The 57671-nt window shown below is 55.4% G+C and carries 47 protein-coding genes and 2 pseudogenes (2 of these 49 cut by a window edge); 15 read left to right on the forward strand and 34 right to left on the reverse strand.

What is annotated here, in order from left to right; all coding sequences use genetic code 11:
• From pcaH to ACWI0H_RS19670, 6 genes are all read right to left on the reverse strand, one after another.
• A protein-coding gene (gene pcaH / locus ACWI0H_RS19645; protein ID WP_133731742.1) for a protocatechuate 3,4-dioxygenase subunit beta crosses the window boundary here: on the reverse strand, nt 1-687 show its 5' portion. It extends 48 nt beyond the left edge of the window; 687 of the gene's 735 nt are visible here — the first part of the coding sequence; it begins with the start codon at nt 685-687; its stop codon lies off the left edge, out of view.
• 45 nt (nt 688-732) lie between these two features.
• The gene (locus ACWI0H_RS19650; RefSeq protein WP_485874305.1) at nt 733-1902 is read right to left on the reverse strand and encodes an alpha/beta fold hydrolase; all 1170 of its coding nucleotides are present in this window, start codon (nt 1900-1902) and stop codon (nt 733-735) included.
• An 11-nt stretch (nt 1903-1913) separates the two neighbouring features.
• Nucleotides 1914-3116 (reverse strand): 3-oxoadipyl-CoA thiolase, encoded by a 1203-nt coding sequence (gene pcaF / locus ACWI0H_RS19655; protein WP_485876277.1) that lies wholly within the window; start codon nt 3114-3116, stop codon nt 1914-1916.
• A gap of 26 nt (nt 3117-3142) precedes the next feature.
• Nucleotides 3143-3916 (reverse strand): CoA-transferase subunit beta, encoded by a 774-nt coding sequence (locus ACWI0H_RS19660; RefSeq protein ID WP_289137263.1) that lies wholly within the window; start codon nt 3914-3916, stop codon nt 3143-3145.
• On the reverse strand, nt 3916-4746 hold the full coding sequence (locus ACWI0H_RS19665) for a CoA transferase subunit A (RefSeq protein WP_485874306.1): 831 nt from the start codon (nt 4744-4746) through the stop codon (nt 3916-3918). Before ACWI0H_RS19665 ends, ACWI0H_RS19660 begins: the two co-directional genes overlap by 1 nt.
• A 187-nt stretch (nt 4747-4933) precedes the next feature.
• Entirely contained in the window at nt 4934-6262 is a 1329-nt protein-coding gene (locus tag ACWI0H_RS19670) for a class-II fumarase/aspartase family protein (RefSeq protein WP_485874307.1), read from the reverse strand.
• A 779-nt stretch (nt 6263-7041) separates the two neighbouring features.
• On the opposite strand from ACWI0H_RS19670, the gene ACWI0H_RS19675 reads away from it, so the two are divergent.
• From ACWI0H_RS19675 to ACWI0H_RS19690, 4 genes and pseudogenes are all read left to right on the forward strand, one after another.
• Nucleotides 7042-7272: a hypothetical protein gene (locus ACWI0H_RS19675; protein ID WP_138799578.1), complete on the forward strand. Its 231-nt coding sequence runs from the start codon at nt 7042-7044 to the stop codon at nt 7270-7272.
• A gap of 72 nt (nt 7273-7344) precedes the next feature.
• Nucleotides 7345-8295 (forward strand): AEC family transporter, encoded by a 951-nt coding sequence (locus ACWI0H_RS19680; protein WP_485874308.1) that lies wholly within the window; start codon nt 7345-7347, stop codon nt 8293-8295.
• A gap of 589 nt (nt 8296-8884) precedes the next feature.
• Complete coding sequence (locus ACWI0H_RS19685) at nt 8885-9679, forward strand: IclR family transcriptional regulator domain-containing protein (RefSeq protein ID WP_485874309.1); 795 nt, start codon at nt 8885-8887, stop codon at nt 9677-9679.
• Nucleotides 9680-9914: 235 nt separating this feature from the next.
• Nucleotides 9915-10370 (forward strand): annotated as a pseudogene (locus ACWI0H_RS19690) (transposase).
• A 104-nt stretch (nt 10371-10474) separates the two neighbouring features.
• Here ACWI0H_RS19690 and ACWI0H_RS19695 read toward each other — a convergent pair.
• The 9 genes from ACWI0H_RS19695 to ACWI0H_RS19735 all read right to left on the reverse strand — a co-directional run bounded on the left by ACWI0H_RS19695 (nt 10475) and on the right by ACWI0H_RS19735 (nt 21337).
• Complete coding sequence (locus ACWI0H_RS19695) at nt 10475-11854, reverse strand: L-serine ammonia-lyase (protein ID WP_485874310.1); 1380 nt, start codon at nt 11852-11854, stop codon at nt 10475-10477.
• Between the two features lie 17 nt (nt 11855-11871).
• Nucleotides 11872-12738 carry a formyltetrahydrofolate deformylase gene (purU, locus tag ACWI0H_RS19700; protein ID WP_485876279.1) on the reverse strand — a complete coding sequence of 289 codons (867 nt, stop codon included), beginning with the start codon at nt 12736-12738 and terminating at the stop codon, nt 11872-11874.
• 111 nt (nt 12739-12849) lie between these two features.
• Nucleotides 12850-13194, reverse strand: a complete 345-nt coding sequence (locus tag ACWI0H_RS19705) for a cupin domain-containing protein (protein WP_485876280.1) — start codon at nt 13192-13194, stop codon at nt 12850-12852.
• 107 nt (nt 13195-13301) lie between these two features.
• Nucleotides 13302-13952 carry a sarcosine oxidase subunit gamma gene (locus tag ACWI0H_RS19710; RefSeq protein WP_485874311.1) on the reverse strand — a complete coding sequence of 217 codons (651 nt, stop codon included), beginning with the start codon at nt 13950-13952 and terminating at the stop codon, nt 13302-13304.
• Complete coding sequence (locus ACWI0H_RS19715; protein WP_485874312.1) at nt 13945-16995, reverse strand: sarcosine oxidase subunit alpha family protein; 3051 nt, start codon at nt 16993-16995, stop codon at nt 13945-13947. Before ACWI0H_RS19715 ends, ACWI0H_RS19710 begins: the two co-directional genes overlap by 8 nt.
• On the reverse strand, nt 16992-17366 hold the full coding sequence (locus ACWI0H_RS19720) for a sarcosine oxidase subunit delta (protein WP_485874313.1): 375 nt from the start codon (nt 17364-17366) through the stop codon (nt 16992-16994). The genes ACWI0H_RS19715 and ACWI0H_RS19720 overlap by 4 nt, the downstream gene beginning before the upstream one ends.
• 12 nt (nt 17367-17378) lie before the next feature.
• Nucleotides 17379-18629 (reverse strand): sarcosine oxidase subunit beta family protein, encoded by a 1251-nt coding sequence (locus ACWI0H_RS19725; protein WP_035556506.1) that lies wholly within the window; start codon nt 18627-18629, stop codon nt 17379-17381.
• 26 nt (nt 18630-18655) lie between these two features.
• The gene (gene glyA / locus ACWI0H_RS19730) at nt 18656-19969 is read right to left on the reverse strand and encodes a serine hydroxymethyltransferase (RefSeq protein WP_035556504.1); all 1314 of its coding nucleotides are present in this window, start codon (nt 19967-19969) and stop codon (nt 18656-18658) included.
• A 375-nt stretch (nt 19970-20344) separates the two neighbouring features.
• Complete coding sequence (locus ACWI0H_RS19735; protein ID WP_045812303.1) at nt 20345-21337, reverse strand: IS30 family transposase; 993 nt, start codon at nt 21335-21337, stop codon at nt 20345-20347.
• Nucleotides 21338-21923: 586 nt separating this feature from the next.
• Between ACWI0H_RS19735 and ACWI0H_RS19740 the strand changes: the two genes are divergently transcribed.
• Nucleotides 21924-22790, forward strand: a complete 867-nt coding sequence (locus ACWI0H_RS19740) for a LysR family transcriptional regulator (RefSeq protein ID WP_485874314.1) — start codon at nt 21924-21926, stop codon at nt 22788-22790.
• Between the two features lie 151 nt (nt 22791-22941).
• Here ACWI0H_RS19740 and ACWI0H_RS19745 read toward each other — a convergent pair whose 3' ends face one another.
• From ACWI0H_RS19745 to ACWI0H_RS19790, 10 genes are all read right to left on the reverse strand, one after another.
• Complete coding sequence (locus tag ACWI0H_RS19745) at nt 22942-24633, reverse strand: BCCT family transporter (RefSeq protein ID WP_485874315.1); 1692 nt, start codon at nt 24631-24633, stop codon at nt 22942-22944.
• 88 nt (nt 24634-24721) lie between these two features.
• The gene (locus ACWI0H_RS19750) at nt 24722-25480 is read right to left on the reverse strand and encodes a creatininase (RefSeq protein ID WP_253028282.1); all 759 of its coding nucleotides are present in this window, start codon (nt 25478-25480) and stop codon (nt 24722-24724) included.
• A gap of 107 nt (nt 25481-25587) precedes the next feature.
• On the reverse strand, nt 25588-26796 hold the full coding sequence (locus tag ACWI0H_RS19755) for a M24 family metallopeptidase (protein WP_485874316.1): 1209 nt from the start codon (nt 26794-26796) through the stop codon (nt 25588-25590).
• 1035 nt (nt 26797-27831) lie between these two features.
• The gene (locus ACWI0H_RS19760) at nt 27832-28920 is read right to left on the reverse strand and encodes an NAD(P)-dependent alcohol dehydrogenase (RefSeq protein WP_133731750.1); all 1089 of its coding nucleotides are present in this window, start codon (nt 28918-28920) and stop codon (nt 27832-27834) included.
• A gap of 50 nt (nt 28921-28970) precedes the next feature.
• Nucleotides 28971-29879, reverse strand: a complete 909-nt coding sequence (locus ACWI0H_RS19765) for a SphA family protein (RefSeq protein WP_485874317.1) — start codon at nt 29877-29879, stop codon at nt 28971-28973.
• Between the two features lie 92 nt (nt 29880-29971).
• On the reverse strand, nt 29972-31438 hold the full coding sequence (locus tag ACWI0H_RS19770) for an aldehyde dehydrogenase family protein (RefSeq protein ID WP_485874318.1): 1467 nt from the start codon (nt 31436-31438) through the stop codon (nt 29972-29974).
• A 51-nt stretch (nt 31439-31489) separates the two neighbouring features.
• Nucleotides 31490-32494, reverse strand: coding sequence for an MBL fold metallo-hydrolase (locus ACWI0H_RS19775; protein ID WP_253028116.1), 1005 nt, complete (start codon nt 32492-32494; stop codon nt 31490-31492).
• Between the two features lie 120 nt (nt 32495-32614).
• Entirely contained in the window at nt 32615-34165 is a 1551-nt protein-coding gene (locus tag ACWI0H_RS19780; RefSeq protein WP_253028115.1) for an FAD-binding oxidoreductase, read from the reverse strand.
• Nucleotides 34166-34196: 31 nt separating this feature from the next.
• A complete protein-coding gene (locus ACWI0H_RS19785) occupies nt 34197-34733 on the reverse strand; it encodes a hypothetical protein (RefSeq protein ID WP_253028114.1) in 537 nt (178 codons plus the stop codon).
• Nucleotides 34734-34737: 4 nt separating this feature from the next.
• A complete protein-coding gene (locus ACWI0H_RS19790; protein WP_138799585.1) occupies nt 34738-35154 on the reverse strand; it encodes a c-type cytochrome in 417 nt (138 codons plus the stop codon).
• A 363-nt stretch (nt 35155-35517) separates the two neighbouring features.
• Here ACWI0H_RS19790 and ACWI0H_RS19795 point away from each other — a divergent pair, with 363 nt between their 5' ends.
• Entirely contained in the window at nt 35518-37224 is a 1707-nt protein-coding gene (locus ACWI0H_RS19795) for a sigma 54-interacting transcriptional regulator (protein ID WP_253028113.1), read from the forward strand.
• A gap of 407 nt (nt 37225-37631) precedes the next feature.
• Here the strand turns inward: ACWI0H_RS19795 and ACWI0H_RS19800 are convergent, their stop codons facing one another.
• Together ACWI0H_RS19800 and ACWI0H_RS19805 are read right to left on the reverse strand one after the other, a co-directional pair.
• Nucleotides 37632-39338 carry a sigma 54-interacting transcriptional regulator gene (locus ACWI0H_RS19800; RefSeq protein WP_485874319.1) on the reverse strand — a complete coding sequence of 569 codons (1707 nt, stop codon included), beginning with the start codon at nt 39336-39338 and terminating at the stop codon, nt 37632-37634.
• A 68-nt stretch (nt 39339-39406) separates the two neighbouring features.
• Complete coding sequence (locus ACWI0H_RS19805; RefSeq protein WP_158414199.1) at nt 39407-39565, reverse strand: hypothetical protein; 159 nt, start codon at nt 39563-39565, stop codon at nt 39407-39409.
• A gap of 127 nt (nt 39566-39692) precedes the next feature.
• Between ACWI0H_RS19805 and ACWI0H_RS19810 the strand changes: the two genes are divergently transcribed.
• The 8 genes and pseudogenes from ACWI0H_RS19810 to ACWI0H_RS19845 all read left to right on the forward strand — a co-directional run bounded on the left by ACWI0H_RS19810 (nt 39693) and on the right by ACWI0H_RS19845 (nt 47743).
• Nucleotides 39693-39932, forward strand: coding sequence for a ferredoxin reductase domain-containing protein (locus ACWI0H_RS19810; RefSeq protein ID WP_035562946.1), 240 nt, complete (start codon nt 39693-39695; stop codon nt 39930-39932).
• Between the two features lie 186 nt (nt 39933-40118).
• Nucleotides 40119-41099, forward strand: a complete 981-nt coding sequence (catA, locus tag ACWI0H_RS19815) for a catechol 1,2-dioxygenase (protein WP_035562943.1) — start codon at nt 40119-40121, stop codon at nt 41097-41099.
• Nucleotides 41100-41207: 108 nt separating this feature from the next.
• Nucleotides 41208-43064: an FAD-dependent monooxygenase gene (locus tag ACWI0H_RS19820; RefSeq protein ID WP_035562941.1), complete on the forward strand. Its 1857-nt coding sequence runs from the start codon at nt 41208-41210 to the stop codon at nt 43062-43064.
• Nucleotides 43065-43239: 175 nt separating this feature from the next.
• A complete protein-coding gene (locus ACWI0H_RS19825) occupies nt 43240-43542 on the forward strand; it encodes a hypothetical protein (protein ID WP_035562938.1) in 303 nt (100 codons plus the stop codon).
• Between the two features lie 33 nt (nt 43543-43575).
• Nucleotides 43576-44637 (forward strand): maleylacetate reductase, encoded by a 1062-nt coding sequence (locus ACWI0H_RS19830; RefSeq protein ID WP_485874320.1) that lies wholly within the window; start codon nt 43576-43578, stop codon nt 44635-44637.
• 44 nt (nt 44638-44681) lie between these two features.
• A complete protein-coding gene (locus ACWI0H_RS19835) occupies nt 44682-44972 on the forward strand; it encodes a dioxygenase (protein ID WP_035562932.1) in 291 nt (96 codons plus the stop codon).
• A gap of 25 nt (nt 44973-44997) precedes the next feature.
• Nucleotides 44998-46025 (forward strand): annotated as a pseudogene (locus ACWI0H_RS19840) (IS110 family RNA-guided transposase).
• A 416-nt stretch (nt 46026-46441) separates the two neighbouring features.
• Nucleotides 46442-47743 carry an IS1380 family transposase gene (locus tag ACWI0H_RS19845; RefSeq protein WP_035565795.1) on the forward strand — a complete coding sequence of 434 codons (1302 nt, stop codon included), beginning with the start codon at nt 46442-46444 and terminating at the stop codon, nt 47741-47743.
• Nucleotides 47744-47857: 114 nt separating this feature from the next.
• Here the strand turns inward: ACWI0H_RS19845 and ACWI0H_RS19850 are convergent, their stop codons facing one another.
• The 7 genes from ACWI0H_RS19850 to ACWI0H_RS19880 all read right to left on the reverse strand — a co-directional run bounded on the left by ACWI0H_RS19850 (nt 47858) and on the right by ACWI0H_RS19880 (nt 57350).
• The gene (locus tag ACWI0H_RS19850) at nt 47858-49456 is read right to left on the reverse strand and encodes a DNA methyltransferase (protein WP_485874321.1); all 1599 of its coding nucleotides are present in this window, start codon (nt 49454-49456) and stop codon (nt 47858-47860) included.
• Between the two features lie 139 nt (nt 49457-49595).
• On the reverse strand, nt 49596-51314 hold the full coding sequence (locus ACWI0H_RS19855; RefSeq protein ID WP_485874322.1) for an RNA-binding domain-containing protein: 1719 nt from the start codon (nt 51312-51314) through the stop codon (nt 49596-49598).
• 12 nt (nt 51315-51326) lie between these two features.
• Nucleotides 51327-51629 (reverse strand): hypothetical protein, encoded by a 303-nt coding sequence (locus ACWI0H_RS19860; RefSeq protein ID WP_485874323.1) that lies wholly within the window; start codon nt 51627-51629, stop codon nt 51327-51329.
• Nucleotides 51608-54751 carry a BREX system P-loop protein BrxC gene (gene brxC, locus ACWI0H_RS19865; RefSeq protein WP_485874324.1) on the reverse strand — a complete coding sequence of 1048 codons (3144 nt, stop codon included), beginning with the start codon at nt 54749-54751 and terminating at the stop codon, nt 51608-51610. Before brxC ends, ACWI0H_RS19860 begins: the two co-directional genes overlap by 22 nt.
• Nucleotides 54752-54799: 48 nt before the next feature.
• Entirely contained in the window at nt 54800-55354 is a 555-nt protein-coding gene (locus ACWI0H_RS19870; protein WP_485874325.1) for a BREX protein BrxB domain-containing protein, read from the reverse strand.
• Between the two features lie 15 nt (nt 55355-55369).
• Nucleotides 55370-56158, reverse strand: a complete 789-nt coding sequence (locus ACWI0H_RS19875; RefSeq protein WP_485874326.1) for a hypothetical protein — start codon at nt 56156-56158, stop codon at nt 55370-55372.
• A gap of 199 nt (nt 56159-56357) precedes the next feature.
• Nucleotides 56358-57350 (reverse strand): IS30 family transposase, encoded by a 993-nt coding sequence (locus tag ACWI0H_RS19880; RefSeq protein ID WP_301395690.1) that lies wholly within the window; start codon nt 57348-57350, stop codon nt 56358-56360.
• 184 nt (nt 57351-57534) lie between these two features.
• Between ACWI0H_RS19880 and mobV the strand changes: the two genes are divergently transcribed.
• A protein-coding gene (gene mobV, locus ACWI0H_RS19885) for a MobV family relaxase (protein ID WP_485874327.1) crosses the window boundary here: on the forward strand, nt 57535-57671 show its 5' portion. The gene runs 1234 nt beyond the window's last position; 137 of the gene's 1371 nt are visible here — the first part of the coding sequence; its start codon is at nt 57535-57537; its stop codon lies off the right edge, out of view.

A 57671-nucleotide genomic window follows, 5' to 3' on the forward strand; every position in this document is an offset into this window, starting at 1 on the left:
AAAGCGGTAGGCAAGGCAATCCATCGGTTTACTGTGGGCCATATCGAGCCGCCCAATCATCGTCTCCACCGCAAGTGGGTCTTTCAGCGTATGCACGATGGGGCACAGGGGAATAAGCGGGTCGCCCTCAAAATACATCTGGGTAATCAGCCGGGTAGAGATCGAAGGGCCGGTTACCGATACATGAATATGCGCTGGGCGCCAGCTGTTCATATCGTTGGGCCACGGGTAGGGGCCAGGCTTGATGGTGCGGAAACGATACATACCCTGCTCATCGGTCAGGCAGCGACCTACACCGCCGAAATTAGGATCCAGCGGTGCCAGATACTTATCGTTTTTATGCCGATAGCGACCACCCGCGTTGGCCTGCCACATTTCCACCAAGGTATGCGGTATCGGTTTGCCAAACTGATCTACCACGCGGCCAAACATCATAATCCGCTCGCCCTGGGGCAGCCCTTGGCCTTGGCTCGAATCTTGGCGGAAGTTCAGCAGCAGATCGTTATCGTGGGGGCCCATGCGTAGGTGGCTGAAATCGGGACCGGTCAGTTCAGAAACGGTCGGTTGCTGCATGCTCACCAGCGCCTGCTGGGGCGAACGTGCTACCGAGGTTTTATAACCCGGCGCGTAGGCGGGTGGATGCCAGTTGCGGTCGCGGGCCACAAAGCGTTTATTGTCATGGGTCATCGCCCTTACCTCTTATTTGAATCGATGTTTATCATCGTCACTAACCTACTCGCCCCAGCCCAGCTCTTTAGCAAGGGCAAAAGCGTGGTTGGCCGCCGGAACGCCACCGTAAATTGCCACGTGCATCAATACTTGACGCAGCTCGGCTTCCGTTAGGCCAATCCGTTTAGCGGTTTTTAGGTGCAGCGTTAGCTCTTCACGGCCGAGCGCAGCAAGAATCCCGGTGGTGATCATGCTGCGTTCGCGGCGAGTTAAGTCGTCATTACTCCACAGTTCGCCCCAGGCCAGGCGGGTAATCATCTGCTGGAAGGAAGCATCAAGACTGTTGGCATTGGCGGTGGAGCGCTCAACGTGCTCGCCACCCAATACCTGCTTGCGGGTCTCCAGGCCGGTAGCGTACGCCACACCGTAGTTCGCCACGTCGCCCAGATCAGTTGCCAGCACCGCGAGGAGCTTTTGTGCAAACAGCACCGGGGCTTCTACCGCAGGCACGTGACCCACGCCGTCAAAAACCTCCAGCGGTGCGCCATCAAGCTCTGTCGCCAAGGCTTCCAGAGTCGCGGCCGGCGTGGCCATATCTTCGCTGCCGCCAAATAGCTGCACTTTAGTGCGCTTACCGGAAAGCTTGCCGGTAAAGGTGTCGCGGCCCAGCATTTCACACAGCTGAGCGTAGGACTCGTCATCGCCACGGCCCATTTGTACGCACCATCCCGCTTTCAGCGCGGGGCTTGCCTCAAACGCCGCTGGCGCAAACCAGCGCGGCACTATCTCTTCAGACATCGCCGCCAGGCCTTCCTGGCGCACACGGCCTGCGCGGGTGTTCCATAGATCCGGGTTGCCGATCACAGCGCCGGTGTTGGTCAGCGTAGCGGAGAGCAGGCGGTCGCTATGCGCAGCAATCAACTGCTGGCCGACGACACCGCCAATGGACGTACCGGCAAAGTGAAAGCGCTCAGCGCCCGCCAGTTCTGCCAATGCCAGAGCCTCAGCGGCTAAATCAGCGGGCGTGATCTGCGAACCGCTGACCGCCTGGCTGGCACCGTGGCCAGGCAGATCCCAGGTCAGCACCCGGTAGCGAGGCAGCAGCGCGGGAATCACGTCGTCCCAGACCGCTTGGCTCATGCCCAGCGGATGCGCCAGTACGATAAGTGGATTCACTTCCGAGCCGAGCAGCCGATAGGCCACGCTGCGGCCATTGATGGTATGAAATGCCATGACGGTCTCCGTTAAACGCGTTCAATCAACGTAGCGATACCCTGACCCACGCCTACGCACATGGTGCACAGTGCATAGCGCTTGCCGCTGTTTTGTAGCTCATGAGCGGCGGTCAGCAGTAGCCGTGCGCCGGACATGCCCAACGGGTGCCCTAGGGCAATCGCGCCGCCGTTCGGGTTCACGCGAGGGTCGTCATCGGCCAGCCCCAGGTCGCGCATACAGGCTAACGCCTGGGCGGCGAACGCTTCGTTGAACTCGAAAATATCAATATCGTCCATGGCGATACCGGTGCGCTTGAGCAGTTTCTGCACTGCCGGTACTGGCCCGTAGCCCATGATGCGCGGCTCAACGCCCGCCGTGGCCATGCCGATAATTTTCGCCATCGGCTTAAGACCATGCTGTTTGACCGCTGCTTCGCTGGCCACCAGCATCGCCGCCGCGCCGTCGTTGACGCCAGAAGCATTGCCTGCGGTAACGCTGCCGCCTTCACGGAAGGGCGTAGGCAAACCTGCCAGTTTTTCGAGCGTGGTTTCCCGTAAATGCTCATCCTGGTCAAAGATCAGCGGTTCCTGCTTGCGGCGCGGGATCTCGATGGCCGTGATCTCTTGAGCAAAGCGCCCCGCCTTTTGGGCGGCCGCGGCTTTCTGCTGCGAGCGCAGCGCAAAAGCGTCCTGATCTTCGCGAGAGATATGGAACTGCTCGGCGACGTTCTCTGCGGTCTCCGGCATCGAATCGACGCCGTAGGCTTTCTTCATCAGCGGATTGATCAAGCGCCAGCCAATGGTAGTATCTTCGAGTTTTTGATTGCGGGAGAAGGCACTGTCGGCCTTGCCCATCACGTAGGGCGCGCGAGACATGGTCTCCACGCCGCCGGCCAGCGCCAGCTCCATTTCACCGGCTTTAATGGCGCGAAACGCGGTACCGACTGCGTCCATACCCGAGCCACACAGGCGGTTCATTGTCGTGCCGGGCACAGAGGTAGGAATGCCCGCCAGCAGCGACGACATCCGCGCCACGTTGCGGTTATCTTCACCGGCCTGGTTGGCGCAGCCCATAAAGACTTCTTCAATGGCAGCAGGGTCGAGATCCGGCGCTTCTGCCAGTACAGCTTTAAAAATCGTCGCGGCAAAATCATCCGGGCGCACGCTGGCCAGGGTGCCACCAAAGCGTCCCACGGCTGTGCGGCGGGGATGACATAGAAAGACGTCTTGCATAACAACATCGCTCATAAATAGCTCCTTTATGCGTCCGCGTGGGCCCGCTCGGTGCGCGCTTTGAGCTCACGCAAAATCGTCAGCTCGTTTTCGCTGGGTTCAGGAGTGCTCTCAAGCTGTTCGGCAAAGCGAATCTCCCAGCCGGTCGCCTCAGTCACGTCTTCGCGACTAACGCCCGGATGCAGTGACACCACTACCAACTCTTTGCTGTCCGGGTCGGGTTTCATCACGCACAGGTCGGTAATCACGCGGGTGGGGCCCTTGCCGATATTGGGCACGTTGTCGCGCCCTTTCCCGTCGCGGCCAAAGCCAAGGGTGGTGACGAAGTCGACATCTTTCACAAAGGCACGCTTGGAGTGCTTCAAAGTGATAAACACTTCACCGGCGTTGGTGGCGATTTCCGGCGCACCGCCGCCACCCGGCAGGCGAACCTTGGGCGCTTTGTAATCGCCGATAAGCGTGGTGTTAAGATTAGCAAAGCGGTCGATTTGCGCGGTACCTAAAAAGCCCACGTCGACTTTGCCGCCCTGGAGCCAGTAGCGGAACATCTCCGGCACCGCCACGGTGGTGAGCGCCGATTCGCACAGCTCACCATCCCCAATAGATAACGGCAGAATATCGGGCTTGGTCTGCAGCGTGCCGGACTCGTAAATCAGCACTACATCGGGTGCGTGCGTCAGCCGTGCCAGGTTGGCGGCTTCCGAGGGCAGCCCGATACCCACAAAGCAGGTCATGCCATTTTCCAGCGCCCGCGCGGCGGTCACCGACATCATTTCAGAAGAGGTGTATTCCAGACTCATTAGGCTTGGCCTCCCACGTTATCGGCGGCATTAAAAACGTTGTCGTCGAGCCACTGGGTAAAGATGTCGCGATCGCGAGCGATGGCATCCCATTCTTTATAGAAGCGGTTACTGCGGCCATAATAGCCGTGGGTGTACGAGGGCAGTGCGCCTTTCTCGGCTACCGCAATGGCGCTGATCGCCCAGCTGGGAATCACACAGGCATTGGGGTGGGCGTTGAGGTCATCGACGATCTCCTCCACCGTGACGATACTGCGCTTGGCCGCCAGCACCGCCTCTTTCTGTACGCCAACGATACCTTCCACCAGCACGTTCCCCTGACGATCCGCCCGTTGGGCGTGGATGATCGAAACATCCGGGCGCACCGACGGCACTGCCGCTAGGCGCTCCCCGGTAAACGGGCACTCAATGAACTTGATTTGGTCGTTGACGCTGGGCAGTTCGCTGCCGATGTAGCCGCGAAAGACCGCCAGCGGCAGACCGGCGGCACCCGCTTCAAAAGCGCAGGCCATCGCGGCGTGACTATGCTCAAGAATCTCGACTTTATGCGGCCAGCCTTTCTCAACCGCATCACGCAGGCGGTGCAGCGATCCTACACCGGGGTTACCGCCCCAGGAGAAGATCACCTTTTTAGCGCAGCCTGCGCCGATCATTTGATCGTAGATGATATCGGGGGTCATACGGATCAGCGTCAGATCACGCTTTTTTTGCCGGATCACTTCGTGACCGGCGGCAAACGGTATCAGGTGGGTAAAGCCTTCCATGGCCACGGTGGCGCCGTCTTGGACGTAGCGCGCTACCGCGTCATGCAAGCTGAGAAACTCGGCCATGATGGGTGCCTCTTAGCGTGTCGTTGACTACTTATGGGTAACTTGTTCGTAAAACGAACATTGATTCTCTATACGAACAAGTTACTGCCGAACGCTATGAGGGTCAAATTCTGCGTTGCTGACTAACTACCAAGATTGACTTAACCCACTTTCACCCACGGGGTTAAAGACAAAATTTTTCAGTTACTTATGAATTTTTCAGCCACTCTTTGGCGCGTAATACTTGGGCCGCACTGCTACCAAGGTATAAAGCCGGATTGCAAGCGTTGCGTAGATCTTCGGCGCCCACGAACCCTTTTACGTCAGGATGATCAGCAAGCACATCCGAATAGGGCCGGGATTCGAGGCGTGAGGTTTCCGCAGCAGCGGCACTGACGGCTTTAGCTTTATCAGCACCCAAAATTGGGGTGAGCAAACGCGCCATCGGCTCAGCCATAATGCCGCCGCCCGTGGCCACTAGGTTGCGCTGCATGTTGACTGGGTTCACTTCTAGCCCTTCAAGCAGCACCGCCAATTGTTCTAATGCGCCCTCCACCAGCAGAGCGCTCTCTATAAGTGGCGACCACTCCGCATGCCACTCGCCCAAGCCGCGCTCTAGCGGCTGGGCGGCAGCATTGATCAAAACATTGGTATGGCCATGCACTTGCCGCGCTGCACCGCGAATCAGTGCGCTGCGTACCGGATTACGCTTATGGGGCATGGATGACGACTCCCCCATCCCCGGCGCGGAGGGCTCCGCGACTTCGCCGACTTCGGTTTGGGTAAGCAGCGACACATCCAGGGCGATTTTTTCAGCAGCCCCCGCGACAGCATCAAACGCCGTGCCGAGGGCATGAATGGGGTAGCGGTCGGTATGCCAGGGCAGCACCGGCACTGCCAAGCCTAACCGCTCAGCCAAAGCGTCCATCCACTCAAGCCCGAGTTTATCCCAACCTGAGTGCACGCCCACCGCACCACCAAACTGAACAGGTAGCTCAACAGCGCTTAAACGGCGGCGCGCTTGCTCCAGGCCAATTGCCCAGTGAGCCACCTTCACCCCGAAGGTGATCGGCAGGGCCTGCTGCATTAAGGTGCGCCCCACCATGGGCGTATCAATATGAGTATCCATAATTGCTACCGCAGCCGAGCGGCAGCGCAATAGCAGATCATCTAGTGCTGCTAAGCGTGGCTTGAGCAGCAGCATTAGCGCGGAGTCGACCACGTCCTGGCTGGTCGCGCCTTGGTGCCAGTAGCGCTTGTTCTCATCGGCGAGCAGCGCACGGCTCTGTTTAACGAAGGGAATCGCCACATTGCCACCGCTGGCGATTCCCTCGGCGATCTCAGCGACATTAAGCTTGGCGCGCTCAAGTTGCTGTAACATTTGTTGGCTAACCCCGGCAGGCAAGGCTCCGCTGGCTTCTTGAACCTCGGCCAGAGCCAACTCAAAGGCCAACATGGCTCGAACCATGGCATCATCGTCACATTCACCGACGGCGCGCTGGCTCATAAAGGGGTGCTTTAAAAATGCAGAGGGCATGGCGATATGCTTCCCATTAACGCTGTCCGGCGACCAAAAATAGCTCAGATGTATGGCTCAGGACAAAATTGTACATATGTTCGCTATTCGAACTATACACTAAATAGATGGAGGGCTAATTTACAAACGCCCTCCTGCTTGCCAACGAAAACTAGCTAGTTAACGCCTATGTGCAGTCACTATATTCACGATTTCGACCGCGTTGCGTCGGTATCCACGGAACGCATTAACATCTCGTCAACGTGAGACTCTAATTTGCGCTGATTCTCAGGCGCGGTTTGATGCCCATCAGAAATCCGCGAAAAGGTGTGCTGGTTTGAGACATTGAAAACGACAACGCCCTAATCAGCCAGTGCAGTTCCCGAGGTTCCGCCTTCACGAAAACAACCAACCTCTACACTACGGATATAGTTATTGGTGAGCACATCAACTACCCCGGTATTGAGTGATTGAATCCACTCTGACTGCACCAACACGGCGGTTCGGGGACACCATGTCGCCCTGTCGTACAAACTCCATGCGCGCGACAAGCACAGCGCTGCAGCAAGCTTGTACTCCGGTACTGCCGATTCTCGGCAATTACTACCGCGACCTTGTCGCGCGCTTTGACCTATCGACACAAACCCAACAGTGGATGCAAGAGCATGTAGCGCGGCGTGCATCACTCCGGAACAGGGACACAGCGAGAACGGACTCATTGGCAGGGTGTGTCGCCGATTGGCCACAGCAACCACCCTGGGTGCCTCATCTCGACCGCCGGGCTGGGAGCCCAACACTGGGTGTTTGATGCTGTATATATTCCTGCTTATACCGAGCTGTTAAACGCCGCCCACCAGGCGGGCGCTAAAACGCTGTCAAGAGTAGACCTATTTGTATTTCAGGGAGTGGGTACGTTTCGTTTCTTTACCGCCGACCATATTGGCACCGAGCAAATAGACGCCCACGTGATACCGCTGCGCACACACTTTATCCAGCAGCTTGTTTCGCTCTCGACTCATAACATGTCCTGATGCCTTAAAAATAGCGTACACTTATTCGCTCAACGAACAAACCCTTTGTCGCCATGCGCTAATGAGGCTGCGATGCTCGCTATTCTTAGTATCACCACCCCTATCTTCGTGCTGATCGGTTTAGGGTACGCAGTGAGGTGGAGCGGCATTATCCAACGCGAACAGATGCAGGGTGTGGGCGTTTTTGTGATGTATTGCGCGCTACCTGCCCTGGTGATTCGCGCATTAACCCAGCAGCCCCTGGAAGAGATTTTTAAGCTCAACTATTTAATCGCTTACGGCCTGGGTTCTATCTTTATTTTCAGTGCCGGGCTACTGCTTTGCTTAAAGCGCCAGCACCAACCGCTTCATACCAGCGCCATGCAAGCATTAGGCATGGCGGCGGCTAACAGTGGCTTTGTTGGCTATCCTGTTGCCGTTATGGTGATCGGCTCGCATGCGGCAGTGCTGTTGGCGCTCAATATGATCATTGAGACGCTGATTATAATTCCTATGGCGCTGATTCTAGCTGAAATGGGCAGCCATCAAGGTTCCAGCGTATGGAAAACAGTTAAGCAGACAGCCCTTAGCCTGATCAAAAATCCGGTGCTAGTCGGCTTATTAGTCGGCATTTGCTTGGCCGTTACCGGAATTCAGATTCCCACGCCGCTATTTAAAGCTATCGATATGCTAGCCGAAGCAGCTGGCCCAGCGGCGCTATTTGTGATTGGCGGCGCACTATTTGGTTTACAGGTGAAAGGCATGGCGAGGGATGTTGGCCAGATTGTTGTCGGCAAACTCCTTATTCATCCTTTGATTGTTTTTATCACCTTTTATCTTATGCCAGGCATTGATCCGCTCTACATGGTGGGCGCAGTGCTATTCGCTGCGTCACCAATGATCAGTATTTACCCACTGTTCGGCCAACGGTATGGATTAGGGGGCATTAGTGCTGCGGCGATGCTGGTAGCAACCGTTGCTTCTTTCTTCACGCTTAGCCTGACTATTTGGCTAATGACGATTGCCGGGTTCCTAACTTTCTAAAATGAACATTAGTGAGTATGCAAAAACGCGCTCTCCTCTACATTACATGGAACCAAGTTCTAAATTTTGGAGCCCGTCTGTTTTTCCAGTTCCGCCAGGAGAAGATAATGTTACATCGGTCTATCAACGTGTATTTAGTAGTGTTGGGCTAAGGCTCAGCAGGTTTATCCACAACGGTAACAGATAATGGGCACTGTGGCTCAATTGGCAGCTGACGCCCTATGTTAACGCAGGATAGGCGCCCACCAGATAAGGCCACTGGGTTACGCAATTTACCGGCTCGGCATTAACACGCCCCCAAGAACACCGTCATGATTAGCGATTCCTATAACAATTATCGCACCGCTCACTACAACGGAACACATTTCATAGATGTTACTGTAAAGCTCCTCAATCACCTTTTCCCCGACAATGTCGTAACCTTTAATATCTAAGCGAATTGGCTCAAGTACTTAACCTGCCATGAACTTTTTCATGGCTCGACGAGGATCATTTACTGGTTCGCGCAGGAGCGCATATATGTTCGCTATTCGAACAACATGCTATATTGGCTCTCTAATTTTATGCATATTTCGATGAGTGGACACCGATGGAAGAACAACTACAGGACGACATGCTAACCCCCGATGATCGCGACTTCGTTACTGCTTTAGCGAGCGGCCTAGAAGTTATTTTAGCGTTTGATGAGCACCACCCACGTATGACACTCAGCGAAGTAGCCACGCGTACAGGCATGAACCGAGCCAAGGCACGGCGCTTTTTGCTCACGCTGCACGCACTTGGCTATGTTCGCAAACAGCAACGCTACTTTGAGTTAGCGCCACGCGTGCTTCAATTGGGATATTCATTTTTATCCGCCAATAACTACCGCAGCGCTATTCAGCAGTATTTGGAGGAAATCACCAATGAATGCGGCGAGTCTTCCTCTTTAGGCGTGCTCGATGGCGATGACGTCATTTATGTCGCGCGCTCAGCGGCACGTCATCGGCTAATGGCCATTACACTGTCCGTAGGTACCCGCTTACCAGCAGCGTATACCTCCATGGGGCGCGTTCTTCTCGCACAATTGCCAGAAGCTGAATTGGATGCTTACTTAGAGCGGTTAACGTTGCAGCGCTATACAGAAAAAACATTTACGACCAAAAATGAGCTTAAAAAGTGTATTCACAAGGCGCGCAAGCAAGGCTACGCCATTGCCGATCAAGAGCTTGATTCTGGATTGCGCTCAATTGCCGTGCCTGTTTTTGACGCTAACAATAAATTGCTGGGAGCTATCAATATCAGCACCAACGCCGCTCGTGTGGATATGCAAACACTACTAAAAACGTACCACCCCCTATTGTTAGAAAAAGCTCAGTTAATTCATCAAATGATTAGTGTGTAGACTAATTTTTTGTTTAACGCTTTGGCCGCAGCAAGTGACCACAGCCCTGAGAATTTTAGTAATGTTATATTTCTGCGGCCTAGATTTATAAAATTTCGGTGTCGTACTCACCTATAAGTATCTACAGTCCTAGCTAAAATTTAGGGGCTGATGGCATTTCATGGCAGGGATATTGGCAGGATAAAAGCCAACTCGCAGAGTAGAAGTTCCGAAGCCATCACCCTGCGAGTCTGCAATGTCCAGACTGATGCTCAATTATGAACATTGGCCGAAGCTGAAAACTACTCGGCTTCAACATGGCATTTATCACAAGCCCGATCTACCAGTGACGGTGGAAGGCATTCTTTATCGAATGCGCTCCGGCTATCCATGGTGTGATTTACCCGATTTTTTTGGCCGTTAGAACGCGGTCTATAAACGCTTCAATGCCTGGTCGGCCGCCGGCAAGTTGACGATCACCTTCAAAGCGTTAGTGGAAGATCCCGATTGAATGACTCTTCATCGATGGCACGGCATACCAGCACAGCTCAGGTGTTGCCAGTAACGATGTTGAGGCCATCGGCACCTGATCGAGAATGCGTATGCACGAGTAAAACATTACCGAGCAAGCGCGACACGCTACGAAAAACTCAAACGAAATTACGAAAGAATGGTCGCTTTAGCCTGTGGCTTCCTCTGGTTGCCGATGTGAAACGTCAACAGCCTTTAGTTTTGCAAATAAACTATAATGTTATTGAACGCTATTACTTTACCGCTATACCACATTTAAAAACCTTCTACCTTCCTCTTATGTTTTCAACATTCAATCGCATTCACGGCCAGCCCTCCCATCGAAGTTTCTTTATATTTTTCCTGCATATCTGCGCCTGTATCACGCATGGTGCGAATGACTTTATCCAGAGAAATAAAGTGCTCCCCATCACCCCTTAATGCCATCTGTGCAGCATTAATCGCTTTTACCGAGGCGATGGCATTTCGCTCGATGCAGGGTACCTGCACTAATCCACCCACGGGGTCGCAGGTCAGCCCCAAGTTGTGCTCCAGCCCAATCTCAGCGGCGTTTTCCACCTGAGCTACGCTACCTCCCATCAATTCGGCGAGGCCGGCGGCTGCCATGGCGCAGGCAGACCCCACCTCGCCCTGGCAGCCTACCTCGGCGCCGGAGATGGAGGCGTTCTTCTTGCACAAAATCCCTACCGCCCCGGCGGTGAGCAGGTAGTCCACCACGTCGCGCTCGCTGGCCCCCTGGCGGAACTGCATGTAGTAGTGCAGCACCGCGGGAATGATGCCTGCCGCACCGTTGGTGGGGGCGGTGACCATGCGCCCACCGGCGGCGTTTTCCTCGTTGACCGCCAGGGCATACAGGTTGACCCAGTCCATGGCCGACATGGTTGAGGCGATCAGCGAGTGGTCGTCCTCACTGGCCAGCATGTGGTGGTACAGGGTCTTAGCGCGACGGCGAACGTTGAGCCCGCCGGGCAGTACGCCCTCGGCTTCCATGCCCTTCTTGACGCACTCCTGCATGGCCCGCCAGATCCTGCAGAGTTCGGCTCGTACTTCCGCCTCGCTGCGCCACACCTTCTCATTCTCTAGCATTAGCTCGCTGATGCGCAGGCCGCTCTCCCGGCACATGCGCATCAAGTCGTCGCCGGTCTGGAAGTTGTAGGGCAATTGGGCCGCATCAGCATCAAAGACACCCTCGGCCACTTGGGCCTCGTCGATGACAAAGCCGCCGCCCACCGAGTAGTAGGTATTGCAGTAGAGCTCGTTGCCGTGGTCGTGGGCAATCAAACGCATGGCATTGGGATGGTAGGGCAGGCTGTCGGTGTGAAACTGCATGTCGCGCCGCCACAGAAAAGGCACACTGTGGCGGCTATCCAGGCGCAACGTCTCGGACGCCTGCACCTCCTCGATGTAGGAGTCGATCAAGGCTGGATCGATGCGGTCCGGCCGCTCACCCATCAACCCCATGATCACCGCACGGTCGGTGCCATGGCCGATGCCAGTGGCAGAAAGCGAACCGAATAGCTGGATCTCGAGGCGCGTCACGCGCTCTAGCAATGACCGGTCATTAAGTTCGCCGACGAAGTCGAAGGCGGCCCGCATGGGACCCACGGTATGCGAACTCGATGGCCCGATGCCGATCTTGAATAGATCGAAGACACTGATTGGCATGTTATGTCACCTTGTTGTTATTGATTGAAGACCACGGTGCGACTGGCGTGCAGAAAGACGCGCCGCTCCACATGCAGAGCCACCGCCCGGGCCAGGGTCAAGCATTCGACGTCGCGCCCCTTCGCGACAAGGTCTTCCGCATAATCGGCGTGAGTTACCGACTCCACCCCTTGGGTGATGATCGGCCCTTCGTCCAGGTCGTCGTTTATGTAGTGGGCCGTTGCGCCAACTAGCTTGACGCCCTTCTCATAGGCCTGATGGTAAGGCCGTGCGCCTTTAAAGCCTGGCAGCAGAGAATGATGGATATTGATGGCGCGGCCGCTGAGCCGCTCGCACATCTCGCTCGAGAGCACCTGCATGTAGCGGGCAAGGATCACCAGCTCGGCGCCGGTCGCCTCGACCACCTCCCATATCTGGGCCTCCTGCTTGGCCTTGGTCTGAGCCGTGATCGGGAAGTGGTGATAGGGGATGTCGTGCCACTCCGCCAGGTTCGCCAGGTCCGGGTGGTTGGAGACGATGGCACGGATCTCGATGGGCAGCTGGCCGATGCGGTAGCGATAGAGCAGATCGTTGAGGCAGTGATCAGCCTTGGAGACCAGGATCACCACCGGCATCCGAGTGCCCGGGGCTGTCAGTTCGAAGGTCATCTCGAACTCGGCGGCACGCTCGGCGAAGCCGGCCTCGAAGGCCCCAGCGTCGAAGTCCTCCTCCATGGGCCGAAACTCGGTGCGGATAAAGAAGCCGCCGCTCTGCCGGTCATCGAAGGAGTGCTGCTCAGTGATGTAGCAGCGGCTCTCTTTAAGGAAACGCGTTACCACGTCCACGGTACCGAGCCGGCTCGGGCATTGGGCCGCGAGGATCCAACTACTTTTTTTGGGGCCCATCACGCTATCTCCTTTGTTATAGTTAGCCTAAAATTCCACGTGGATTTTTCATCAGACAATCAGAATCTAGGTATCGGCTCTATTATTTATTAAAAAAGCATCGCCACACGGTCAGGCAAAAACAAAATACTTGCGAACGGTTTCCACGACCTCCCAAGTGCCTCTAAAACCAGGCTCAACGATGAAAATATCACCGGCTTTCAGGTGGATAGGCTCGCCATCTTCCGGTGTCAAAACGCAGTACCCTTCACGAAAATCGCAGTATTCCCATTTCTTGTAATCTACCGCCCACTTGCCTGGCGTGCAGATCCAAGTGCCCATCGTCTTGATCCCATCTGCTGATGCGTAAGCATTGAGATTGACGGTATGGGGGTCACCAGAAATCTTTTCCCAGGAGCTGGCATCCAGCAGCACTTCCGGCTGTGCGTTACGCAGTAACTTAATCTTGTCAGTCATCATGCTTCCCTTGAAAAGTCTTGTTTATCGGCTCGAATATTCCCAACACGACGGCGTTGCCGCTCTCCTACTTGTGTAGCAAGTAACGAGCAGAAGAGCGGCCTTGATCAGCGCTCTACACCGATGCCGTATTCACTGCCGGCGTCCAGGATCCAGCGGTAGCAGTAGTCGGCGAAGCTGCGCCGCAGCACCAGTTCCCAGCATTCTTCAGTGGGGCGGCGCAGGATCAGGTTCGCCTTGGCAAACACCGTAGTAACCCCCTTGCCTACCGGGAAAGCTTCCGGGTGGACGTCATAGGGCGTTGACTTCATCAGGAGCTCCCAGGCCATCTCACCCTCGAGCTCGATCAGGGTCTGGCCGCCGCTGACGTTGACGATGGCGTAGTGGGCGTTACCCAGGGCCTCGCGCAGTTTGGCCTCCAGGGCGAACTCCTCGCCGCCGGGGACGACCAGCAGCCACTCGTCAGGCGACAGCCACTGGATCGAGCGCTCACCACTCTCATCCCGGGTCAGGCAGTTGGGACGGCCCGGCAGGCCGAAGCCGAGCACCCAGTGCACCGCCTCGTCGAGGACAATGGCGCCGCCGCGCAGGATCAAATGGCCGAGCATAGCGCGCTCTCGCAGCACCACCCGGCTCTTCTGGTTGACGCTCGGCCGGCAGGTCTTGTGGTAGGCCCAGGCCAGCGGCGACTCGGCCGGTACCTCGGCCTCGGGGCACGTCTCATAGAGGTTGAACCAGGTCGTAGTTTGCTCAGACATGCTGGCGCGCTCCCTTGGGGTCGTAGAAGATCGGGCCGACTATTTCAGCGGCGTGGGTCTTGCCGTCGGCCATGGGCAGGTAGACGGTCTCGCCCATGCGCGACTGGCCACCCTTGACCACGGCGAGGGCGAAGCCGCTCTTGAGCGTTGGGCTGTAGTAGCTCGAGGTCACGTGGCCCACCATGGGCATGGGGATAGCGTGGTCGGGATCAAAGACGATCTGGGCGCCCTCCTCCAGCACAACCGACGGGTCCCTCGGTTTGAGGCCCACCAACTGCTTGCGGTTTGTGCGCCGCGTATCGGAGCGCGACAGGGCCCGCTTACCCACCCAGGAATAGGGCTTGTCGTAGCCGATGGCCCACTGCATCCCCAGGTCCTCCGGGGTCACCGAACCGTCGGTCTCCTGGCCGGAGATGATGAAGCCCTTTTCGGCCCGTAGCACGTGCATAGTCTCGGTGCCATAGGGTGTGAGGCCGTACTTCTCGCCGTGCTCGAACAGGGTCTTCCAGACGTGCATCGCGTAGTTGGCCTGGACGTTGATCTCGTAGGCGAGCTCGCCGGTGAAGGAGATACGGAAGACCCTCGCCGGCACCTCGGCCACCTTGCCCTCGCGCCAGTCCATGAACTTGAAGGTGTCACGATCAAGATCGATATCGGTGATCTCGGCGAGCAGATGTCGTGCCTCGGGCCCGGTCACCGTCATGGTCGCCCAGTGGTCGGTCACCGAGGTGAAGGTGACGTCGAGCTCGGGCCACTCCGTCTGGTGCCAGAGTTCTAGCCACTCCATAACCCCGGCGGCACCGCCGGTAGTGGTGGTCATCAGGAAGTGGTTCTCGCCCAGGCAGCTGGTGGTGCCATCGTCCATCAGCATGCCATCGTCCCTGCACATCAGTCCGTAGCGGGCGCGGCCGACCTCGAGCTTGGCCCACTTGTTGGTGTAGATACGGTTCAGGAACTCCCGGGCGCCCGGCCCCTGAATGTCGATTTTGCCGAGCGTGGAGGCGTCGAGGATGCCGACCTTCTCGCGTACCGCCAGGCACTCGCGGGCCACGGCCTCGTCCATGCTCTCCTGCTTATCATTGGCGCTCTTCGGGAAGTACCAGGGGCGCTTCCACTGGCCCACGTCCTCGAACTCGGCGCCATGCTCCACATGCCACTGATGCAGGGCGGTATAGCGTTCGGGGTCGAAGAGCTCGCGGCAGTGGCGGCCAGCAATGGCACCGAAGGTCACCGGCGTGTAGTTGGGCCGGAATACTGTGGTGCCGACCTCGGGGATCGACTTGGCCAGGCAGCGCGCGGCGATGGCCATGCCGTTGATGTTGCCCAGCTTTCCTTGGTCGGTGCCGAAGCCCATGGCGGTATAGCGCTTGACGTGCTCGATGGACTCGAAGCCCTCGCGGGTGGCCAGTTCGATGGCTGCCGCAGTGACGTCGTTCTGCAGGTCGACGAACTGCTTAGGCGCTCGCAGGGTCGGCTTCTCGTGGGGCACCTGGTAGAGCGCACAGGCCTTGCCTTCGCGGCGGGCGTCGACCTGGGGCAGCTCGACGCTGCCGGCCGACTGGCCAAGCGCGTCCAGCGCCTTCGTCGCCGCAGAAACGCCATCGGCCAACCCCTCGGCCAGGTCGTGGACGCCACGGGCACTGCCGGCGGCATGCACGCCCTTCACCAAGCTGGGAACGAAGCCGAGGAGCTCGTCGTTCCAGGTCGGCCGGGCACCGGTATGGGAGGCCAAGTGGATCACCGGGCTGTAGCCGCCGGAGGTGGCGATGGTGTCGCAGGCCAGCGTCTCGGCCTTGCCAGTGACTTTGAAGGCAGCGGCATCGATGGTGGCCACCCGGGCACCGTTCACGCGCGCACTTCCCTTGGCTTCGAGCACGGCCGAACCTTCAATGATGCGGATGCCGCGGGCGCGGGCCTGCTCCACCAGTTCGCCGTCCGGCGCCTGGCGGGCGTCGACAATGGCCACCACCTCGCGGCCGGCCTCATCCCAGTCCAGGGCGGCGCGATAGGCGTGGTCATTGCTGGTGGAGAGCACCAGCTTGTTGCCCGGCGCCACGCCGTAGCGGCGGATATAGGTGGAGACGGCCCCGGCAACCAGGTTGCCTGGCACGTCGTTGCCGGCGTAGACCAGCGGGCGCTCGTGGGCACCAGTGGCCAGCAGCACCTGGCCAGCGCGCAACCGATGCAGCCGCGATCGGGAAGAGCAGACTCCGTCGACCACCGGCGCGGTCTCGCCGAGATGCTCGGTGCGCCGCTCGTGCAGGGTCACGAAGTGGTGGTCGTGGTAGCCGTGGGCGGTGGTTCGCGGCAACAGGATGACATTGTCGAGACTGGCGAGTTCTTCCAGCACCTGTGCAACCCACTGGGTGGCCGGCTGGTGATCTAACAGCTCACGGCTGTCGAGTAGCGAGCCGCCCAACTCCTCCTGCTCGTCGCAGAGGATCACCCGGACGCCCCCGCGTGCCGCGACCAGCGCCGCGGCCAGGCCGGCGGGGCCAGCACCAATCACCAGCAGGTCGCAGTGCTGGTTGAAGTGGTCATAACTGTCCGGATCACGCTCCATGGGGCTGCGGCCCAGGCCGGCACCCTTGCGGATGAACTTCTCGTAGGTCATCCACATAGAGGCCGGGGCCATGAAGGTCTTGTAGTAGAACCCCGGCGGCATGAAGCGTCCGCCCAGCTTGCCAACCAAGCCCATTGCATCGCGCTGGACGTTGGGCCAGCCGTTAGTGCTGCGTGCAACCAGGCCGTCGAACAGGGCCTGCTGGGTGGCGCGCACGTTGGGCACCTGGGCCGCCTCGGTGCTGCCAAGCTGGATCAGCGCATTGGGCTCCTCGGCGCCAGCGGCAACGATGCCGCGGGGGCGGGAGTACTTAAAGCTGCGGTTGACGATGTCCACCCCGTTGGCCATCAGCGCCGAGGCAAGGGTGTCGCCAGCATGACCCTGGTAGCGCTTGCCGTTGAAGGTGAAGCTCAGGGTACGAGCACGATCAATGCGCCCGCCCTCACGAAGACGATTCGGCTGTTGCAACGACTGGTTCATGCCTTGACTCCTTCCTGACGCGAGACCGCTTCCGATTCGGCGGCCACTTTCTCGGCAGCAACTTTATCGGCAGGCTTGCCCTCGGGATGCTCGGCGGTGAAGCGGGGCTGCTCACCGATCCGGTAGGTCTCGAGAATCTCGTAGGTTACGGTGTTGCGCGTGATGTTGAAGAACTTGCGACAGCCGACGGCATGCACCCACAGCTCGTGGTGGATCCCTCGGGGGTTGTCACGGAAGAAGAGGTAATCGCCCCACTGCTCGTCAGAGCAGGCCTCAGGGTCCGCCGGGCGGGCAATATGCGCCTGGCCCTTGGGATGAAACTCCTCTTCCTCGCGGTGCTCCTCGCAGTAGGGGCAGTAGATGAGAAACATGGGTATGCCTCCTTAGTGAGCAACGCCGGCCGCACCGTGCTCGTCGACGAGAGCACCGGTGTGGAAACGGTCGATGGAGAACGGGGCCGCGAGGGGATGGGTTTGGTTCTTGGCCAGGGTCCAGGCAAAGACGTGACCCGAGCCTGGGGTGGCCTTGAAGCCGCCAGTGCCCCAACCGCAGTTGAAAAATAGCCCTTTCACGGGAGTTGCGGAGAGGATAGGACAGGCGTCCGGGCAGGTGTCGACGATGCCGCCCCACTGGCGGTTCATGCGCACACGGGAAAATATTGGGAACATTTCCACAATAGCCTGCAGTGTATGCTCAACGGTGGGATAGCTGCCACGCTGGCCATAGCCGTTATAGCTGTCGATACCGGCTCCGATCACCAGGTCGCCCTTGTCGGTCTGGCTGATGTAGCCGTGGACATGATTGGACATCACGACAGTATCGAGAATCGGCTTGAGCGGTTCGGAGACTAAGGCCTGCAGAGGGTGAGACTCTAAAGGCAGCCGGAAACCGGCCATCCCGGCCAGCACGCCGGAGTTGCCCGCGGCCACGCAGCCAACGGTCTTCGCCTCAATGTCGCCGCGGTTGGTATGCACCCCGTAGACGCGGCCGTCACGGATCTTGAAACCGGTGACCTCGGTGTTCTGCAGCAGGTCGACACCCAGCGCATCGGCGGCCCGGGCGAAGCCCCAGGCCACGGCATCGTGGCGCGCCACCCCGGCCCGCGGCTGCCAGGAGGCACCCAGCACCGGATAGCGGGCGTTCTTCGAGCAATCCATGATCGGCACCAGATCTTGCACGCCTTTGGCGTCCAGCACTTCGCCGTCGATGCCATTCAGGCGGTTGGCGTTGACCCGGCGCTGAATATCGCGCATGTCCTGTAGGGTGTGGCCCAGGTTGAGCACGCCCCGCTGGGAGAACATGACGTTGTAGTTGAGGTCTTGGGAAAGCCCTTCCCACAGTTTCATCGCATGTTCATAGAGCGCCGCGGATTCATCCCACAGATAGTTGGAGCGCACGATAGTGGTGTTCCGCGCGGTATTACCCCCGCCGAGCCAGCCCTTTTCGACCACGGCCACGTTGGTGATGCCGTGCTCTTTGGCCAAGTAGTAGGCGGTGGCTAGGCCATGGCCGCCGCCGCCAACGATGATCACGTCGTACTGTTTCTTGGGGATGGGGTTACGCCATTGGCGTTCCCAATTTTCATGATGACTGAGCGCGTGCTTGGCCAGTCCGAAGCCTGAATATCGTTGCATGTAACTCTCCTGATGCGTGAAGGCGATTACAGCTCGGGAGAGGCCATCTCCTTGGCCTCGAGCTCATCGGCTGCATGTGCGGTATAAACCGGATGGCGCTCGCAAATTTCAGCAACCTTCTCACGGACCTCGCTTTCAATTGCCTCAGTGCTGCCACGCTCCGCAAGGATATCCAGGATGTCGCAGATCCAACTGGCCAATTCGGCGCATTCGCTTTCATCAAACCCACGTGTCGTAGCTGCAGGTGTGCCGATACGCAGGCCAGAAGTGATAAAGGGGCTCTCAGGGTCGTTGGGCACAGCATTTTTATTGACCGTAATATGAGCCCGCCCGAGTGCCAAATCAGCATCCTTGCCAGTGATGCCCTGTTTGATCAGAGACACTAGGAAGAGATGATCATCGGTGCCTTTGGAGACAACGTCATAGCCGCGATCCATGAATACCTTGGCCATAGCCCGAGCGTTGTCGATCACACGCCGCTGATATTGCACAAAATCCTGACTCATAGCCTCTTTAAACGCGACTGCTTTAGCGGCAATAACATGCATTAACGGGCCACCTTGCTGACCAGGAAAAACCGCGCCATTTAGCTTTTTATAGAGAGCGGCATCCCCATGGTCAGATAAGATCAGCCCACCCCGCGGGCCGCGCAAGGTCTTATGGGTAGTGGTGGTCACCACGTGAGCATGGGGGATAGGGCTCGGGTAATGGCCAGCAGCAACTAACCCAGCAACGTGGGCCATATCAACCATCAACCATGCGCCGACTTCGTCAGCGATGTAGCGGAAGCGGCGCCAATCGACCACTCGAGCGTAGGCAGAGAAACCGGCAATGATCATCTTCGGTTTGTGGCTACGCGCTAACCGTTCGACCTCTTCGTAGTCGATTTCGCCAGTTTCCAGGTTCAGCCCGTACTGCACGGCATGGTAGTGTTTACCTGAAAAATTAGGCGCGGCGCCGTGGGTCAAATGCCCCCCATGTGCCAGGCTCATTCCTAAGACAGTATCGCCAGGATTTATGAGAGCCATGAAAACCGCTGCGTTAGCCTGCGCACCCGAATGGGGCTGTACATTGGCATACTCAGCACCAAACAAATCGCAAGCACGACTTATCGCTAACTGTTCGACCACATCAACATGCTCACAGCCACCGTAGTAGCGCTTACCGGGATAGCCCTCTGCGTATTTATTCGTAAGCACCGTCCCTTGGGCTTCAATAACAGCACTACTGGCATAATTTTCTGAGGCTATCAGTTCAATATGTGCCTCCTGACGAGCAACCTCATCAGCGATGGCCGCGGCGATTTGGGAATCAAAGGCTGAAAGGGAAGAATGGTTCATGGGAAACTCCTTTATTGTTGGATCCTGACAAATGCCCATACCCGCAATCTATTTTCGATAGCGCCCAAGAACCAATTAAAAAGACAAATGACGCGATAAGTAGTGACTAAACGACGTAGCGTTGTAGCCAAACGACTTTCTAACTACGAAAAGATCACACTACTTGGTAAATGAATTTCCTCCTTTAAAGCTGGTTTTCTAATCCAATCTAAGGGGAGTTTCTATGTGGAATAAGTACGACGATCAGTTCAAGCTACAAGTGGTGCCGCAACATCTACGCGGATCTCAGCAATGAGAGTCAGTACGCCGTCTAGGCTTAACCTATTTCATTTTCCGGCGATGAATGGCGCATAATCGATAGCATGGCCCCTGGATTCAACTAATAAGTGCAGCACCTGCGGTTTCTAGTGCTCCTGAGTATTCACCTAAGAACACCTGGGCTGGGGTTCGGTATCCCAGCCGCTTTCTTGGTCTATCGTTTAGCTTATTGACGACACTTCGTAGCTCGGCATTGGTCACTTTGCGGAAGTCAGTACCTTTAGGAAAATACTGCCTAATCAGACCATTGGTGTTTTCATTAGTACCACGCTGGCATGAGCGGTACGGGTCGCAAAAATAGGTCTTAGCCGAGACGGCCTTGGCAACTTTCCGGTGCTCAGCGAATTCCGACCCATTATCCAAAGTGATGGTGTGCACTGCCCCTCGGCGTGGTGCCAATAACCGCGTCATTGCCTGAGCCGTTCTAGTGGCGGTGATTGTTGGCAGCCGCGCTGCCAAGAGGTAGCCACTGCGTCTTTCGACCAGGGTCACCAGTCCAGATTCTTTGTGGCCCTTAAGCACCGTGTCGCCTTCCCAATGTCCGATATGGCGCCGTTCTTCCACCTTGGCAGGGCGCTGCTCAATGCCTACTCGGTGCGGGATTTTGCCTAACCCCGCCCGCTTAGCCAATTGGCGCTGGTAGCGCCGCTGGCGTGGCAGTCGGAGCCGTTTCCATAATGTTCCACCGTGCTTCTTGTCGTCCCAGATTAACGCATAGATCCATTGATGGCTTACGCAGACCCCGTTGGCATTGGCCATGAAGCCACTGATTTGCTGAGGGCTCCATTCGTCCATCAATTGGTCAGTGACCCAGCGAATCAGGCTGGGCAGCCGCTTCGTCACTTTCCAGGCAGTGCGTCGGCGCTGATCACTTGCCGATTGAGCCTGTTCAGGCGCATAACCACTGGTCAGACCGTTGCGCTTTATCTCGCGACTAATGGTGCTGCTATGGACACCAATGGCCTTAGCTATCTTTCGCTGGCTAATGCCGGTCTCAAGATAGGCAAAAATTTGGTATCGTTGGATCTGGGTCAGTTGTCGGTATCCCATGCTCTGCTTCACTTTGGTAGGTAAGGCAGAGAGGGTACCGGCGCTGGCCCTCCTGCCTCTACCTTGTGGTCCAAAGTGCTGCGCTTATTCTATGAATCCAGGCCCTTACGTAATAAGCCAGGCGCGCCTCCACTCAAGCGCCTAATCCAAGGATGAGGTGCTGAACCGGCAGATAGATACTCTTTTTGCCATCCGCGTCGCTGATGCTATTGGTAGATGGGCGCAAATATCATATTAAGGGTCTAATGGCGTAAGCAACGAAGTGGTAGGAATGACGCCCACTGGCCCAGCCCTTTCATTCCTGTCAGTGAGCACCCTGACAATAAAAAGCCACCCATATCGATCTTGTTCAGGTATTTTGGAGAGAGGGAGTCATTTTTTCTGCTCCCTTCGGAAGGTAGGTGGTGCCTGAATTTAGCAGGTGAGTATCACAAAATTGGTAAACACTCAGGATTTATAACCTTCTACCCTTTTGTTATTGGGTTGACATTACAAGTGGCTGCGTTCGGCATCAAAAAGGTATTTTCGGTCAATATACCTGCCAATTTGTTTACTCAATGACCACCTCAGACATTTAAATGGCAGGATGATGACTAATATACCCACTGACCTATTAAGGACATTTGTTACGATCAAGGATTTAGGAGGCTTTACCAGTGCTGGGGAACTACTTGGTCGATCGCAACCAGCGATCAGCCTACAAGTAAAAAAACTTGAGGAAATATTGAATACCAAGATATTCTTGAGAGGCTCTAGTCTTGAATTAACCGAAGATGGGGAATATCTCTATGAATCCGCAAGAAATATGCTGGAAATAAACGACCAGATTATCGCTAAAGTTAAGGGGGATAATGTATCTGGGAAAGTTCGACTAGGAATACCCAACGATTTTGAGCTGGCTTTTCTTCCCAAGGCACTGAGAAAACTTTCTCGTGTCTATCCCAACATCATCGTGGAAGTCGACTGCGAGATCAGCAAGGTCATACTCCAGCGATATCAGAAAGGGTACTATGACATTGCACTGGTCATGGAGCGCGCCAAGCAGAACGAAGACAGAGATATGCGTGATTACCGGCTGGAAAGTCTGGAATGGGTTTTCAAGGATAGTCGAGTCATTGAAGACTATGACGAACCGATACCGCTAATCGCCTACCCACAGGGGTGTGTCTATCGCTCTATTATGGAAGAAGGCTTACAGCAACAGCAACGCCCTTTCCGCTTCATGTACACAAGCACTAGCCTACTGGGCATCTTCTCTGCCATAGAGGAAGAGCTAGGAATTACAGCTATGGCCAGCTCAGTGATTCCACCCCACCTGAAGCATGCAGGTAGCAACAGCATCCTGCCGAGCCTTGAGGAGGTGTGCATTGGTTTATACTACAAGGATCGTGAGCTAAATGTGGCGTCTAGGCATGTACTTGATTTTCTGCGCTCGGGAATTGCCAACTTATAGAAATCAAAAAAAGCCAATCGCCGTAGAAGATAGGAATATTATATGTTGTACGGATATGGCTTAGCAGCTGGATAACACAGCTGCCAAGCCAAACATTTATGTCGCTATACTATCGAGCACGAAGAGATTAATGCAGCACTATCTGAATACGCTATTGTGTCGCACGCGAATCATTGCTCATTGTCTGAACTTCCCCCCTATCATCAATTTTCAGGTTCGGATCGGGGTCATTTACGGCTTTTTCCAGCTCCTGAACGGATCTATCTCGATTCAAGAGACGCCTAATCGTATTGATGATCATCAGCAAGATCACAATGGAGAAAGGAAAAGCGCCGATGATAGTGCCGGTCTGCACTGTATCTACCACGCCGCTTCCACCCAGTGTCAGTAGCACCGTTGCAACCGTACCAATACTCATGACTAGCACTACCCGGAACCAGGCTCCCGCCTTTTTCGGTGCAGACACGAAATCCGCAAGCGCGTAGGTACCTGCATCCAACGATGTCACATAATAGGTAGCCACCAACACCGTCGCCACCACCAAAAGTAGACTACCGACGATTGGTATCGACTCCAGCATCGCAAACAGCCCACTGGAGACGTTTTCGTTCACTGCATCCGAAATCCCACGCCCACTCTGATCGTCGTAGTAGATTGCGGCAGACCCAAGTACGCCAATCCATAGCATAACGATCAGGGAAGGAATAATGGTGACACCTATCACAAACTCACGCAGTGTTCGACCACGCGAGATACGAGCGATAAACCCAGCGACAAAGGGTGAGAAAGCTATCACCCAGCACCAGATAAACACAGTCCACCAGCCATTCCAGCTCTGCTGCCAAGATGTCAATGGAGTAGCGGTACTGGAGGCGTCCGTCCAGAAACTCATGGGAATAAAATTCGTAAAGTAGGAGCCAAAGGTTTGGGTAATGTTTGAAACGATGAAGAGTGTAGGGCCAAATATAAAGACAGCCACCACGAGAACCACACTCAGAATTGAGTTTGTTTCGCTAATCAGGCGCATGCCCTTGCTGATACCGAAGAAAGCCGAGATTGCCGCGGCTGTACCTAGGCCGACAATAACGCACAACCAGACAGTAGGGCTGGCAGCCAGACCGGTGAAAGAGGAAAGTCCCGAAGAGAATTGCATCGCGGCAAAGGCAAAAGATGTTGCTAAGCCCAGTATTGTAGCCATGATCGCGAGCAGCTCGACAACTACACCGGCACTGCCTTGGGCCCATTGCGGCAGCATATCCACTGTAGCCTCACGAAAAGTTAGGGTTTTGCCCAGATTGTGATGTGAATACGCCAGACATACTGCCACGACACAATACATAGCCCAGGCGGTGAATCCCCAGTGGAAATAGGCCCAAACAAGCCCACTCTCTGCGCCATTACCCTCCAATGCCGGAATCACTGGGCTTTCGTCACGGAGCATAATCGGTTCGGCAACTGACCAGAAGATCAGACCAATACCCTGCCCGCAGGCAAAAAGCATCGAATACCAGGCAAAGTTACTGTATTCAGGTTTCGCATTGGGGCCACCCAACCGAACTCTACTACCCACTTTACTGAAAGCAAGCCAAGCGCATACGGCCACTGCGAAAAGCGAATACAATATAAAAAGCCAAGTAAAACCACCCGTGACATAAGTTCTCATGTCAAAAATGACGGCTGCTACGCCATCAGGCGTTCTCAACACCATCACAATGAGGGCGATGATAGTTATTGGGGGAGCAAACTGAATGACAAGCCTGCCGATAGGCGGGAGATCACGCCCCGTGAACCTGGGAATAACAACGTGTTCATTGCGCCCTTCTGGGCTATCTCTATTTGGCATTTAAATCTACCTCATTGTTATTGTACTGATCTATTATCTGGCTCAGTAAAATACCGAACCGACTGCCGAGACATGCACAAATAAACCTTTAGCTCATATGCTTTACTATTCCTGAGACACATTCCTCAAGAATCAGCTTTCCCTTCTCCTCAGTTGCTTTTAGAGGGGATGACAATGTGCCAGAAGGTGCAACCCAAGTCGGGTCGGACGGAAAAACGTCGTAAGGCGGGAATTTTGCTGGCTCAACGTCGACTGCCTTGGACATATCAACCAGCTCTGGATGAATCCTTAACATAATTGAGGTTTCCAGAACCCCTCCATGCTCAACGGCCCAACCAGAAAAGCCATCGGGAAAGACTTGTGCAATGGTATCTTCACTAATGAAATCCCAATATGACAGCAGATAAATCTTTATGGTTATACCTTCCACCGCGCATTTTTTGACCAGCTTGTCAGCAGCTTCACAAAGGTGCATGGAGTTTTCGAAGTGGCCATTGATCAGGATAAATTCATGGTTACCGTGACCGACATAGGCCTGAAGCACATCAAAGACATAATTTTCTAGTGCGCTACCGGTAACGCAGGTTGTTCCCGGAAAGAAGTTACCTCCACCTGACTTTACTTGTGATTTATAACCATAGCTGATCGCAGGTGCCACTAGCATATTGCCAGCTTTTTCGGCCACTTTTTCGGCAATATAGCTGGGGATCAGGACGTCCGGATTGAGTGACATGTGAGGGCCGTGCTGCTCTATTGCACCAATCGGAAGGATAATCTTACACGCCCCCTTTTTGGTGAGTTCATGGTAGGAAACCCAGTCCATGTTCTCTATTTTTACGTCTTTCATTTTGCCTCTCCAAGTACAGAACGGTTTCTAAAATCTCAAATACTCTGTGCGTTACCACCACCTACCTGACAGAAAAAGGGGGACAATCCCCCCTTTTGTTTGACTGTTTACTTGACGATGTTGTGCTCCGGGCCATAAGGGAAGCCGGTAATGTTCTCGGCCCCATGCTCGTTGACCACCAAGATATCGTGTTCACGGTATCCGCCAGCTCCCGGACGCCCTTCTGGTACCGTGATCATCGGCTCCATGGAAACCACCATGTTGGGTTCGAGCACCGTCTCGATATCTTCTCGTAGTTCGAGGCCTGCTTCTCGGCCATAGTAGTGGCTGAGGGTGCCGAAGGAGTGGCCGTAGCCGAAAGTACGGTATTGAAGTAGATCGTGCTTGGCGAAGATTTCATTGAGCTCATGAGCAATATCACAGCAACGTACACCGGGTTTGATCAGCTCTTGACCACGGCGGTGAACTTCGCAGTTAGCTTGCCAGAGACGCAGATGCTCATCGGAGGCATACTCGGAGAACAGTGTTCGCTCTAGTGCGGTATAATAGCCTGATATCATTGGGAAGGTGTTCAGGCTAAGGATATCACCCGGTTGTACGCGGCGGCTGGTCACGGGGTTATGTGCACCGTCAGTGTTGATACCCGATTGGAACCAAACCCAGGTATCCATCAGCTCACTATGCGGGTAGGTCTTGGCGATTTCGCGTACCATGGCAGCCTGTCCCGCCAGCGCAACCTCATACTCCGGAACCCCGGCCGAAATGGCATCACGAACGGCCACACCGCCCACGTCGGCGATGCGGGCACCCTGACGAATCAGCGCGATCTCTTCAGCGGACTTGATCATGCGCATTTTCATGGTGGGGACGCCGATATCGACTAACTTCACGTCACCTAGAACGGCCAACAGCTTCTGCTGGTTCTGCAGCGTCATATGGTCGAACTCAACACCAACGCGACGGTTGCCTGCGCAGAGCTGCTTTACGGCCTTAAAGAAGTTATCTTTCTGCCAGTCCGTATAGACGATATTGCCGCCCAAGTGATTGCGGCGGAAGGGCTGGCCGCCGTCAATATTGGCGGTCACGGTAGTAAAGCGATCTTGAGTGACGACCAGGCCATAGTCACGACCAAACTTACAGTAAACAAAGTCGCTGAAGTAGTTAATGTTATGGTATGACGTCAATACCACCGCTTCGATATTTTCCTTCGCCATGTAGTCGCGCAGACGCGCCAACCGATCCTTCATTTCGCTATCCGAGAAGGTCGGTATCACCTTTTCACCATTGGGGATTTCGATTAGTGACGGCAGTTGCATATTGTTATCTCCACTCTTAATTCATTGGAATCGCTTTACCAGCTTGGACGGTATCTGAATTATCCGTGCCACAGCGCCTTTTTTATCAGGTTCATTAAAACGCGCTCTTTTCTGCTAGTAGGAATGAATATGACCAGCATCAACACCTAGTACCAATAACTAGTGTAAATGCGACTATTAGCGGATAAAATGCTGTCTTAATTCAAACTCTTACGTATTATTTAAGAGGAAAACCATAGATCTGACACTGCCAATATTTACCAAGGGAAAAGATCTCAGATAGGTCACGAACTTAGCCAACATAAAGTCGTTGGCAAGCTAAACCGCTACTCAGAAAAGGTTGAGGCTATAAAACCCCAATCGACGAGTTCCTATGATATTAGTCAGGCGTACTGAAAACCAAAGACACTGTGCTCCTGAATTCAACCAATGCTTGAACTCAGGCCTTAATAGCAGTAATTACTTCACTCTGATCATATTTAATTTTATACAGCGTAAATTTAATGCTCTCTATTACTAAGTAGACTTCCTCCCTCTTCATCACTAAATACTCCAAATACCTCAGATAAACAAATGTTAAAAAAATAATTAAAATCATGCTTAACTGGGACTACCACCAAAGCCACCTCACGCTTTTAAATATTAGCAAAAGTAAAAGCTATGGAAATACGTATTTAATTCTAATGCTATACTCAGAAATGGATGAATTTGAAGAGTTGTGATCTGACTACAGTTTTCCGAGCAGAAGGTGGATGCATATAGCACGACAGCACAGATGTCGTGCTATAGGGGGGCTTCTAACCCAATTCAATACATAGAGTCTGAGCAGATTAGTCGCCAGCGACTAATCCGCATATTGATCAAAAACCATATATCCTGATGCAATAATGCAACGCCCTCATCGTCACCCGTATAGCAGAGCCAAGCCCTTGACCTCGAATACATGGCCTCCGACTGTAGCTGCTAGCGTTACTCTTCTCTTTCAAAGATTTATATAATTATCGGTGCCGAATTCACCCATTAGTCTCTACATATTTAGCCGATCTTTAGTACCGGCTTGACGGTAGTGCCATTTTTGGAGTCTTCGAAGGCTTGGTTAATCTGATCCGCTGGGTAGAGCGTGACCAGCTTATCGAAAGGAAAGCGACCTTCTTTGTAATAGGCAACCAACTGAGGGATGAACACCCGTGGTACCGAATCGCCCTCAATCACACCAATCAGGGACTTTCCTTCCGCCATCAAGTCGTGGTGAACATCTAACGTAACCTCTGGGGTGACACCGACAATTGCCGAGACACCTAAAGGACGCAGAGCCTGTAGTGACTGACGTACCACGAGTGGCACACCGGTTGTTTCCACAGCGTACTCACTGCCATTACCGGTAATCTCTCGCACGCGCTCAATAGTTTGTTCCTGCTTGCCATTAACGGTGTGAGTTGCGCCCAGTTCGCGAGCGAGCGCCAAGCGACTTTCGTTTACGTCCACCGCAATGATGCGCTGACAGCCAATGATCTTAGCTGCCATGACCGCGGAAAGGCCCACCGCGCCACAGCCATACACCACAATCGAGCTACCAAATTCAGGTTTCAGACGGTTAAGCACTGTCCCCGCCCCCGTCTGAATACCGCAACCCAATGGGCCGAGCATCGCTAGTTCGACCTCGCGATCGACCTTCACTGCGTTACGCGCGCTTACCACGGCGTGGGTAGCGAATGAAGATTGGCCGAAGAAAGTGGCCAGTGCCTCGTTATCCCGCTGCAGCCGATGGCTGCCATCCTCCATGGCACCCCCGAAATTGAGTTCGTTGAATGTACCGCAGACGGTTGGATGCCCGGTCAAACAGTGATCACACTCTCCACAGTGTGCAAACGACAGCACCACATGGTCGCCAATTTCCAGACCCGTCACACCTGCACCGAGCGCCTCGACGACGCCAGCTCCTTCGTGCCCCAACACAATAGGAAACGGCGCAATCCCCAAGTCACGGGCCACCGCATCAGTGTGACACACGCCAGTCGCAACAATACGTACGCGTATCTCGCCGCTAGCCGGGTCAGTCAAGTCCACGTTTTGCCACTTAAAATCGTCACCCTGCTTAACCGTAACCGCTGCATTAATTTGCATGACTCTTCTCCCTTCGTGCTCCCGCCCGAAACAAACGGGGGCAGCTCAAATCAAAAAAACTTAGTCAACTGCAGGCGAAGAGTATTTCCATCGCTCTCCAAACCTTTTAGACCACCGGCCTGCGTGTCGTACTCATGATAATAGGCCCCTTTGAGCATCACACCGGCGGTGGCCCACAGGTAGCCTGCTTCAGCCCCAATTGCATGGCGCTCCGCCTTGTCTGTGGTTGGCGCCCCCTCATCGGCTTCTAGTTGCCAAGCGTTATAGCCGACCAACCCCAGCTCAAGACCGTTGTTCAAGCGATGGCCGAGCCCCCACTCCACCAGCCAACTGTCTCCGGGAGTGACGCCGGTATCGTCTTGTTTGGTCTTGATCTCATATCGCGACAGGGCCGAGATGTTCCAACGCTTCTCCTCGTCAAAGTGCCACATGCCGCCCAAGGTAAGCATGGTAGTGCCGTATCCTTTGCCCACCGAAGCTGGGTTATCGACATCAAAGTCAGCAGTGTCGAACCAGTGGCCGCCAGCGAAGGTAATATCCCATTGGGAACCGTGCCAACCGAGAATTATTGGGCCAACAAATAGATCACCGATGCCGTCATCGTCGAAGCGGCTCCCCCCGGCAACATCCAGATCAAACTCGATATCCAGCATGGGAATAATCGTCTCCATGCCGTAATCGGCACCTAGAACCGTCTTATCTGTCATCCATATAAACCGGTGGGCTAGTGCACTGACCGTGCCGCTATTGTTCCCCGGCACGGATGAGTCGGAACCGTCATTGAAGCTGTCGACCTCATAATGAACCAGGTAGCCTCGATAATAGAGTCCTTGGGGCGGTGCCGCCGCTGCGCCCAAGCCCTCGATGCCGAGTGAGTAGTGGCCGTTAACGGCTAGTGCCGAAGGCGCTGCGGCACTAGCACTGAGTGCCGCCAGGAAGATGGAGGACGTTTTTTTCATGGCTTGTTGTCTCTTTTATCAGCCAACGAGTCACCCTCCCGAGTCGGGTGACAAGCGTTGTTATACGGGTAAAAGGGGGATCTTCTGGGGAGTTAAAAAGGATAACGACGCGGCGTTTGCTGCACGCTGATCCAGTGGTCGGTAGTAAACTCCTCGATTGCCCAATCACCATTGAAACGACCAAGGCCCGAGTTCTTCTCACCACCGAAGGGTACATGAGCCTCATCGTTAACTGGCATATCGTTGATATGAGTCATGCCTGCCTTGATGCCCTGGGCAAAGCGCATTCCGCGCTCGATATCGCCACTGAAAACGCTGCTGGAGAGGCCGTACTCAGTGCCATTAGCCAGTTCTAGTGCGTGAGCCTCGTTGCGGGCTTTCTGAATACCGACCAACGGACCAAAGATCTCCTCACGGCTGATTTCCATATCCGAGGTGACATCACTGAATACATGCGGTGGGATCAACTGGCCATTAATCTCGCCCTCTACCAAAACGGTAGCGCCTTCACGCTTGGCAGTAGCAATCTTCTCTTCCAGCCCTTCACGCTGCTTGACGTTGATAACAGGCCCAACGACCGTAGCCATATCGTTGGGATCACCCACTTGCAGTCCTTTCACCTTGGTGACAAAGCGCTCGACAAAGTCGTCATAGACGCTTTCATCAACGATGATGCGGTTGACCGCCATGCAGATTTGTCCTTGGTGGAGAAATTTACCCATCGCCGCGGCGTTAACTGCCTGATCAAGGTCTGCGTCATCCAACACTACGAAGGGGCTATTGCCACCAAGCTCCAGCGCCACCTTCTTAATATGTTCACCGCCGCTGGCGATTCGCCCGATACCGCGGCCTACCTGGGTCGAGCCCGTGAAAGAGATCATACGGGGTACGCGGTGTTCGACGAAAGCATCCCCGATTTCGCTGCCAGCACCGACCACCACACTGAGTAGGCCGGCGGGCAGACCAGCCTCCTCGAAGATCTTCGCTAGCAGTAGTCCGCCAGTAACCGGCGTATCGCTAGCTGGCTTAACCACTACCGCATTGCCCAGCGCCAGCGCGGGGGCGATGGAACGCTGAGAAAGATGTAACGGAAAATTCCATGGGCTGATAACCCCCACCACGCCAAGAGGCTTGCGGTAGATACGGTTTTCCTTACCTGGCACGTTGGAGGACATCGTCATACCGTGGACACGCCCCGGCATACTGGCAGCTTCTCGGGAGATACCGCGAGCCGCCCCCCACTCAATGTTTGCTTTTAGACGTGTGCTGCCTGATTCACGAATCAACCAGTCAATAATTTCTTCTTTACGCGCATCGAAGATCGCTACCACACGCTGCAATAACTCAGCTCGCTCAGCAGGTGGCGTCGCCGCCCACTCGGTTTGGGCTTGTTCTGCCGTCGTGAATGCGGCATCCAAATCATCGCGATTGGCTAAGCGCGTCGTCAGCAGTACGCGGTTATCGTAAGGGTTGAGAACTTCGGTGGTACGCTCGCTACTGCCCTCGCGCCATTTACCACCGATTAGCTGAAGATAAAAATCGCTATAAGTGCCGCTCATTTTGTTGCTCCTTTGAATGCTCAGAGTCGTTACTACTGGTCGCAACCAACCTCATTTATAGATATCGAGATCTTCGGAAAGCACGAATTCCCCATCGTAATAATTGGCCATTTCATTGGTCAGCTGTTCGTCGCTCTGGCCAAAAAATAATGGGTGATTCATTACTAGTAACTCGGGGGCTATATGGCGACCTATCTCGGCTAGCTGTTGCGTACTGGTATGAGCGTGGTACAGATAGTTTTGCCAATCTTGCGGGAGCTGACTTACGCCTTGCTCACTCATCACTTCATGAATCAAAATATCGGCACCATCGAAGTACTGGTAAAGCTCCTCTTCATGCCGAGTATCTCCACTGATCACCACCGTTTTTTCGGGTGTTTCCACGCGATAGCCAAAGGCCATGCCATCTGCCCAACTTCCGTGATGAACGTTAAAGGCGGTAATGGTCACCTTGTCATCTTGGTGCACGACCTGAGTGTCGCTGATCTCACTCACTTCAACTGTGAAACCATCTTCGCTAGCAGGTTGGGTACCGTGCAGCCGATGTTCGATATCGTCCAAATACGCTTCAAGAATATTTGTGGTCATCGCCTTCGTACCCTGGGGACCAACTACCTTCAGCGGTTCGCTACGGCCCATAATCCATGGACGAAGCATCAGCTCGGGCATACCCATCACATGGTCAGAGTCGAGGTGGGTGAGAAACACCTTGTTCATCGCTCCGTAAACCGAATTGTTGTCGAAGTAGATATCCTCAGGCATGAAGTCCTCACCGGAAAGGGCATCGAAGTTCCTCACGAAGCCTGGACCGGCATCAAACAGATACATCTCCTTATCCACCACAATGAGTATCGATTGGCCTGCCCGCTCATGTTTCAAAACCGGAGTTCCTGTACCGAGCATCACCACTGTCGTATTGCTTTTATCACCAGGGGCATTTGCGTTTAGGTGACTTTCATCCCCATTATTGGCTAGCGCGCCACTCAGTGCTTGGATAACCAGTAAGCCTGTCAAGGTTATGGTCATCATTGGCTTAAACTTGAAATTGGGCTTCATCTGTTCCCACCTTCTTGTATCGTTATTTTCTATGGCCCGTACCTAAAATTGAGAAAGACTCAATTCAAGCGGCGGAAGTTGATGGAACTTGGAACATAACTGGCTTCCGCGAACTCAAGTCTACTGACGGATACCCGATTTACCTGGCGATAAGATGCCATTGGGATCCAGTGCATTCTTCAGAGCGGTATGCACATTGCGCAGCGGCTCGCCGAACGTTCCGGCTACTTGCTCCATGAACTCAGTGTTAGTGCGGTAGAGGCCATAGCCCCGCTTGGCGAACTCATCAATCAACTCTGCAAAACAGTCATGAGCGCGTTGAGTCTCTTCTGGATCTTCACGGTTGTAGAGCAAATCGATGACATGGTGCATATCGCGCCAGCCGACAATGTACTCGGCTACGTAGTCAAAGCCATACTTGCCGAGAATTTTTTGAGCTAACTCAGTCTGATCCTTAGTCTCACTACCCTTGGCCTGTGACACCGGGGCAAACCACATAGAACCGCCGCCACCGCGCCAGTTGTACAGCCCAAACTCCTGCAGATTCATGTCGCCCTTCATCAACGCCGAGCGATACTCGAAGCCGCCACCACGCTGTTCGGCTTCATCGCCATACATGATTTTAGCTTTGCCGCTGGCCCCAAATGCTTGCTCGACGATATTCCAGTTGACCTCGATCTGCTCGGGTGTGCCGTAGAGCGCCGCGTAGACGTTCCACTCGCCAATGCCTTCATCTTGCTTGATCCGCTCTATGGCTTCCCTTGGTATGGATTCTTTACCATCGTAATAGTGCTTGCGTACCACATGGGTACCTGCGTCCCACAGGGTATGCACAATCACTACTGCGTTAGGAATGATTTGAGAGATACGCAGTGGTCGCAGCACATCAACGATCTCAGCGATATCTTCGGGATCCTGATACTGGATCAAGAAAGGTCGATAAGCCGGTGGTTCGGGCATCAGCCACAATCCCATCTTAGTCACGACACCATAGTTGGATTGGGTGAAGAGACCATCGATATAGGGACCATAGCCCCACTTGAATACCTGCCATGAACTGGAATTCTCAATTCCGCCCATGCCGGTGCGAATCATCTCACCATTGGCCAGCACCACTTCCATGCCGCACTGAAACATGAAGTGCTCGCCGTAAGGGGTGTAGCCCACACCACGATCAAGGGTATTGCCAACTGGCCCAGCAATCGCCGACGGTGCGGGCGGATCTAACCAAAGCTTGTAGCCTTTCTCTTGGATATAGTCGTAGAGCTGCTGGTACGTGACGCCGGGTTCGATCAGCGCTGTACAGACCTCAGGATCCACACTGAGAATACGATTCATGCGATGAAGATCGAGAATGACTTGGCCGGTTTCGCCGGGTGCAGCTGACCCGTATCCAAGGTTTTTACCCGTAGAAATGGTCCAGATCGGTACTTTATACTCGTTGCAAATACGTACAAGTTCCTGCACCTGCTCAGCGTCATTGGGCAGCAACGCAGCCGAGGGAATATAGTCGGAAGCATCTCCAGCCATCATTATTTTGGTATAGGGTGCTAGCTGTTCGCTCTCGGTCAGAACGCTCTCGCTTCCAATCGTTTCGCGAAATTGATTTAACGCGGCATCGAAATCGGCCTCTGCAATGCCTTTAGGCAGAATACGCTTTGTCGTGCTCATAAACGTGTCTCTCGATTATTGTGATAAAGATTCAGAGTTGGACCAGGAAGCTCAGCTCGCTGACATTCGTCGTAGTTGGCGTGCCCAAAAAATGTCGCGCATGACGATCGCGAGCTGAGGCCAACGCTAAGCGGGCATATTCACGTCCTAAAGAAGCTTGCCAACTTCCCGTTTCAATAGTCGTTGGCTCGACAATAGGCCCGCGGTGACTTAACAAATGATGCTGGTTTGACTCATGGCGCCCCAGTGCAAGAATCCGACCACGTCCGGCAAGCAGGCTCGTAAGTAGTACGATCCCCGACTCATCGGTAAAGCCGGCTGCCAGCGTTCCGCTGGGTAAGGCACTCAGCGCTAGCGGGTTAAGGCGTCCTTCATAGCGTGGTTTCAAACCTAGCTGACGGAGCCCAAGCCCTAGCTCGGTGGTCGACTTATTACTACCGTAAAGATTGATCTGGCCTTGCTGCGACACATTTGCCTGGTTCGCGGCGAAGGCACTACCTATCGATAACGGTGCGGTGGCGCCCAGTAATAAGCTATTTTTAAGTAACGCACGGCGTGTTAGCTTCATGGCATTACTCCTCACCTGTGGCAGCATTTGCCAGTTCACCGCGTAATAAAGCGTCAATCAGTCCCTCAAGCTCGGCATCACTGATTTTGGCTTCACGGAATGAAGGCATCGCAGCACGGCCTTGCCTAACCGTGTTACGAATATGATTACCCCTCGCCTCCCAGGCCCCTTCAGGAAAAGGCATGGTAATCATGGGCCCAACTGCTTTATCTAAGTTGTGACAATGAGAGCAAACCTGTTGATACACCTCGGCAGGTTCTCGCTCCTCGGCAGCTGTTGCCAAGCTAGCGGTTGTTAGTGACAACAGCAGGCCACTTACAAGTGCTAGGCGCTTAATAGCAGGACATGAAAGGGGCCTAAACGGCAGGCGGGTTGGGCCGTTGCTATCCACGGTGTTCCTATCGGTTGTTATGTTGTACATATCAGCATCTTCCGTTATTTCGACAGGGGCATGTCATAACCAAGGTACCCAGCACGACCATTGAAAATCTAATACTTTAGTATAAATCAATGACTTATCGCTGGTCCTTTAGCAACTACCTTTCAAAAAGCGTGCCGATTTAAGAAATAGGACAGCTATCAAGGAATTAACTGATCTACATGACTTTTTAATCCGCCTGGCGAACATCCGTTCGCAAATAGCGTTTAATCATTTGATTAACCCTTCATCAAATCATCAACCGACTTTCACTTCTTTGTAGTTGTTGTGCTTTTCCAAGGCAGCAAACCAAGTGATACTCTTTTGCTTCTTCCCCCTTCGCTACCAACCTCAACGTGAGTCGGCATGTTTATTTCATCTTCTGACTACCCGAATGCTCGCGACTTAATGGACGCGCTACGCTTTCTGCCTGAAGAGGGTCAAATTTGGCTAGGCGAGCAGCGCATGCTGCTGATGCCACTTGCCGCGTCGACATTCTTTCGCAACGAGTTAATTACGACGTTGGGCATGGAGCGCGCCCGGGGGATCTTTATGCGCCTCGGCTACTACTCAGGACTGATGGATGCCGAGCTTGGCGAGTCGTTGAGGGGAGAGCGTTTAGGGTTGGAGGAGAGCTTTCTCGCTGGGCCACAGCTACATGCGTTGCAGGGGCATGTGCAGGCTGTGCCGATCAGCCTGGAGATGAATCTCGAGCAGGATCTTTTTTATAGCGAATTCATATGGAAAGGTTCGTTTGAAGTGGACGTGTGGCGTGCACGCGGACGACAGCGTGAGCCTGCATGTTGGACATTGCTGGGTTACGCGTCAGGCTACGCCACTCAACTATTGGGCCGCGAAGTACAGTACAGAGAAGTGAGTTGCCGAGCCTGTGGCGACGACAATTGCCGTATCATTGGTAAGCTGGCCGAAGAGTGGCCCGATCATGTCGCCTTTGCTGAATTACTGCGTGAAGCTCCTCTGATTGACGAGCTTTACGAACTTCAGGCGCGTATTGCCACACTGGAAAGCGATCTGGCTCGCACACGAAACCAGGAGACCTGGGGGCCAATTGGCTCAACACCAGCCTTTCGAGAGATGCTCACCATGCTCGACAGTGCTGCTCCCTCGGAGGTTCCCGTGTTGCTATTGGGCGAAACCGGTACGGGAAAAGAGATTCTTGCGAGACGTCTGCATGATCATAGCCTCCGTGCCAGCGGGCCATTTATTGCAGTAAACTGCGCTGCTATACCGCCTGAACTCATTGAGTCAGAGCTCTTTGGCGTCGAAAAGGGCGCCTACACGGGTGCGGTGCAGTCACGTATGGGCCGTTTTGAACGCGCCGATGGAGGCACCCTATTTCTGGATGAGCTTGCTGAACTTTCACCGCGTGCACAGGCAGCGCTTTTGCGCGCGCTTCAGGAAGGTCAGATCGAACGTGTCGGCGGCGAGAGCGTCACAGAGGTCAACGTGCGTATCGTTGCCGCTACCCATACTGACCTACTAGCACGTGTTGAACAGGGCAATTTTCGCCAGGATCTATTTTACCGCCTTAACGCTTTTACGTTGAGCGTACCACCGTTATACCAGCGCCTTGACGACATCGTGCCATTGGCGGAGCACTTTCTCACCCACTTCGAGCATCACTACCAGCGCCGCACACTTGGCTTTTCCGACCAGGCTCGCTCAGCCATGCACCAGTACCGCTGGCCAGGAAACGTTCGCGAACTCAAGAACTGCGTCGAACGAGGTGTGATTCTCACTGCTGACAATAAACACATTTCTGAAAAAGCATTGTTTGGTGATTACCGCGTCCCGACACTGGAGCGCGAGAAAGCTCAAGGCCTTGATGATTCGGGCATGCTCATGCCAACACTCGACGACAACTCCAGCAACGTATCTCCTAGACAGCGTGTTCAACCACTCCTAGACGCTGGCATGACATTAGAAGAGGTAGAAAGAGCACTAATTCAAGCTGCCAATAGTGATAGTGGCGGAAATATATCTGCAGCAGCGCAGCGTCTAGGAATGACACGTGCAGCCTATGCCTACCGTCTTAAAAAGCATCGACTCTAACTATTGTGTGCCCGCACGAATAATATTCTCCATGTCTCCAAGGAATCACGCCGTAAAAAAAACGGCGATTATCGCGTATCATTTGACCACCTTTGGAGCCGTACTCAGATCAGGGGGTATGGAGATATATACTCAAACCAAGGGCTGCTAGAACAAGGAAAGAAGTATAGTGACGCTACCTTACGAGCGGACATGTGCAATTATCCAGACTGAAGCTATTCTCATTGAACTGAGCAAGGATAAATCCGTGCCTCCCCCTGCACAAGCGCATCGGCAAGGCGGCCTGCTCTGTCTTGATCTCGCACATCGCACGGTGACCGTGCAGCGGCTCACTGGGTGATGTGCGGTCTGTCCTGCCCCCACGGCTCTACTGTCGTTGCCCGCCATGTAGGCCGTCGATTCATTCGCTACACCTTTCCCGGCTTCTTCAGCCGATAGTCCAGGGCCGCCCGGCTTAGCCCCAGGCGCCGGGCGGCGGCTGAGATATTGCCCTTGGCCTCGCGATAGGCTTGCTCCAGTAGTGCTTCCTCCAACGTCTCGAGCGCGATGCCGCCTTCCAGAATGCTGGTACACAGCGTTTCCAGAGCATCGCCGGTATCGCTCGTTGCTGAGGTGTCTGAGGTGAGGTGCCCGCTGTCGCCAAGTACCTGACCAACAGGATCAGGCCGTTGGCCGAACAGCGCCTGCTCACTAATAGACTGACGGTCGCCGGTGAGGATCACACCACGCTCGATGGTGTTCTGCATCTCGCGGATATTGCCCGGCCAGGCATGACGGTGCATGGCCGCCAGGGCCTGGTCGGTGAAGCCCAGGGTCTTGATGCGATAGTGCTGCTCGAAGCGGGCAAGAAAGTGCTCGGCGAGCGGGGGGATGTCGTCGCGACGCTCACGCAGCGGCGGGATCATCACCGGATAGGCATTGAGCCGGTAGAAGAGATCGGCGCGGAAGCGACCGTCCTGGACGCGCTCCGTCAGGTCGCCATGGGTGGCGGCGATGATGCGGACGTCGACGTGGTAGCTGGCCTGGCCGCCGACGCGCTCGATCTGCTTCTCCTGCAGTACCCGCAGCAGCGCCGCCTGGGCGCGCGGCGAGAGCTCGGCGAGTTCATCGAGGAACAGGGTGCCGCCGTGGGCACGCTCGAAGCGCCCGGCGCGGGACTGCACCGCGCCGGTATAGGCCCCCTTCTCGACGCCGAACAGCTCCGACTCGATCAGCTCGGGCGGGATGGCGGCGCAATTGACCGCCACGAAGGGACCGGTAGAGCGCTCACTCTGCTGGTGGGCGCGGTGGGCGAAGATCTCCTTGCCGGTACCGGTCTCGCCGAGCAGCAGGATCGATACCTCGGAGCGCGCGGCGCGGTCGATCAGGTCGAGCGCACCCAGGAAGGCCGGGGCCTGGCCAATGGGGCGATGACGCTCCTCGCCCTGGTGTCGGACGATGTCGTCTTCGAGATAGGCGATGCGTGACTGCAACTCATAGAGCTCGTCGATCAGTGGATCCTCGCGGAAGAGTTCGGCGAAGGCCTCGTGATCTTCCCATTCATGGGCCGGCTTGCCGACGATGTGACAGCGCTCGTCGCCACGGCCCCGGCACTCCACCTCGCGATACTGGATCTCGTGGCCCAGGAACTGGCTGGAGTAGGCGCAGGCATAGCCCAGCTGCAGCCAGCACACCGGCTCCTTGAGCAGGCCGAAAGCGCTGTGGCTGATGGCCACCTCGTAGGAGTCCTGCCACTCGAACTCGCTATAAAAGTGCCCGCTCTGGGTGTCGATCTCCAGGGCGATGGGCGCCACCTTCACCAGCCCGCGCAGGGCGTGGAGCTGAGGGCCGGTCAAAAAGCCATCCTCCACCGACATGTCCTGGCCGCGTACTGCCCGGGCCAGCTCGGCATCCTGGATGCCGGCATGGTAACCCAGTCGCATGAAGAAGCTGCGCGCGCGCTGCAGGCCCATGGTATTGACGATCTCCTTGCGGAAGGTGGCCATGGTTTGTACTTGCAGCAGCAGCATTCGCTGCTCGCCGAGCCAGATCTGGCCCTCGTCAGGCAGGAAACGCAACTTGTCGAGAATGTCCTGGCTGTCGGGGTAGTGCGGGGTCGTCAGGAGTGCGGGCATGGGGTTCCTCGTGGCGTCAGGCGGTCGCGTGTTGTTCTATTATTGGCTGGGTTGTTCTTTAGTCTAACTCAGCCGGCCGGCCGGTCTTGTCGCCGGCGAAGGCCACAGCATAAGTCCCCAATGCGTTTTCCACCAACATCCGCCTGGCCCAGCCCCGGCTTTTCCAGGATTTCATGTTTTTGTGAAGCTGCGCCGCAGCATTTCACCATTTCCTTGATCTCTCTCATGCCAGCTCTCCTGTGAGCTCTCACTTCCCATGACGCAGGTCATTGTTTCGCAATGATCTATGCCTTTTTTTCGGAACTTGGCACGGCTCTTGTAACACCTGGGTGACGACTCACTCGGAGGTGCTAGATGTCCCAGTCATCCATTCCCAGGAACCTCAAGCGCTTTGTGCGCGTAAAGGAGAGAAGCGAACGTTTCGAACAGCTTGCCGCCGAGCACGAGAGTTTCACCTACGTGCCGGCCCTTAATTCACCCCTAGATGATGACGCCTGGGATGGTTTCGTGGGCTTCGTTCAGGATACGGCCAATACCTACTTAAATGGCCGCTTCAGCGAGCACAAGGCCTACCTGTGCGGCCGTCGCCGATGATCGATACCACCTCGGGGCCTGATGAAGGGCCGGCTGTTCGAGCGCGACATTGATATGGAGCGCTTCCTCACCGCCGCCGATGGTGCCGAGACGACCCAACGCTCGGCCCTCTTCAAGCGCATCTGACCGACAGCGGGTCGTCGATCGGCGCCGACCCGCACGGAATAACACAATAGGAACAACACCATGACCGTGAAGATATTCGGCACCCCCGAAGTGCAGGATTTCCTGAAGACCGTCGCCGGCTTCGACCAGGAGGGCGGCAACGAGCGCGCCAAGCAGATCATGCACCGCCTGATCTCCGACCTCTACAAGCTGATCGACGACTTCGACGTCAGCGAGGAGGAGTACTGGTTCGCCGTCAGCCTGCTCAATGCCCTGGGCCATGATACCCAGTTCGGCCTGCTCTCCCCGGGCCTGGGCTTCGATCACTTCCTGGACATGCGCCAGGACGCGACCGACGCCGAGGCCAAGCGCACCGGCGGCACCCCGCGCACCATCGAGGGCCCGCTCTACGTGGCCGGCGCCCCGGAAGCCGAGGGCTTCGCGCGCATGGACGACGGCAGCGACCCGGATGCCGAGGTGATGTGGCTGACCGGCCAGGTGCGTGACGTGGACGGCACCCCGATCCCCGGCGCCAAGGTCGAGATCTGGCACTGCAACTCCAAGGGCTGCTACTCGTTCTTCGATCCGACCCAGGACGAGTACAACATGCGCCGCACCATCTACGCCGACAGCGAAGGGCGTTATACCGCGCGCAGCATCATCCCCTCCGGTTACGGCGTGCCGGAAGGCGCCCCCACCGACGTGGTGCTCAAGTCCCTGGGCCGTCACGGCGAGCGCCCGGCGCATATCCACTACTTCATCTCCGCGCCGGGTCACCAGCACCTGACCACCCAGATCAACCTGGCGGGCGACCCCTACACCTTCGACGACTTCGCCTTCGCGACCCGCGAGGAGCTGGTGGTGACGGCCAAGCGCATCGAGGACAAGGACGAGATCGCCAAGCGCGAGCTGGACGGTTCCTTCTCCGAGGTGGTGTTCGACATCGAGCTGGCCAAGACCGAGCAGCCCGAGCTGCAGCACCGCCACGCGCGTCCGCGCGCCAAGGCCAAGGAAGACGAGCAGAACCAGGCCAGCCAGCTGGCCGCCAGCGCTAAGGTCTGACGATCGAAACTGAAAGACCAGCTGGCGTTCGGAGAGCCTTGTTAGGGCTCTTAAATGCAGAAAACCATCAACACATATTTTCAATATATAATAAGTTGGAGTATTGATATGCAGTTTCACGTATCAGGCTATCAAACCGGTGACCCTATGACCTTGCCGGCTCAAGGGGTTGGAGTCGATCGACCCAAAGATCTGCCAGAGACTATGGATGTTCTCATCGTCGGCTGTGGGCCGGCCGGATCAATCGCAGCTGCGCAGCTCTCACAATTTCCGAACATAAATACACGCATGATTGAAAAGCGTGGCCACCGTCTGGAACTGGCCAATGCAGATGGTGTTCATTCGCGAACCATGGAGACATTTCAGGCATTTGGATTCGCGCACGAGATCTATGCGGAGGCCCACACTATTACAGACATGACGTTCTGGAAGCCGGATCCGAACGAACCAGAGCATGTCGCGCGGGAAAGCAGTGTCCGGGAGCTCCCCACAAAGTTCAGTGAATGGCCCATGATGCTCATTACTCAAACGCGAATCATTGATCATTTTAACCGTTACATGAAAAACGCGCCCACTCGCATGGAGCCGGACTACGGTTATGAATTCGTTGATTTTGATGTATTGGAAGACAGCGACTATCCGATCAAAGTCACATTACGCCGCTCCGCTGGTGACGATCAAGGTGAAGAGTTTCAGATCCGGACAAAGTATCTAATTGGAGCAGACGGCGCACGGAGTAATGTTCGAAAGTCGCTGGGGTACCGGCTTAGCGGTAACCAAGCGAACCAGGCTTGGGGTGTCATGGATGTTCTTGCAGATACTGACTTTCCGGATGTTCGAAAGAAGTGCACCATTAAAGCCAACAATGGTCGTTCCATCCTACTCATCCCGCGCGAGGGTGGGTTCCTGTTCCGCCTTTATGTAAACCTTGGAGAAGTTCCGGAAGGCAACGAACGTAGTGTCCGGGAAACCCCTCTCGAGAAGATAGTCGCTCAAGCTCAGGCAATCATGAATCCATATAAGCTTGATGTGAGAAATGTGGTGTGGCACTCAGTCTATGAGGTAAGCCACCGTATCACTGACGATTTCGATGACAGGAGCTCCGAAAAAACAAACAGTGAGTACCCGCGCGTTTTTATCACTGGCGACGCCTGCCATACACACTCAGCGCAAGCAGGCCAAGGAATGAACGTTTCCATGCAGGATGGCTTCAACCTTGCTTGGAAATTGGGCCATGTGCTCACCGGTAACAGCCCCAAGCAACTTCTATGTACCTATGCCGACGAACGCAGAGACATTGCTCACCGGCTTATCGAGTTCGACAAACAGTGGTCTTCTCTCATGGCTGAGTCGAACGACCGACTAAAGGATCCACAGGAACTGGAAACGTTCTATACCCAGACAGCGGAGTTCAATGCCGGTTACCTCACCGAGTACGAGCCATCCATAATCACCACATCCGTACGTCATCAGCAACTCGCGGCCGGCTACCCAATAGGCCGACGTTTCAAATCCGCACAGGTGGGTCGGGTATGTGATCTGGTGCCTCTGCACATTGGCCACCAGCACACTGCTGATGGTCGCTGGCGCGTGTATGTATTTGCAGACGCACCAGCCCCCAACGAGTCTGAGGTGCTGGGATCCTGGACCTACTGGGCGGAAGAGGCTTTGCCTCCCCTGCTGTTCGACATCAAATTGATCCACCAACAGGCCTACACTGACTTCGATATGTCAGATGTTGCCCAGGTTTTTAAGCCTAAAGCGGGGTGTTTCGAGCTGACCGATATGGAGCATGTGTTCGGTACACTCGAGGACCACGATATATTCGAAGAACGTGCTATCTCTCGGGGTGGCGCAGTAGTGGTCGTACGCCCGGATCAGTACGTGGCCGGCATTTTTCCGCTGGATAGCACGGAGGAACTGGCGTCTTTCCTCAATGGCGTATTCCCCCCAGTCCACTCGTAGAAGACGCGTCCTGGCATTGGAATCAATGCACCTGTCCAGTGAAGGCCGGAGTCATTACTGCTTCGGTCTTTACTAACTTTTACAAGTAATATTTCAGGAGTGCTCGCTTTGGCGTAAGTAAGCCCATCGTGCGCTTCAGGGAACGATCAATTTCGATGAGGCTGTGGGGTGGTGGATGGTGATCGGCCTCGGGGCATCGCCGGAAGCGGCGCTAAATGCGGCTCGGCTTGAACAGCTAAGCCTGCTGAGAGGGCGCGCCGTGACCCTGGGAGCTCCTAGCACTCCATGTGACGCCGAGGACTCGGATGGCACCTATGCGCGCTGGTTCAACGAGATCGATGTCACCTACGTGATGGTTCGCCCCGACTACTACTTAGCCGCCTCTAGTTCACCAGAAGCGCTGCGCCGGCAGTGCGATGAAGTCATGCTGCAGCTACACATGCAGGCACCGAACCATCAGACCAGTCGCTGCGCCTGAGCCACGATCGATAATAATTTTCCCCTGGAGATTATGATGTCACACGACTTCATCTATACCGCCAACCCGGCTCGCATCGTGTTCGGCCCTGGCAGCTTGGCCAAGGTAACTGACGAGATTCGCCAGCTTGGTGGCTCCCGAGCCTTGGTGCTCTCTACCCCTTTCCAGCGCGAGGATGCCGAGCGGCTCAACCATGAACTGGGTGAGCTGGGCGCTGGCGTCTTCAGTGAAGCCGCCATGCACACGCCGGTGGCGGTCACCGTGCAGGCCGTGGCGGCCTACGCCGAGGTGGGGGCCGACTGCGTGGTCGCCCTGGGTGGCGGCTCGACCATCGGCCTGGGCAAGGCGATTGCCTACCGCAATGGCGCTCCTCAGGTGGTGGTGGCCACCACCTATGCCGGCTCCGAGGCTACGCCGATCCTGGGCCAGACCGAGGAGGGCGTGAAGACTACCGTCAAGGACGCCTCGATCCTGCCCGAGGTGGTGATCTATGACGCTAACCTGACCCTGGGGTTGCCGGTGGGTATGAGCGTGACTAGCGGGCTAAATGCCATGGCCCATGCCGTCGAAGGCCTCTATGCCAAGGACCGCAATCCCATCACGGCACTGATTGCGCTGGAGGGGATCCGCGGCCTTAAGGAGGCCCTCCCGGTCATCGTCGAACGCCCCGGTGATGTAGAGGCCCGCAGCAACGCTCTCTACGGCTCATGGCTGTGTGGCACCGTGCTGGGCACGGTAGGCATGGCACTGCACCACAAGCTGTGTCACACCCTCGGCGGCAGCTTCGACCTGCCCCATGCCGAGACCCACGCCATCATGCTGCCGCATACCGTCGCCTACAACGCCCGCGCCGCGGCGGATGTGCTGGCACCGGCCCCCGAGCTGTTCGGCGGTGAGCTGGGCACTGGCCTGCATGACTTCGCCAGGTCACTCGGGGCGCCTCTGGCGCTCAAGGAGCTGGGGTTGGCCGAATCCGACCTGGATCGTGCCGCCGACCTAGCCGTGAAGACCCCCTACTGGAACCCCCAGCCTGTTGAGCGTGACGCCGTTCGTGAACTGCTGCAGCGAGCCTGGAGCGGTGCCAACCCTGAATAAAGTATAGGAGCCTGCCAAGGCGGGCCCAAGGAGAGGAACGCCAAATGTCACAGATTGATTACTTCACCGAAGAGCGCTCCGTCGAGGCGGTCAACGCCCGCATGGGCGATGAGGTGACTCCCCGCCTGCGTGAGGTGATGGCCTCACTGGTCAAGCACCTGCACGGTTTCATCAGGGAGGTCGAGCTCACCCAGGCGGAGTGGGAGGTTGCCATCGAGTTCCTGACCCGCACCGGGCAGATGTGCGATGACAAGCGCCAGGAGTTCATCCGTAAACAATGGGATGGATTCCTCCCCACCCTCTACCGGCGCCGGTGCGCCATACTGAGAGGGTGAGGTCACCGGCTGAGGAGCGCATCCCATGAGCATTTCACGCGTTGGTGTCGATATTGCCAAGTCCGTCTTTCATGTCCACGGCGTCGATCGCCATGATCAGGTTCAATGGCGCGGCAAGTACCAGCGTGACAAGTGGCTGGATGCCATCGTCAAGCGCGTCCCCGCGGGCGCCGAGATCGGCATGGAAGCGTGTGCCTCCGCCCATCATTGGGCACGCGTGCTGCAGGCGCGCGGTTACCACGTCAAGCTGATCGCCGCCCAGTTCGTGAAGCCCTACGTCAAGAGTAACAAGAACGATCGCGTGGATGCCGAAGCGATCTGCGAGGCCATGAACCGGCCTCACATGCGCTTCGTCGCCGTCAAGACGGTCGCCCAGCAGGATGTTCAGGCGGCACGCAGTGAACTGGTTCAGCAGCGTACCGCCAAGGCCAACCAGATTCGTGGCCTGATCGGCGAGTACGGGCTGGTGGCGCCCACCGGCATTGGCCAGCTGCGCGCGGCCTTGCCACGCTGGCTGGAGGATGCCGAGAACGGCTTGACCGACGACTTTCGTGTCTTGTTGCCGAGTCTCGCCGAGGATCTTCGCCACCTTGATGACCGCATCGTCACGGTGACAGAACGCATTGAGCGCCACGCCCAGACTGACCCCGTCGCCAGGCGCCTGATGACCCTACGCGGCGTCGGCATATTGACCGCCAGTGCATTGACCGGCGCCCTGGGCGATGCTCAAGCCTTCAAACGCGGCCGCGATTTTGCCGCCTCGCTGGGGCTGACACCGCGACAACACAGTACCGGCGGGCGCGACCGCCAGCTGGGCATCAGCAAGCGCGGCGACTGTTATCTGCGCACCTTGCTGGTTCATGGGGCTCGCACGGCACTGCGATGGAGCGAAGGCCGGGAGGACAACCTCAGCCACTGGGTCAGGCACTGGCCCAACGCAAGCACGCCAATGTCGTGGTCATCACGCTGGCCAACAAGACGGCTCGCCTCGCCTGGGCGATCACACGCCACGACAAGGCCTATGACCCCGACCTGGCATCGCAGGCGGCGTAGCACCGGAAACCTGAGGCACCCCACCATCAACGATTGCTGAGCATGCTGCTAGATGGCGAACAGGTCGAACCGACGTCAGAAAACCCCTGTGGATCGCTGAGCCATAGAGCTCGTGTAAGCGAATGGGAGCTGACGTGCGAATAGCCCATTAGGATCCGATGCCGTTGGCATCTTTCATAAGACCGGATATACGTGTGCAGTCGTACCTACCGCCTATCGTGCCTCATGCTGGCAAACGGGGAGTCCATATACGATCCGAGGATCACTCATACAGGGCGGTCTCCAACTTCAAGTGCAACACTCGGTTTAATGAATGCCTAGCCCGGATTTCTCACAGGGTATAAAAGAAAGCGGCTGAAAGTGCTATGATTTCAAGAACCTAACCAATCCATCAAGCACCAACAGCCGCTTCCAAAATGGTACCTGAAAAGCTGACCTTCTCGCCACTCTCACGCCGCCAAATTGAAGCCGACTTCTCCGGGGGCCACATTACGTCGGACGCCGGATTACTCCTGCTTCGTGAAGTCGATAAACAGCATCGCCTGACACGCCGCTTGGCCGCCGTGCTTCATGATCCCCGCGCACCGGAACAGGTTCGTCATAAGCTCGACACTTTGGTTCGTCAGCGGGTGTTCGGTGTCGCCGCTGGCTATGAAGATTTCAACGACCATGAGGCCCTGCGCTATGATCAGGCCCTTCAGACAGCGCTCGGTGAAGAGGATACGCTGGCAGGCAAGTCGACGCTGTGCCGGGTGGAGCAGAACGCCGATCGGCAAGCAATAGTGAAGGCCCATGAGTTGCTGTGGCATCACTTCATTGAACAGCATGACGAACCACCAAAGGAGATCGTGCTGGACTTTGATGGCACCGACATCCCCGTGCATGGCGAGCAACCCGGCAAGTTCTTTAACCGTTATTACGATCACCACTGCTACTTCCCACTGTATGTCTTCTGTGGGCGCCACTTACTGGTGAGCTATCTGCGCACCAGTGACCGCAGCGACAGCCGCCATAGCTGGGCGATCCTCGCCTTACTGGTACGCTTTATCCGTCAATACTGGCCCGATACGCGCATCGTGTTACGAGGTGATAGCCACTTTTGTCGTCCCCGGATGCTGAACTGGTGTGATCGGCATCACGTCGACTACATCGTGGGAATCGCCAAGAACAGCCGGCTGCTCAAGGAAGTGGACGTCCCCATGATGCTGGTGCGCAAGACCCAATGGCAGGTGGGAGGGAAAGTAGCGGGGACGTTCCGCTTCCAGTATCAAGCCCACTCCTGGAAATACTCACGCTGGGTGGTGGCCCGCCTAGAAGAAGGCGAGTTAGGCTCTAATCCCCGGTTTATCATCAGTTCCCGTTACGATGATGGCTTCAAGCTTTACTACGAGCAGTACTGTGCCCGGGGTGACATGGAGAACCGGATCAAGGATCAACAACTGAGCCTGTTTGCTGACCGGACCTCCAGCACGCACTGGTGGGCCAATCAGTGGCGGCTGATCTTGTCGGGCTTCGCTTATACGCTGTTCGAGCGGTTACGGACTTATCTGAAGCACACGCCCTTCGCGCGCATGAGTCCGAGCAACCTGAGGCTCAAGCTCATCAAAGTAGGCGCGGTCATCATCCGCAATACGCGTCGAATCCGAGTACTCATGAGTGACAGCTACCCCTATAAAACGGCGCTATCCGATCTCGTCAGGCGGTTGGTTCCTAACTGACTGCTCGGGCGCCCCCGGCCCGAAGCAATGGGGGAAAGGGGGAAGTGTGTCTGAACGCCGGAAAGTGGTTAAAAAGTAGCCGATGTAAGTCGAGCCAGTAGGTGTTTAGCGGTGTTACAGCCTGAGTGCGGTACTGGCTGAGGTACTATGAGAAATCCAGGTTAGAAAGCCATAAATTCTTAATAGAAAAGCTGTAGCTAAGTTTGCTTGTCCTAAGGAAAAATGCTCAGCAATAAATGACTGTGCCGTATTGCCAAGTTGCTTTGTCTCTTTAAAAGGTACATTAGTAATTACCCAGTGGTAGCGATCTCCCAAAAGGGTAGCCGCTTTAGCCAGTCCCTGAGCAGTCACCGCAGTTTCATGCTGTTCCTCACTCCCCTCCTGTGCGAGTGCCTGATTGAGCGCCTCGGAAAGCTCGCTCCACTGGGCAACCTTGGCGGCGCTGGTGCGGGTGGGGTCGAGCAGGCTGCCAAGGATGGGGGCATCCTTGAAGCTGTCGTAGAGCCAGTCCAGGGCGATGGTGAGGTTTTTCTTACCCAGCCCTAATGCCTTCCACTCCTCCTTGGCCACGCTGATGGATAGGCCGGAGCAAGCCAGGTGCAGCTCGGGCAGCTTGCGATAACCGCCAGTGCCGGGGTAGCGCCAGGCGGTAAGGGCCAAAGCAAAGGCAGCGAGTTCTACGCAGCGCTGGTCGATTTCCAGGCCGTGCAGGTTGTCGCGCAGCACGGCATCCACGGCATCGCAAGCGCTTAAACTTTCCAGCTCCATGCGCATGGGTACCAGCATCAGCAGGGCGGCGACCAGGAAGTGTCCGCTGCCGCAGCAGGGGTCCAGCGTTTTTAGCTCGGCGAGGCTTTCTGGCCAAGCGTCGAAGGTGCCGGCGGCGGGTGTCCAGTGGCCGGCCTCTTCGTCTCTGACAAAGCGCAGGTACTCCAGCGGCACGCCGGGCAGGCTGGCCTTGTCGCGTAGCTCCTGCTCGCTCTCGGCATTGGCCAAGTCGGTTTCCGACAGGCGGCGGGCGGCCCACCAAGCGCCCAGGCTGTTATCCAGTAGGAAGCTGACCATATAGGGCTCGGTGAAGAGCTGGGTGACGGCGGGCAGCTCGTCGGCACCGATCTTTACCTCGGAGCGGTTGATGCGCTCCTTGTTGTCGGTCTGCCAGAACTGGTAGACCCAGCCCAGGCTGTCGCTGGCGTGGAAGACTTCCACAGCCAGCTCGGCCAACAAGTCTTCCAGCTCGCGCTGATACTCGGCGGCCAAAGTGACTTCAAACACCGGGCTATCAACGCGAAACACCTGGGGCAGCATGGTACTGGCCAGTTTGGCGGCTAAGGCCCAACCACTCGGATGGCCTTCCTCTTCCGCCAACTCCTCGCACTCTTCCAAAGTGACCGCCACTCCGTCGTACATCAGCAGCTCATTTTCGGCCAGGAAGCGGGCGAACAACATACGGTGCCAGTGCTCGTAGGCAATTTCACTAATTAACCGGGTAATGGACTGGGCACCTTCCTGTAGCGGGTCGCCGAGGCTGCGGGCGTGGGCACGCAATCGGCGGCGCAGGGCACGCTGGTTGTCATTTAAATAGCTAGGGGCACTTTCCTCGCCTACACCCAGCTGCTCTAGTGCGGCCCCAGCGGCCTGCTCGGCCACTGGGCGTGCTTTACGAACGGTGCGATCGAGCTGATTACGGAGTGTTTTATCGAGTGGCTGCATAATGATGCTTCTTCCCTGTCACTGTCGGCAGGCGTGTGCCGAAAAATGTTGCGTTGCTTGGAATTGCACTAGCGTGCAATTCACGTGCAATTCTTGGATTAAATGCACGGGAAATGCCCGAAGGGCAATTACCCGTGCATTAAGATGCGGGTGGTATCCAATAGTAGCGAGAGCCGGCGCCACGTCCTTTTTGCTCCACCTGCCCAGTCTCGCTTGTCAGCTCTTGCATCAGCTGCCCTACCTGGTTGCGGGTATAACGTGTCATGTGGCGGATTTCGGCGTTTTGCAGGCCCTCTTCACCACGCTGGGCACGGTCTTTGAGAACACTTAGCACCCGTGTTTTGGCGGCTTCCCAATCGATACGGCGGCGTTTATCTGTATTACCGTCGGCCACCAACCGCGTGTACAGTGCTGGGTAGAGACTCCAGTAGGCACCACGGCCACTGCCGCCGTGCTCTACGTAGCTCTGTTGTTCCATGCGCGCAAGCAATTCACGTGTCTCGGCTTCGCTGCGTTGGCAAAGACCTGCGGCCGTGGCAGTGTCCATTTCAGCGTGCTGAAGGAGGTATTGCAGTAGCAGTAACTGATCGACCCCTAAAGATCGGCCACTTTGGCTTTCTTCAGCCACAAACTGCCGGAATACGGCATTAATCTCGCGTTGGTGGAAAATTACCGCAACGGACTCCCCGATTTCACGAATCACCGGCGGTTCTTTACCTTCCATCAGCATGGCTGAATACATACGGCTTACGCCGAGGTTTGTCCGGTTTACCAAGCGCAGTTTAACCAAGGCATCCACTAGCAAGGGGTTACGTGCCGCTGGCTGGTGGTGAAGGATATTGTTCTCTCTGATACCCGCAATAAACCCACCGTTGTTGCTAATTTCCAGACGCTGCGGGTAAAGCTTGACCATCACAGGGCCAGCAATGCGTAGATCTACGTGACAGAAGGCATTCATTAATGCCTCGCGTACGGCTATTTCTGGCCAAGTGCGGTATTCGAAGTGGAACATGCCCTGTTCCACGGTGGTAATAGGATTAAAGGGTACCAACAGATCTTCAATACGCTGAACAGAGATAGGAATAGCGCTCACTCGGTCTTCACGCACTCCATAGACGGTATCGGACTGCATCTGCAGAAACGTCCACAGATACCCCGGTACATGCTCGCGCAATGCCGCCTCAGTACCCGCCAATAGAATGGCGGCTCTGGTCAGCTGTCCCTTGCGTATTAATCCCAGCGTATCTAGCAGTTCTATATCTGGTCGACGCAGCAACTCTTCGGGCGCTCGTTCACGTTGCGCTAGGGTGCGCAGTGCCTCCATCGCCACCGGAGAAAGCAGACTTTCATCAACGCGACCAATGGCCTCGGCGGTGTAGTCGGTTTCACCGGTCTCGACGCCAATTTTGCGGCGCATTGTGCCGGTAAGTGGCTGGCAGTCTTTGCCGACCCTCACGGTGCCACCGCCTTTGGTATCTGTATGGGGCGGCATGCCAGGATGCACCTGCATAATCAGCACTCGGCCAGTGCCTTCTGGTACATGTAGCTCTTCAAAAACGGGCATGATATGCGGATCCGTTTGGTCGTAAACGGCTCGCTTTAACATATTTACGTCGATTTCCAGTGGCACACCCAGTACGGCGCTTTCACGTCCTTTTACTTTGTCTGCCACGCCATATACGACGGTACCGCCACCGCCATTGGTCATACAAACCGCCATCTGCACAACCTTCTGTACCGCCTTATCACGACTGCTGGTATCCCACTGTTTAAAATCCAGATCCTGGTCTTCTAGGTCGTCAGCAATACAGTGCTCTATTTCGTCTAGCAGCGCTTCGACGTCGCGTTGTGTTCTCATGCCCTTGCGCTCCTACTGGGTGATGACCGGTCCATTCTGGAGGGCATCGCGTAAGTCTCGACGGGCATCCTCAAGCCAAGCCTCGATATCATCTTCACTTTTCAGCGTGCGGCGGGGTAATTGAACAAACTGAATTTCTGGCTCCATCGCTTCGGCCGCTTTCACTAGCACGTCGTCAAACCGGCTGGAAAGTGCAGCAATGCGATCCGCTAAGGCATCAGGGCGTACATGGCTTAAGGTGTCCAGCACCTCCGCTGTTGAGCCTAGGCTAATGGCAGGGGCATCAGCTGCTGTCAGGCGTTTAGTAGCAAGCAAGTCGTGTCGCTCAGCTGTTGCCAGTTATCGTCTGCTTCTAAACGTTGCATACCAGTGGCGTGCTCACTCTCATAGCGCTGCTGGAGGTCGTTAAACACCTCTCGGAATTGTTGGGCCAGGCTCGCTAACAACGGCTGCACGGGGTCAGGGTCATCTAGCAAGGAGCGGTGTGCTCGAATTTGCTCCACCTGAACGAGTAAGGGTTCAGCTCCTTGGAGCCCTTTCGCGTAATCAGCAAGCTGTTTAAGCGTTCCCCATGCTGGTCGGCGTTGCGTAATCTTCTCAGCCGTGGCCTGCCAGGTTTCAATGGCATTGAGCAGCTCATCCTGGTTGGTGACGATCGCCTTCAGCTGGTCGTTACCACTACTTAAGCGAACGGCATCGAGCGCATCCACATTGGGTTTTTCTGGCAGTGGAGCTTCGCCCCCCGCTTTCTCTGCTAGTGCTTGTAGCTGTGCAACAAACTCAGGAGCTTTGGAAGACTCCTCCCCAGACTTAGGGTTCACGCTGAGCTTCTGCATCACTTTACGAATTTTGATGCGCTCACCGGCGGAAAGGGTGGTGGCTTCAATACGGAAGTCCGTTTTACCGATTGCCCGCCTATCAAGCTCTTGTGGGGCGGTATTATCTGCCGCTCGAATTTGGCCTGCGACCAACAAAACTTGTAGCGCACCATCAATTGCATCTTGGGGCCAGCCAAAATCGCCATACTCAAAATGTTCGCGTATCTCGCCGCCCTTTTTCCCGTTAGCTAAGTAACTGAGAATCGCTTTACACACAGGATGAGACGGCGGTTCACCATCGTAGCCAATAGCACTCAGCGCATCGGGGGCGCCCTGCTTCGCTTTGGCATACACTTTGTCCCAACTTGCATGATCTGCTAGATGAAACTTGGGGTGCAGACGAGTTAACGCGTTCTCAGCACCTTCTAAGATGGCGTCTCGTAGCGTGGCACCCATAATTTCATTGCCACCCCCCTGAAACACCTGGGCACCGCTAAATGCATCGTCCAATAGCTCTTTAATGCGGCGCTGCGAACTATTTTGCGTGGTTTGCATCGCCCCGCGCGCTTCTTGCCCTTCGGGAGTCCCTGGTGTGCCGCGGGTTTCTAGTGTTGCCGTAGCCGCTCTAAATTCAATCAACTGATTGCGTAGCTCATCAGCAGAGCGCTTAGGGATAAAGACAAACAACGTGGGAGAGTCTGACCCTGCCTGGCGAGCATCGGCACGCAATTGGCTAACATCATCCGACCAACCATTTCGTACCCACACATAGAGCTTTTCGTTCGCATCGTTAGGCAACGCAATATCAAAAATTGGCGACAGCGGCCGAGGCACTTTGGCATCGCCGTGAGGCAGCGTAAGGTTACCTACCTGCTGACCAAAGTGCCGACGAATGAGATCATCGCGCTCAGTTTCAATTTGATGCGTGGCATTACCCAGCGTGCTCTTATGGCTAAGAAAAGCGTCATTCCAAGCAGCACTCTCCTCGGTTTGAATACGATATTCATCCCCTACCTTGATGATGAACTCACAATCATCCAGTAACCCTGGCAATTGGCTACGCAGTGTGCTGCTGCCTGCTTTTAGATCATCCACTAACAAGTCAGCAATATTGTTGAGCGTTGGGTGCAGGCCCAGCTCGGTATTCGTACTGGCTACTTTATTGATCAAGAACACAATCGCACAAGCGCGTGCCATCAGCTGCTCTGCTTCATTGCCGCTTCTCCAGCGCTGCGTTGCATCGTGCAAACGGCGAGGCAGCATACGAAACTGCAGTAGCTTATCTGAGAGATTAAAGTAGAGATAATCGGCCGCAATGATGTTGCCAAGCGGTTCGTCTAAGTTAGTTTTTATCGCTGCGTGGATAAGGCTTAGCTGGCCGCGAAGCTGGCTGTCGGTACCAGTTTGGTCTAGTACACGTAGCGCTGCATCCCAGAAGCGCCGACGTACCGGCAGGATGGGATAATCCTGGGCGAAATGCTGGGTATCATCCTGCCGATGAGCAATGGAAGATTCAGAGAGATGGCGCGAAATCTCGCCAACATTGTTGTCCATTACCTGCTGCACGGATGTTTTTGCTTCTGGCTTCTTAGCGAGCAGCACTTGCCGAATAACGGCATCAACATCGGCGTCCGACAGCTCGATACGCGTCGTAAAACGACCCTGCAATCGCGCGAGATTGCTGGTACCCGTGATGGCGGTCTGGCCGGTGCCAATCACTATCATGCTGCTACCAATCTTTTTACAGCACGCTTCTATGGCTTCTTGCACTTCTATAGAACGCTGACCGTCGGTGCCGATATACTGCTGAACCTCATCCAGAACGACTAGCGTCAACGGCATTTTACCGTCATGTCCTACTGCCTGACGTATTGAGCTGATCATATCGTCGCTGCTGACATCATCCACATTGGGGTAGAGATTCATCAGCGTCATGGCACATGCCTGCGTACTACTGAAAAGTTCTGGCTTGGCTTCTACTAACGCTCGGTGAACCAACGTCGATACGGTGAACATTTCAATTTCTTTATGCCACCGTTTACCTGCTGCTTCGATCGCCACCTTAACATCTTCCAGAATGCCCTCATCCCTCAGCCACATGACAAAGCGAGCAGCGGGATATTTAGAGGGCAAGCCTGCAGAGCGGAAGATAACGGATAGCAATGCCATCCTGGCGCTGGTATCCCGAGAACTGGTGCCTAACGTGCCAGAGGCTGAAAATATACCACCATGGCGCTTCCCTTGTGTCGATAGTTCCTTGAATAGATCCTGAATATCCTGCGGAAGGTGGGCAATGCCTCTTGCCGTGGCGCCATCGGCAAAGATGGTGTCTTCCCAGAGATTGCGCAGCATTTTCGCTAGGTGCGATTTACCAGAGCCGAAAAAGCCACTGATCCACACGCCTGGCTGCTGTGATGCACCATTGCTTAGGTTACGCAAATAGGTATCAAGAATATCCCGCATTCCCTTGGCGTACTGCCCGTCACAAACGAAGGTCTCCAGCTCGTAACGCAGTACCTTTTGCGCGCGTTCACTGGTGTCATCATTGACATAAGCGACGCCCTCATTCTCCAACTGCTGTTGGGATGGGTCCTTAGCGTAGATATCGCGATTGAGCATGCGTCCTTCCTATGCGGTGAATCGTGTGGTTGAAGAGGTACCGAGGTATTAATGAGCACTGTCGATAGTGATCGGCGTGGCCAGGTAATTCCAGCCATCGTAGCCGTCTAACAGCCGGTAGTTATCATTTTCAAAGCTGCCGGGAAACAGCACAACGAGCCTGCCAGAAACGTAGGGGGCAAATTTATCCACGACTGTTTTGACTCTCAGAAAACCAAACAGACTGCCTACACCGTAAAGCGCGACGACATGGTTAGGTGTTACATCATTAGTCGTTAACGTGGTAGCAAAGCGCTCTTCCAGCCATTCCAGGTAGTGATGGTCTATCAGCTTAAGCTGATCTGGCATTTCGAAAAACGCATCGGCATATTCTTGCTCAGCCATCCATTGCGCGAAAGTATCGGTCAGGTCAAACGTCAACCATTCGTGCCCATGCTGCCGCGTGACCAGTTCGAACTCATCCCGATTGGCACGTAGTCGCAGCTCTTCCGCTTCTGGGTAGACACAAAACACCACACGCTGTCCTGCTGCCGCGTCTTCACGCCATGGCAGTGCGATAAAGCGTCCGTAAGATCCAACTAAGCGCTTAACCTTACTCATCATGCCCCTCCTTGTACATTAGCCCTCTCCCTCAAACGTCTGCATCGCGTTTTGAACAACGCGGGCAAGCGCGGGAAAGTCGACATCAATCACGTTATCCACTCGCCGCATCAACATCCAACCGCGCGATGATGCGCTGGCAGCTAATGCTAAAAAGCGGTCAGTGTCACAGTCCAGCAGCTTGCAATATGGGCTTTGTAGCAATAGCTCGCCTCTCCCACCTTGAAGCCAAGCAAGATACATCGCAAACGCCACAGCGCCTGCCGTAGGTTCAAGGAGTGTGCGTACTTTCTTTACATGACCACGTAGATGACCTGATTTAGTGAGAGTGCCATTAATATTTTGAGCTGTAGATCTTCGCGTAGCAGGGCTAAAACGTTCGGGCCAACAAGTTTCGATAAGCTTTTCGGTCCAGTCTCGCGTGATCACCGTGCCAGGGGGCTGCTGGAGTATCTCTACGATTGCTCCGCGCAACAGGCTATCTCGCGCGGTTGCGGATAATAAAGCCAGCTGCGGACGGGCCTCGACATCCCGACACCAAAAATACCGAAGCCCAGCAAAAATGGGATTTGCAGGGTCGAGACCATATAGCTCAGTAAGGTGTCTAGCGGTTAGCTGCCGCGAGCGCCCAGAAGGCTTTGCGAGGCAGTTTTGCTCACAAATCGCCGACTTATACTGATCTGGGGATGCGTCTATTTCCACTGAATTCAACAGCGTAGTCAGTTCGGACAGCATCATCGTGCGCGAAATGTGCACACCGCCCTCTCTGGCCATAAATCCCATATTTTTCAACAGTTTACTATCCATTATTTTGGTTATCTTTAGGCAGCGGTTGCTCGTACTCTCCCATATAGATTTTATCATGGATGGACTACTCAGGAAGTTTGTACTCTCTAGCCTCTTGCCGTTAGACCATTTGCACCTAAAGCGAACACCAGCATCTAAAAAAATCATAAGCAATTGAAATATTTAAATAAAATAAATTATTTTATTTTTTTTCCTGAATTCAAGCAATAAGTGCAGCACCTGCTGTGTCCAGGGCTCCTGAGTACTCCCCCAGAAACACCTGTGCCGGTGTCCGGTAACCGAGTCGCTTTCGAGGGCGGTCGTTTAGTTTCTCGACCACCTTGCGCAGCTCGGCATCGGTGACCTGGCGGAAGTCTGTTCCCTTGGGGAAGTACTGCCGTATCAAGCCATTGGTATTCTCGTTGCTCCCACGCTGGCCAGAGCAGTAGGGATCGCAAAAGTAGGTCTTTGCGGTCACCGCCTTGCCTACGGCTATGTGGCCGGCGAACTCCGAGCCGTTGTCTAGGGTGATGGTCTTCACAGCACCCCGGCGAGGCTTCAACAGCCGGATCATGGCCGCTTGCGTCAGCTCCGCTGAGACCCTGGGCAACCTCGCCGCCAGCAGATAGCCGCTACGGCGCTCTACCAGCGTCACCAGCCCCGATTGCTTATGCCCCTGAATGACGGTGTCGCCTTCCCAGTGCCCGATGACGAGCCTGGCATCGACCTCTGCCGGGCGATGCTCAATGCCCACGCGGCTGGGGATCTTGCCAAGCCCAGCGCTCTTGGCCTGAGCCCGATGCTTGCTGCGACGCTTCGGTTGGCGGAGGTGCCGCCATAGATCGCCACCTTGCGCTCTGTCATCCCAGATCAAGGAGTAGATCCACTGGTGACTGACGCCTATGCCGGCCAACGGTGCCATGAAGCCGCTGATCTGCTCCGGACTCCACTCCTCTCGCAGCCGGTCGGCAACGGCGGTGATCAGGCTGGGCAAGCGCTTCGTCCACTTCCAGGCGGTGCGGCGGCGGTGATCACTGAGGGACTGGGCCTGCTCGGGGTCGTAGCCACCAGAAGTGGCGTTACGACGCAGCTCACGGCTGACCGTGCTGCTGTGGATTCCTAGCTCTCTGCCGATTTGACGCTGGCTCACGCCCAAGTCATAGCGGGCGTGGATCTGGTATCGTTGGGTCTGGGTCAGCTGTCGGTATCCCATGCTCTGCTTCACTTTGGTCGGTGAGCCGAGAAGGGTACCGGCGCTGACCCTCCTGCCTCCACCGTGGTGTCCAAAGTGCTGCGGTTATTCTATGAATCCAGGTTCACAAAACCTAAAGCTGCTACCCCTCTTTAAAAAAATAACTATCCAATTCGGATAGTGATTGTGCAAAGAGGATCACAAAATGAGCACTACAGCAGCACACAGCATTATTTTACGAGCGATCAAACACAACACGTGGAGCAAAGTTGGAGCGAGTGCGGGCCACACGTGGCGAACTACGCCAGTGCCCCACGCCAATGTAGCACGCACTCATCTTAA

The organism is Halomonas sp. NYA30 (genome assembly GCF_976980765.1).

Excerpts from the sequence above, each read along its gene's own strand:
- ACWI0H_RS19650 (WP_485874305.1), bottom strand. The coding sequence starts at position 1,902 with ATGGCATTTCATACCATCAATGGCCGCAGCGTGGCCTATCGGCTGCTC.
- pcaF (WP_485876277.1), bottom strand. The coding sequence starts at position 3,116 with ATGCAAGACGTCTTTCTATGTCATCCCCGCCGCACAGCCGTGGGACGC.
- ACWI0H_RS19660 (WP_289137263.1), bottom strand. The coding sequence starts at position 3,916 with ATGAGTCTGGAATACACCTCTTCTGAAATGATGTCGGTGACCGCCGCG.
- ACWI0H_RS19665 (WP_485874306.1), bottom strand. The coding sequence starts at position 4,746 with ATGGCCGAGTTTCTCAGCTTGCATGACGCGGTAGCGCGCTACGTCCAA.
- ACWI0H_RS19670 (WP_485874307.1), bottom strand. The coding sequence starts at position 6,262 with ATGCCCTCTGCATTTTTAAAGCACCCCTTTATGAGCCAGCGCGCCGTC.
- ACWI0H_RS19680 (WP_485874308.1), top strand. The coding sequence starts at position 7,345 with ATGCTCGCTATTCTTAGTATCACCACCCCTATCTTCGTGCTGATCGGT.
- ACWI0H_RS19685 (WP_485874309.1), top strand. The coding sequence starts at position 8,885 with ATGGAAGAACAACTACAGGACGACATGCTAACCCCCGATGATCGCGAC.
- ACWI0H_RS19695 (WP_485874310.1), bottom strand. The coding sequence starts at position 11,854 with ATGCCAATCAGTGTCTTCGATCTATTCAAGATCGGCATCGGGCCATCG.
- purU (WP_485876279.1), bottom strand. The coding sequence starts at position 12,738 with ATGGGCCCCAAAAAAAGTAGTTGGATCCTCGCGGCCCAATGCCCGAGC.
- ACWI0H_RS19705 (WP_485876280.1), bottom strand. The coding sequence starts at position 13,194 with ATGACTGACAAGATTAAGTTACTGCGTAACGCACAGCCGGAAGTGCTG.
- ACWI0H_RS19710 (WP_485874311.1), bottom strand. The coding sequence starts at position 13,952 with ATGTCTGAGCAAACTACGACCTGGTTCAACCTCTATGAGACGTGCCCC.
- ACWI0H_RS19715 (WP_485874312.1), bottom strand. The coding sequence starts at position 16,995 with ATGAACCAGTCGTTGCAACAGCCGAATCGTCTTCGTGAGGGCGGGCGC.
- ACWI0H_RS19720 (WP_485874313.1), bottom strand. The coding sequence starts at position 17,366 with ATGTTTCTCATCTACTGCCCCTACTGCGAGGAGCACCGCGAGGAAGAG.
- ACWI0H_RS19725 (WP_035556506.1), bottom strand. The coding sequence starts at position 18,629 with ATGCAACGATATTCAGGCTTCGGACTGGCCAAGCACGCGCTCAGTCAT.
- glyA (WP_035556504.1), bottom strand. The coding sequence starts at position 19,969 with ATGAACCATTCTTCCCTTTCAGCCTTTGATTCCCAAATCGCCGCGGCC.
- ACWI0H_RS19735 (WP_045812303.1), bottom strand. The coding sequence starts at position 21,337 with ATGGGATACCGACAACTGACCCAGATCCAACGATACCAAATTTTTGCC.
- ACWI0H_RS19740 (WP_485874314.1), top strand. The coding sequence starts at position 21,924 with ATGATGACTAATATACCCACTGACCTATTAAGGACATTTGTTACGATC.
- ACWI0H_RS19745 (WP_485874315.1), bottom strand. The coding sequence starts at position 24,633 with ATGCCAAATAGAGATAGCCCAGAAGGGCGCAATGAACACGTTGTTATT.
- ACWI0H_RS19750 (WP_253028282.1), bottom strand. The coding sequence starts at position 25,480 with ATGAAAGACGTAAAAATAGAGAACATGGACTGGGTTTCCTACCATGAA.
- ACWI0H_RS19755 (WP_485874316.1), bottom strand. The coding sequence starts at position 26,796 with ATGCAACTGCCGTCACTAATCGAAATCCCCAATGGTGAAAAGGTGATA.
- ACWI0H_RS19760 (WP_133731750.1), bottom strand. The coding sequence starts at position 28,920 with ATGCAAATTAATGCAGCGGTTACGGTTAAGCAGGGTGACGATTTTAAG.
- ACWI0H_RS19765 (WP_485874317.1), bottom strand. The coding sequence starts at position 29,879 with ATGAAAAAAACGTCCTCCATCTTCCTGGCGGCACTCAGTGCTAGTGCC.
- ACWI0H_RS19770 (WP_485874318.1), bottom strand. The coding sequence starts at position 31,438 with ATGAGCGGCACTTATAGCGATTTTTATCTTCAGCTAATCGGTGGTAAA.
- ACWI0H_RS19775 (WP_253028116.1), bottom strand. The coding sequence starts at position 32,494 with ATGAAGCCCAATTTCAAGTTTAAGCCAATGATGACCATAACCTTGACA.
- ACWI0H_RS19780 (WP_253028115.1), bottom strand. The coding sequence starts at position 34,165 with ATGAGCACGACAAAGCGTATTCTGCCTAAAGGCATTGCAGAGGCCGAT.
- ACWI0H_RS19785 (WP_253028114.1), bottom strand. The coding sequence starts at position 34,733 with ATGAAGCTAACACGCCGTGCGTTACTTAAAAATAGCTTATTACTGGGC.
- ACWI0H_RS19790 (WP_138799585.1), bottom strand. The coding sequence starts at position 35,154 with ATGTACAACATAACAACCGATAGGAACACCGTGGATAGCAACGGCCCA.
- ACWI0H_RS19795 (WP_253028113.1), top strand. The coding sequence starts at position 35,518 with ATGTTTATTTCATCTTCTGACTACCCGAATGCTCGCGACTTAATGGAC.
- ACWI0H_RS19800 (WP_485874319.1), bottom strand. The coding sequence starts at position 39,338 with ATGCCCGCACTCCTGACGACCCCGCACTACCCCGACAGCCAGGACATT.
- ACWI0H_RS19805 (WP_158414199.1), bottom strand. The coding sequence starts at position 39,565 with ATGAGAGAGATCAAGGAAATGGTGAAATGCTGCGGCGCAGCTTCACAA.
- ACWI0H_RS19810 (WP_035562946.1), top strand. The coding sequence starts at position 39,693 with ATGTCCCAGTCATCCATTCCCAGGAACCTCAAGCGCTTTGTGCGCGTA.
- catA (WP_035562943.1), top strand. The coding sequence starts at position 40,119 with ATGACCGTGAAGATATTCGGCACCCCCGAAGTGCAGGATTTCCTGAAG.
- ACWI0H_RS19820 (WP_035562941.1), top strand. The coding sequence starts at position 41,208 with ATGCAGTTTCACGTATCAGGCTATCAAACCGGTGACCCTATGACCTTG.
- ACWI0H_RS19825 (WP_035562938.1), top strand. The coding sequence starts at position 43,240 with ATGGTGATCGGCCTCGGGGCATCGCCGGAAGCGGCGCTAAATGCGGCT.
- ACWI0H_RS19830 (WP_485874320.1), top strand. The coding sequence starts at position 43,576 with ATGATGTCACACGACTTCATCTATACCGCCAACCCGGCTCGCATCGTG.
- ACWI0H_RS19835 (WP_035562932.1), top strand. The coding sequence starts at position 44,682 with ATGTCACAGATTGATTACTTCACCGAAGAGCGCTCCGTCGAGGCGGTC.
- ACWI0H_RS19845 (WP_035565795.1), top strand. The coding sequence starts at position 46,442 with ATGGTACCTGAAAAGCTGACCTTCTCGCCACTCTCACGCCGCCAAATT.
- ACWI0H_RS19850 (WP_485874321.1), bottom strand. The coding sequence starts at position 49,456 with ATGCAGCCACTCGATAAAACACTCCGTAATCAGCTCGATCGCACCGTT.
- ACWI0H_RS19855 (WP_485874322.1), bottom strand. The coding sequence starts at position 51,314 with ATGAGAACACAACGCGACGTCGAAGCGCTGCTAGACGAAATAGAGCAC.
- brxC (WP_485874324.1), bottom strand. The coding sequence starts at position 54,751 with ATGCTCAATCGCGATATCTACGCTAAGGACCCATCCCAACAGCAGTTG.
- ACWI0H_RS19870 (WP_485874325.1), bottom strand. The coding sequence starts at position 55,354 with ATGATGAGTAAGGTTAAGCGCTTAGTTGGATCTTACGGACGCTTTATC.
- ACWI0H_RS19875 (WP_485874326.1), bottom strand. The coding sequence starts at position 56,158 with ATGGATAGTAAACTGTTGAAAAATATGGGATTTATGGCCAGAGAGGGC.
- ACWI0H_RS19880 (WP_301395690.1), bottom strand. The coding sequence starts at position 57,350 with ATGGGATACCGACAGCTGACCCAGACCCAACGATACCAGATCCACGCC.